At 54.4% G+C, this 56,345-nt stretch carries 59 protein-coding genes and 1 other RNA gene (1 of these 60 running past the window's edge); 29 read left to right on the top strand and 31 right to left on the bottom strand.

Annotated elements, in window-relative coordinates:
* Both CLV80_RS04265 and CLV80_RS04260 read left to right on the top strand, forming a co-directional pair.
* Nucleotides 1–9: the final stretch of an RNA degradosome polyphosphate kinase gene (locus CLV80_RS04265; protein WP_106355178.1), read on the top strand. Its footprint begins 2,160 nt before the window's first position; the window shows 9 of its 2,169 coding nt (coding positions 2,161–2,169); its start codon lies off the left edge, out of view; it ends in the stop codon at nt 7–9.
* A gap of 33 nt (nt 10–42) precedes the next feature.
* A complete protein-coding gene (locus tag CLV80_RS04260) occupies nt 43–1,590 on the top strand; it encodes a Ppx/GppA family phosphatase (protein WP_106355176.1) in 1,548 nt (515 codons plus the stop codon).
* 1 nt (nt 1,591) lies between these two features.
* On the opposite strand, the gene CLV80_RS04255 is transcribed toward CLV80_RS04260, so the two are convergent.
* From CLV80_RS04255 to CLV80_RS04240, 4 genes are read right to left on the bottom strand one after another with little or no spacing between them, the layout of a single operon-like run.
* On the bottom strand, nt 1,592–2,590 hold the full coding sequence (locus CLV80_RS04255) for an endonuclease/exonuclease/phosphatase family protein (protein WP_106355174.1): 999 nt from the start codon (nt 2,588–2,590) through the stop codon (nt 1,592–1,594).
* Entirely contained in the window at nt 2,587–3,267 is a 681-nt protein-coding gene (locus CLV80_RS04250; protein WP_106355172.1) for a molecular chaperone DjiA, read from the bottom strand. The genes CLV80_RS04255 and CLV80_RS04250 overlap by 4 nt, the downstream gene beginning before the upstream one ends.
* An 11-nt stretch (nt 3,268–3,278) precedes the next feature.
* Entirely contained in the window at nt 3,279–3,746 is a 468-nt protein-coding gene (locus CLV80_RS04245; RefSeq protein WP_106355170.1) for a GNAT family N-acetyltransferase, read from the bottom strand.
* The gene (locus tag CLV80_RS04240) at nt 3,743–4,342 is read right to left on the bottom strand and encodes a VOC family protein (RefSeq protein WP_106355168.1); all 600 of its coding nucleotides are present in this window, start codon (nt 4,340–4,342) and stop codon (nt 3,743–3,745) included. Before CLV80_RS04240 ends, CLV80_RS04245 begins: the two co-directional genes overlap by 4 nt.
* Nucleotides 4,343–4,457: 115 nt before the next feature.
* On the opposite strand from CLV80_RS04240, the gene nhaA reads away from it, so the two are divergent.
* On the top strand, nt 4,458–5,630 hold the full coding sequence (gene nhaA / locus CLV80_RS04235; protein ID WP_106355166.1) for a Na+/H+ antiporter NhaA: 1,173 nt from the start codon (nt 4,458–4,460) through the stop codon (nt 5,628–5,630).
* Between the two features lie 31 nt (nt 5,631–5,661).
* Here nhaA and scpA read toward each other — a convergent pair whose 3' ends face one another.
* On the bottom strand, nt 5,662–7,788 hold the full coding sequence (scpA, locus tag CLV80_RS04230; protein ID WP_106355163.1) for a methylmalonyl-CoA mutase: 2,127 nt from the start codon (nt 7,786–7,788) through the stop codon (nt 5,662–5,664).
* Nucleotides 7,789–7,877: 89 nt separating this feature from the next.
* Between scpA and CLV80_RS04225 the strand changes: the two genes are divergently transcribed.
* Nucleotides 7,878–8,348 (top strand): DUF4174 domain-containing protein, encoded by a 471-nt coding sequence (locus CLV80_RS04225; protein WP_106355161.1) that lies wholly within the window; start codon nt 7,878–7,880, stop codon nt 8,346–8,348.
* A gap of 7 nt (nt 8,349–8,355) precedes the next feature.
* On the opposite strand, the gene CLV80_RS04220 is transcribed toward CLV80_RS04225, so the two are convergent.
* The 5 genes from CLV80_RS04220 to CLV80_RS04200 form a co-directional block, all read right to left on the bottom strand.
* A complete protein-coding gene (locus tag CLV80_RS04220) occupies nt 8,356–9,588 on the bottom strand; it encodes a Y-family DNA polymerase (RefSeq protein WP_207766501.1) in 1,233 nt (410 codons plus the stop codon).
* An 80-nt stretch (nt 9,589–9,668) separates the two neighbouring features.
* Entirely contained in the window at nt 9,669–11,666 is a 1,998-nt protein-coding gene (locus CLV80_RS04215) for an acetyl-CoA carboxylase biotin carboxylase subunit (protein ID WP_106355157.1), read from the bottom strand.
* A 93-nt stretch (nt 11,667–11,759) separates the two neighbouring features.
* Nucleotides 11,760–11,966 carry a hypothetical protein gene (locus CLV80_RS04210; protein ID WP_106355155.1) on the bottom strand — a complete coding sequence of 69 codons (207 nt, stop codon included), beginning with the start codon at nt 11,964–11,966 and terminating at the stop codon, nt 11,760–11,762.
* Between the two features lie 342 nt (nt 11,967–12,308).
* Complete coding sequence (locus tag CLV80_RS04205) at nt 12,309–12,671, bottom strand: hypothetical protein (protein ID WP_106355153.1); 363 nt, start codon at nt 12,669–12,671, stop codon at nt 12,309–12,311.
* Between the two features lie 90 nt (nt 12,672–12,761).
* Nucleotides 12,762–14,288: an acyl-CoA carboxylase subunit beta gene (locus tag CLV80_RS04200; RefSeq protein ID WP_106355151.1), complete on the bottom strand. Its 1,527-nt coding sequence runs from the start codon at nt 14,286–14,288 to the stop codon at nt 12,762–12,764.
* Nucleotides 14,289–14,480: 192 nt separating this feature from the next.
* Between CLV80_RS04200 and CLV80_RS04195 the strand changes: the two genes are divergently transcribed.
* The 3 genes from CLV80_RS04195 to CLV80_RS04185 are packed head-to-tail and all read left to right on the top strand — an operon-like array spanning nt 14,481 to nt 17,634.
* A complete protein-coding gene (locus CLV80_RS04195; protein ID WP_106355149.1) occupies nt 14,481–15,692 on the top strand; it encodes a multidrug effflux MFS transporter in 1,212 nt (403 codons plus the stop codon).
* Nucleotides 15,693–15,744: 52 nt separating this feature from the next.
* Nucleotides 15,745–17,145, top strand: coding sequence for a helix-turn-helix domain-containing protein (locus CLV80_RS04190; RefSeq protein ID WP_106355147.1), 1,401 nt, complete (start codon nt 15,745–15,747; stop codon nt 17,143–17,145).
* A 27-nt stretch (nt 17,146–17,172) separates the two neighbouring features.
* Nucleotides 17,173–17,634, top strand: a complete 462-nt coding sequence (locus CLV80_RS04185) for an SRPBCC family protein (RefSeq protein ID WP_106355145.1) — start codon at nt 17,173–17,175, stop codon at nt 17,632–17,634.
* A gap of 8 nt (nt 17,635–17,642) precedes the next feature.
* Here CLV80_RS04185 and CLV80_RS04180 read toward each other — a convergent pair whose 3' ends face one another.
* The 6 genes from CLV80_RS04180 to betI form a co-directional block, all read right to left on the bottom strand.
* Entirely contained in the window at nt 17,643–17,885 is a 243-nt protein-coding gene (locus CLV80_RS04180; protein ID WP_106355143.1) for an HP1242/YdcH family protein, read from the bottom strand.
* A gap of 78 nt (nt 17,886–17,963) precedes the next feature.
* Nucleotides 17,964–18,590 (bottom strand): thermonuclease family protein, encoded by a 627-nt coding sequence (locus tag CLV80_RS04175; RefSeq protein ID WP_311135514.1) that lies wholly within the window; start codon nt 18,588–18,590, stop codon nt 17,964–17,966.
* Nucleotides 18,591–18,666: 76 nt separating this feature from the next.
* A complete protein-coding gene (gene betA / locus CLV80_RS04170) occupies nt 18,667–20,325 on the bottom strand; it encodes a choline dehydrogenase (RefSeq protein ID WP_106355139.1) in 1,659 nt (552 codons plus the stop codon).
* Nucleotides 20,325–21,776: a betaine-aldehyde dehydrogenase gene (betB, locus tag CLV80_RS04165; RefSeq protein ID WP_106355137.1), complete on the bottom strand. Its 1,452-nt coding sequence runs from the start codon at nt 21,774–21,776 to the stop codon at nt 20,325–20,327. The genes betA and betB overlap by 1 nt, the downstream gene beginning before the upstream one ends.
* A 45-nt stretch (nt 21,777–21,821) precedes the next feature.
* Nucleotides 21,822–23,330: a choline-sulfatase gene (gene betC, locus CLV80_RS04160; RefSeq protein ID WP_106355135.1), complete on the bottom strand. Its 1,509-nt coding sequence runs from the start codon at nt 23,328–23,330 to the stop codon at nt 21,822–21,824.
* Nucleotides 23,327–23,908, bottom strand: coding sequence for a choline-binding transcriptional repressor BetI (gene betI / locus CLV80_RS04155; RefSeq protein WP_106355132.1), 582 nt, complete (start codon nt 23,906–23,908; stop codon nt 23,327–23,329). The genes betC and betI overlap by 4 nt, the downstream gene beginning before the upstream one ends.
* 91 nt (nt 23,909–23,999) lie before the next feature.
* On the opposite strand from betI, the gene choX reads away from it, so the two are divergent.
* Genes choX through choV form a run of 3 tightly spaced genes read left to right on the top strand, consistent with a single transcriptional unit; the run spans nt 24,000 to nt 26,833 of the window.
* Entirely contained in the window at nt 24,000–24,923 is a 924-nt protein-coding gene (gene choX / locus CLV80_RS04150; RefSeq protein WP_106355130.1) for a choline ABC transporter substrate-binding protein, read from the top strand.
* Between the two features lie 60 nt (nt 24,924–24,983).
* Nucleotides 24,984–25,817 (top strand): choline ABC transporter permease subunit, encoded by an 834-nt coding sequence (gene choW / locus CLV80_RS04145; protein WP_106355128.1) that lies wholly within the window; start codon nt 24,984–24,986, stop codon nt 25,815–25,817.
* Nucleotides 25,814–26,833: a choline ABC transporter ATP-binding protein gene (choV, locus tag CLV80_RS04140; protein ID WP_106355126.1), complete on the top strand. Its 1,020-nt coding sequence runs from the start codon at nt 25,814–25,816 to the stop codon at nt 26,831–26,833. Before choW ends, choV begins: the two co-directional genes overlap by 4 nt.
* A gap of 15 nt (nt 26,834–26,848) precedes the next feature.
* On the opposite strand, the gene CLV80_RS04135 is transcribed toward choV, so the two are convergent.
* Nucleotides 26,849–27,751: a DMT family transporter gene (locus CLV80_RS04135; protein ID WP_106355124.1), complete on the bottom strand. Its 903-nt coding sequence runs from the start codon at nt 27,749–27,751 to the stop codon at nt 26,849–26,851.
* Between the two features lie 106 nt (nt 27,752–27,857).
* Here CLV80_RS04135 and CLV80_RS04130 point away from each other — a divergent pair, with 106 nt between their 5' ends.
* From CLV80_RS04130 to CLV80_RS04120, 3 genes are all read left to right on the top strand, one after another.
* Nucleotides 27,858–28,673 (top strand): TIGR00282 family metallophosphoesterase, encoded by an 816-nt coding sequence (locus tag CLV80_RS04130; RefSeq protein ID WP_106355122.1) that lies wholly within the window; start codon nt 27,858–27,860, stop codon nt 28,671–28,673.
* A 48-nt stretch (nt 28,674–28,721) separates the two neighbouring features.
* Nucleotides 28,722–30,503, top strand: a complete 1,782-nt coding sequence (locus CLV80_RS04125; protein ID WP_106355120.1) for an SLC13 family permease — start codon at nt 28,722–28,724, stop codon at nt 30,501–30,503.
* A 72-nt stretch (nt 30,504–30,575) separates the two neighbouring features.
* Nucleotides 30,576–31,325: a YebC/PmpR family DNA-binding transcriptional regulator gene (locus CLV80_RS04120; protein WP_106355118.1), complete on the top strand. Its 750-nt coding sequence runs from the start codon at nt 30,576–30,578 to the stop codon at nt 31,323–31,325.
* Between the two features lie 78 nt (nt 31,326–31,403).
* Here CLV80_RS04120 and CLV80_RS04115 read toward each other — a convergent pair whose 3' ends face one another.
* Nucleotides 31,404–31,955, bottom strand: a complete 552-nt coding sequence (locus tag CLV80_RS04115; protein WP_106355116.1) for a 5-formyltetrahydrofolate cyclo-ligase — start codon at nt 31,953–31,955, stop codon at nt 31,404–31,406.
* Nucleotides 31,952–33,325 carry a magnesium transporter gene (mgtE, locus tag CLV80_RS04110; RefSeq protein WP_106355113.1) on the bottom strand — a complete coding sequence of 458 codons (1,374 nt, stop codon included), beginning with the start codon at nt 33,323–33,325 and terminating at the stop codon, nt 31,952–31,954. The genes CLV80_RS04115 and mgtE overlap by 4 nt, the downstream gene beginning before the upstream one ends.
* Before the next feature lie 99 nt (nt 33,326–33,424).
* Here mgtE and guaD point away from each other — a divergent pair, with 99 nt between their 5' ends.
* Nucleotides 33,425–34,717 carry a guanine deaminase gene (guaD, locus tag CLV80_RS04105; RefSeq protein WP_106355111.1) on the top strand — a complete coding sequence of 431 codons (1,293 nt, stop codon included), beginning with the start codon at nt 33,425–33,427 and terminating at the stop codon, nt 34,715–34,717.
* On the opposite strand, the gene CLV80_RS04100 is transcribed toward guaD, so the two are convergent.
* The 3 genes from CLV80_RS04100 to CLV80_RS04090 all read right to left on the bottom strand — a co-directional run bounded on the left by CLV80_RS04100 (nt 34,714) and on the right by CLV80_RS04090 (nt 37,290).
* The gene (locus tag CLV80_RS04100) at nt 34,714–36,048 is read right to left on the bottom strand and encodes an 8-oxoguanine deaminase (RefSeq protein WP_106355108.1); all 1,335 of its coding nucleotides are present in this window, start codon (nt 36,046–36,048) and stop codon (nt 34,714–34,716) included. The genes guaD and CLV80_RS04100 overlap by 4 nt on opposite strands.
* The gene (locus tag CLV80_RS04095) at nt 36,041–36,850 is read right to left on the bottom strand and encodes an inositol monophosphatase family protein (protein ID WP_106355106.1); all 810 of its coding nucleotides are present in this window, start codon (nt 36,848–36,850) and stop codon (nt 36,041–36,043) included. Before CLV80_RS04095 ends, CLV80_RS04100 begins: the two co-directional genes overlap by 8 nt.
* A gap of 68 nt (nt 36,851–36,918) precedes the next feature.
* On the bottom strand, nt 36,919–37,290 hold the full coding sequence (locus CLV80_RS04090; protein ID WP_106355104.1) for a helix-turn-helix domain-containing protein: 372 nt from the start codon (nt 37,288–37,290) through the stop codon (nt 36,919–36,921).
* Between the two features lie 275 nt (nt 37,291–37,565).
* On the opposite strand from CLV80_RS04090, the gene CLV80_RS04085 reads away from it, so the two are divergent.
* On the top strand, nt 37,566–38,525 hold the full coding sequence (locus CLV80_RS04085) for an NADPH:quinone oxidoreductase family protein (RefSeq protein ID WP_106355102.1): 960 nt from the start codon (nt 37,566–37,568) through the stop codon (nt 38,523–38,525).
* Here the strand turns inward: CLV80_RS04085 and CLV80_RS04080 are convergent.
* Nucleotides 38,515–39,387 carry a LysR family transcriptional regulator gene (locus CLV80_RS04080; RefSeq protein WP_106355365.1) on the bottom strand — a complete coding sequence of 291 codons (873 nt, stop codon included), beginning with the start codon at nt 39,385–39,387 and terminating at the stop codon, nt 38,515–38,517. The two genes, CLV80_RS04085 and CLV80_RS04080, sit on opposite strands and share 11 nt — an antisense overlap.
* Before the next feature lie 114 nt (nt 39,388–39,501).
* Between CLV80_RS04080 and CLV80_RS04075 the strand changes: the two genes are divergently transcribed.
* From CLV80_RS04075 to CLV80_RS04060, 4 genes are all read left to right on the top strand, one after another.
* The gene (locus CLV80_RS04075; protein ID WP_106355100.1) at nt 39,502–39,717 is read left to right on the top strand and encodes a DUF1127 domain-containing protein; all 216 of its coding nucleotides are present in this window, start codon (nt 39,502–39,504) and stop codon (nt 39,715–39,717) included.
* A 122-nt stretch (nt 39,718–39,839) separates the two neighbouring features.
* Complete coding sequence (locus CLV80_RS04070) at nt 39,840–40,616, top strand: Bax inhibitor-1/YccA family protein (protein ID WP_106355098.1); 777 nt, start codon at nt 39,840–39,842, stop codon at nt 40,614–40,616.
* Between the two features lie 74 nt (nt 40,617–40,690).
* On the top strand, nt 40,691–41,155 hold the full coding sequence (locus CLV80_RS04065) for a cupin domain-containing protein (protein WP_106355095.1): 465 nt from the start codon (nt 40,691–40,693) through the stop codon (nt 41,153–41,155).
* Nucleotides 41,156–41,324: 169 nt separating this feature from the next.
* Nucleotides 41,325–42,059: a lysozyme inhibitor LprI family protein gene (locus tag CLV80_RS04060; protein ID WP_106355093.1), complete on the top strand. Its 735-nt coding sequence runs from the start codon at nt 41,325–41,327 to the stop codon at nt 42,057–42,059.
* 178 nt (nt 42,060–42,237) lie between these two features.
* Here CLV80_RS04060 and rpmG read toward each other — a convergent pair whose 3' ends face one another.
* Nucleotides 42,238–42,405, bottom strand: coding sequence for a 50S ribosomal protein L33 (gene rpmG / locus CLV80_RS04055; RefSeq protein WP_008233681.1), 168 nt, complete (start codon nt 42,403–42,405; stop codon nt 42,238–42,240).
* Nucleotides 42,406–42,578: 173 nt separating this feature from the next.
* Between rpmG and CLV80_RS04050 the strand changes: the two genes are divergently transcribed.
* Nucleotides 42,579–42,971, top strand: a complete 393-nt coding sequence (locus CLV80_RS04050) for a hypothetical protein (protein ID WP_106355090.1) — start codon at nt 42,579–42,581, stop codon at nt 42,969–42,971.
* 106 nt (nt 42,972–43,077) lie between these two features.
* The gene (locus CLV80_RS04045; protein ID WP_106355087.1) at nt 43,078–44,193 is read left to right on the top strand and encodes a glycine cleavage T C-terminal barrel domain-containing protein; all 1,116 of its coding nucleotides are present in this window, start codon (nt 43,078–43,080) and stop codon (nt 44,191–44,193) included.
* 47 nt (nt 44,194–44,240) lie between these two features.
* Here CLV80_RS04045 and rnpB read toward each other — a convergent pair.
* From rnpB to CLV80_RS04010, 7 genes are all read right to left on the bottom strand, one after another.
* Nucleotides 44,241–44,635: RNase P RNA component class A (gene rnpB / locus CLV80_RS04040), an RNA gene on the bottom strand.
* Between the two features lie 11 nt (nt 44,636–44,646).
* On the bottom strand, nt 44,647–45,366 hold the full coding sequence (locus tag CLV80_RS04035) for an N-acetylmuramoyl-L-alanine amidase (RefSeq protein WP_511261307.1): 720 nt from the start codon (nt 45,364–45,366) through the stop codon (nt 44,647–44,649).
* Nucleotides 45,327–46,055: a hypothetical protein gene (locus tag CLV80_RS04030; RefSeq protein ID WP_106355082.1), complete on the bottom strand. Its 729-nt coding sequence runs from the start codon at nt 46,053–46,055 to the stop codon at nt 45,327–45,329. Before CLV80_RS04030 ends, CLV80_RS04035 begins: the two co-directional genes overlap by 40 nt.
* A 40-nt stretch (nt 46,056–46,095) precedes the next feature.
* The gene (gatA, locus tag CLV80_RS04025; RefSeq protein WP_106355079.1) at nt 46,096–47,577 is read right to left on the bottom strand and encodes an Asp-tRNA(Asn)/Glu-tRNA(Gln) amidotransferase subunit GatA; all 1,482 of its coding nucleotides are present in this window, start codon (nt 47,575–47,577) and stop codon (nt 46,096–46,098) included.
* Complete coding sequence (gene gatC, locus CLV80_RS04020) at nt 47,577–47,864, bottom strand: Asp-tRNA(Asn)/Glu-tRNA(Gln) amidotransferase subunit GatC (protein ID WP_106355076.1); 288 nt, start codon at nt 47,862–47,864, stop codon at nt 47,577–47,579. Before gatC ends, gatA begins: the two co-directional genes overlap by 1 nt.
* Before the next feature lie 39 nt (nt 47,865–47,903).
* A complete protein-coding gene (locus tag CLV80_RS04015) occupies nt 47,904–48,554 on the bottom strand; it encodes a ceramidase domain-containing protein (RefSeq protein WP_106355074.1) in 651 nt (216 codons plus the stop codon).
* Entirely contained in the window at nt 48,551–49,009 is a 459-nt protein-coding gene (locus CLV80_RS04010; protein ID WP_106355072.1) for a nucleoside deaminase, read from the bottom strand. The genes CLV80_RS04015 and CLV80_RS04010 overlap by 4 nt, the downstream gene beginning before the upstream one ends.
* A gap of 66 nt (nt 49,010–49,075) precedes the next feature.
* Between CLV80_RS04010 and CLV80_RS04005 the strand changes: the two genes are divergently transcribed.
* From CLV80_RS04005 to CLV80_RS03970, 8 genes are all read left to right on the top strand, one after another.
* Nucleotides 49,076–49,876, top strand: coding sequence for a pseudouridine synthase (locus CLV80_RS04005; RefSeq protein WP_106355363.1), 801 nt, complete (start codon nt 49,076–49,078; stop codon nt 49,874–49,876).
* A gap of 65 nt (nt 49,877–49,941) precedes the next feature.
* Nucleotides 49,942–50,760: a TerC family protein gene (locus tag CLV80_RS04000; RefSeq protein ID WP_106355069.1), complete on the top strand. Its 819-nt coding sequence runs from the start codon at nt 49,942–49,944 to the stop codon at nt 50,758–50,760.
* A gap of 14 nt (nt 50,761–50,774) precedes the next feature.
* A complete protein-coding gene (locus tag CLV80_RS03995; RefSeq protein WP_106355066.1) occupies nt 50,775–50,978 on the top strand; it encodes a hypothetical protein in 204 nt (67 codons plus the stop codon).
* Nucleotides 50,978–51,874, top strand: a complete 897-nt coding sequence (locus CLV80_RS03990; protein ID WP_106355063.1) for a 5-bromo-4-chloroindolyl phosphate hydrolysis family protein — start codon at nt 50,978–50,980, stop codon at nt 51,872–51,874. Before CLV80_RS03995 ends, CLV80_RS03990 begins: the two co-directional genes overlap by 1 nt.
* On the top strand, nt 51,871–53,061 hold the full coding sequence (locus CLV80_RS03985; protein ID WP_106355061.1) for a toxic anion resistance protein: 1,191 nt from the start codon (nt 51,871–51,873) through the stop codon (nt 53,059–53,061). Before CLV80_RS03990 ends, CLV80_RS03985 begins: the two co-directional genes overlap by 4 nt.
* Nucleotides 53,062–53,067: 6 nt before the next feature.
* Nucleotides 53,068–54,033 carry a DUF2927 domain-containing protein gene (locus CLV80_RS03980; RefSeq protein WP_106355058.1) on the top strand — a complete coding sequence of 322 codons (966 nt, stop codon included), beginning with the start codon at nt 53,068–53,070 and terminating at the stop codon, nt 54,031–54,033.
* 27 nt (nt 54,034–54,060) lie between these two features.
* A complete protein-coding gene (locus tag CLV80_RS03975) occupies nt 54,061–55,173 on the top strand; it encodes an SPFH domain-containing protein (protein ID WP_106355056.1) in 1,113 nt (370 codons plus the stop codon).
* Between the two features lie 67 nt (nt 55,174–55,240).
* Entirely contained in the window at nt 55,241–56,344 is a 1,104-nt protein-coding gene (locus tag CLV80_RS03970) for a TFIIB-type zinc finger domain-containing protein (RefSeq protein WP_106355053.1), read from the top strand.
* Nucleotide 56,345 lies beyond the last annotated feature (1 nt).

The raw sequence follows: 56,345 nt of genomic DNA, 5'->3' as shown, positions 1-56,345 counted from the left end.
GACGATTGACCGATACCTGAAAGGGTAGAATACGGGGATCACATGACGACACAACCAGATCCGGACACCATTGATTGGGGTCCTTTTGGGCGACCACTGTTCGAAGATGCAGCGGCCAAAAACCTTAGTCGTGTTGGCGTCATTGACGTTGGTTCTAACTCGGTCCGTTTGGTCGTGTTTGACGGCGCCGCGCGGTCACCCGCCTATTTCTACAACGAAAAGATCATGTGCGCCTTGGGCGCAGGCCTATCTGAAACTGGCCACTTAAACCCCGAAGGCCGCAAACGCGCGCTTTCAGCGATCCGCCGCTTTGCTGCGCTGGCCGAGGGCATGGGCATCCTGCCCCTGACTGCCGTTGCAACCGCCGCTGTCCGCGAAGCCAGCGACGGCCAAGACTTCCGCGATGAAATTCTAAAAGAAACCGGCGTAAAACTGTGGATCATCGACGGTAAAGAAGAGGCCCGGCTATCCGCACAGGGTGTCTTGCTTGGTTGGCCGGGCAGCTATGGGTTGGTCTGCGACATTGGTGGTTCTTCGATGGAACTGGCCGATCTTGCCGAAGGACGTGTTGGACAACGTGTGACCTCTGCGCTTGGCCCGCTCAAACTGCGTGAAATCAAGGGCGGCAAAAAGGCCGTAAAAGAATACGTACGCGAAACCATAGCCCGTTTACACGACGAGATGGGCAATGAAACAGGGATGCGTCTGTTCCTTGTTGGCGGTTCATGGCGGGCCATCGCGCGTGTCGATATGGAACGCCGGAATTATCCGCTAACCGTTTTGCATGAATACCGCATGTCATCGCGTCAGATCAGTAAGACAGCCGATTATATTAGCAAATCAGACCTGCAAGACTTGCGCAGCCGCTGTAATATTTCAGACAGCCGGATGTCTCTCGTGCCGCTAGCATCGATTGTTTTAAAAGAACTGATGCGCACCTTTAAGCCCAAAGACGTTGCCATTTCATCTTATGGCATCCGCGAAGGTATGCTGTTCGAACAAATGCCGCGTGAACTACGTGACCGCGATCCGTTGGTCGAGGCATGCCGCTTTGCCGAGGCTAAGGACGCACGCATGCCGGGCTTTGGTCGGCTGCTTTATGACTTTGTGAAACCACTATTCCCCCGTGCCAATTGGCAGCGCAAACGCATCATCAAGGCGGCCTGCCTGTTGCACGACGTAAGCTGGCGTGCGCACCCTGATTACCGGGCAGAAGTCACGTTTGACAACGCCACCCGTGCCAACCTTGGCGGACTAAAGCATTATGAGCGTGTGCTGTTGGGCCTCGCGCTTATGAACCGCTACACGAATAAAACCGACAAGACGCGATTTGCGCCACTGTTCGAAATGCTGGAGCCTGCACAAATCAAAGAAGCCGAAGTTCTTGGTAAGGCGCTTCGCCTCGGGGCAATGCTGTGGTTATCCCCGGATGAACCGCCCGGAACGCTCAAGTGGAAAGCAAAGACCAGAGAGCTGACGCTTATCCTTACCGAGCATGCCCGCCCGCTTTACGGAGAAGTCGCCGAAGCACGCTTTGCGGCGCTTGCATCTGCGCTTAATGCCACTGCGACCGTCAAATTCACTAAATAGTCTAGGCAGATAAATCCAAGACCACCGGAAAATGATCAGATGCCAGCAGTAATGCATTCCGCAAAGGTTCGTTTTCATAACAATCGGGGTGATCAAACGGGTGCCAAATCTGCCATTTGGGGTTCTTTGACCGCAGGCTTGGTGAAACCATAATGTAGTCCAACAGCGCCTGAAGATATGGTTCACCCTTACGTTTGAACCGAGATGTGGTGGGCATCGCCCCCAAACGTCGGCTAAGCGCCTGTCGCGCATGCGGATCAAACATCTGCGTTCCGTTACCTTCGCCCAGAACGATTTCTACACCTGATCTGCCGAACAGTTTTTCGTATTCATCGAGACCCGGACCATCGTTAAAATCACCAAGAACGATCAAGTCTTCCCCGGCAGCCAAATGGCTTTCGACCCGCCCACGCAGCCAGACACATTGTGCCAATTGTTTACGGCGGTTCTCGATTGAAATTCGGGTTGCTTCGGCATCGTTGCGGGCCCCGTGCGGCGCCTTAGACTTTGCGTGGACACCAATCAAACGCAATGGCCCCGTTGGGCCAGTCACCGCCAATTCAAGCGGCGGCTTGGACCAACGGATCGGCTCTGGGGCAGCATCAACATCAAGATCCATCGCAAAGGTTTGGTCAAATCTTGGAAATTCATCGTCGCCTTTCGGATCGTGCACCGCAGTAATCACATCAGGGTCGTATAGCATGGCAATTTCTTGCTGGGTTTCGTTCGAATACCCCATAAGGGCCGAGCGCGCCCTTAAACCAAAAGCGCTGGCAAAGTTTTCAAGCGCCGTCACCGTGTTACGATGAGGGCTCATGTCAGGTGCTTCAATAATCATAACCGCGTCAGCATCCAGCGCCGTAAATACATCACCCAAAGCCTGCGTTTGCTGTGCGCGTGTCACATCCCAGCGCGATGACCACCCACCGTCGTTGATCAACTTTCCTGCGTTGTTAAACAGGCTGTTGAACCATTCGATGTTGTAGGTCGCTATTCTCATCTGCGGGCACCTTGGATTTCTTCCCAAGCACGGTTTATCGCAACCATGCGGCGTTCGGCCAGTTTTACGGCCTCTTCTGGGACGCCGCGCGCGATCATTTGATCAGGGTGGGTATCGCGCACTAACTGCCGCCAAGCGCTGCGGACCTCATCCATAGGTGTCTCAGGCAACACACCTAGCACATCGTATGGGTCACGTTCTGCCTCGGTCACGAACTGCGCGCGGATACCGCGAAAACGCCGATCATCGAAACCGAATATTTCTGCGACATTAAATAGGAAATCATCCTCTTTCGGATGATAAACACCGTCAGCCATCGCAATCTGGAACAAGCCTTCCATGAGGTGACACAGTGGCCGGTCATCATCGCCAAACATCGCCTTGATCTGGCGAGCATAGCTTTCATACCCAGCGACGTCCTGCCGCGCGAGGTTGAACACACGCGCTGCGTTCTCCTCTTCCTCTGGGGGAATGACGAATACTTCACGAAAGGCCACGACTTCATCGCGTGTCACAATTCCGTCGGCCTTGGCCATCTTGGCACCCAAGGCAATCACCGCAATCGCAAAGGCCACAGTCCGGTCTGGTGATGTCCGCAGCTTTTCAAAGACCGCAGAGAGCCCCTCGCCTGCTGTAAGTGCGGCAAGCGCTTCGGCAATGCGCGACCAGATCGACATGTGCATTCCTTTCAAAGGTGCTTTTGCATCAATACGAGATCGATCCAACGGCCGAACTTGAACCCCACTTCGGGCAGGGTTGCAACCGTCTGAAACCCAAGCGCGACATGAAATCGCACCGCGCCGGGGTTCTCTGCGCTGCAGCCAGCAAACAGCGTATGCATGCCAGCGTTTTTCGCATCAACGCATATGGCGTCCATCAATTTCCGCCCTGCACCTTGTCCGCGGGCATCAGCATGCAACATGATCGTGTGCTCTGCGGTGTACCGATAGCCCGCACCACCGCGAAACTGGAAGTAGCGCGCAAAGCCAAGAACACGGTCTTCGTCCTCCCAAACAAGACATGCTTGTTTGGTTAGTTTGGCGACCTCATCAACTGATTTTTCATCTGGGTTAAACGTGATGGTCGTATCACGAATGGCAGCATTCCATATCTGTGCGATTGCTGGCGCGTCCCCGGCCAAGGCTGGGCGTATCATCGTAGTTCCTTAACCCCATTCGGTCCCTCAAATCGGGCAACGAACCCCGGCGATCCGACTTCAAACTTAATGCGCGGGTCATCCAGCTGCGCAAGACGGGCGATCTTTGTGGCCTCTGGATGCGAGACTATAAATTCGCGCAATCGCAACCCAGACGGTTTGAGGCTATTGGCAGGATGAACAGTACCCGCACCCCACTTTATCAACGTGGGAAAGCCCCCACCAAACGGCAGGCTACCGTCATCAGGAACGGTAATATCCCAGCGCAAATTGCCACGCTCCAGCTCTCTCTTCGGTCCAGCCGTATCAGTATAGTCGATTAAATTATCGGCGCGACAAATCCAATTGGCCAAACGAGGAGGACCTGTAAAGTCATCCAATCCAAACCAGCTATGCCCGCGCGACGGAATTGCATCGGGATCTTTGGCAATCACTTCGAGGTAGAGACCATCTTCCAGCCCCAGCAGCATGTTATGCGTACCATACTGATCATGCGAACCACCGCGTTCAAGCATAATGCCCAATTGCGATTGCACTAAATCGACACCTTCACCAAGCGTCGCTGCCCCAACGGCCAAATGATCTAACACAAACATCCAAGCGGCCTCCAAAGCATCAGTCAGTTTCTCAAGAAACCCTCATTCGAGCCTTGATGCAAGCATGCAGCACATTAGATAGAAGCTACAAATCACATAACAATAGGATAAGCACATGGGTCTACGCGCCGCGCTCGATCGTTTTTTTCGTCACGACGCTTTTGGGGGATTACTATTAATGGCATCAGCCGTCGTGGCATTGATTGTCGCGAACTCTGGCCTATCCCCATTATATGATCGTTTCTTAGGTGCATATCTTGCCATCACAGTGAACGGCGAAGGCTTAGAGAAGCCTGCCATTTTATGGATCAATGATGGATTGATGGCGATCTTCTTTTTCCTCATTGGGCTTGAACTAAAACGCGAAATTTTAGAAGGAAAGTTAAAGAACCCCCGTGACGTGATTTTACCGGGAATGGCAGCCATAGGTGGGATGGTCGTGCCCGCGCTTGTCTTTGTCGCCTTCAATTGGGGCAATCCGATAACCATCGGCGGTTGGGCTATCCCCGCCGCAACAGATATCGCTTTTGCCCTGGGTATATTGGCCCTTGTTGGCGCACGTGCACCTGCATCTCTCAAGGTGTTTCTATTAACGCTCGCCATCTTGGACGATCTCGGAGCAATCTTGATTATTGCGTTATTCTATACCGCGAACCTTAAAGTCGATTACCTGTTCCTAGCAATCTTACCATTGATCGGTCTGATTGTGTTGAATGTACGCGGCACGCACCGACTGGCACCCGCAATTCTTTTTGGCGCAATCATGTGGTTCTTTGTGTTGAAATCGGGTGTCCATGCAACGCTCGCAGGGGTGATCACGGCATTCCTTATCCCGATCAAAGATCGCTACGGAAAGTCACCGCTACACGCGCTAGAGCATGGATTAACGCCTTACGTTTTGTATCTTATCATACCGATATTCGCATTTGCGAATGCTGGTGTCGTATTAAAGGGGCTTTCCGTAAGCGATCTGTTCGCGCCATTGCCAATCGGTATCGCGTTGGGGCTAATCATAGGCAAGCAGGTGGGTGTTTTTGGCGTAAGCTATGCGATGGTCAAGATGGGCTTAGTTCGCCTGCCTCACGGAGCGAGTTGGGTGCATATCTATGGCGTATCTTGCCTTGCAGGTATTGGTTTCACGATGTCTCTCTTTATTGGGTCCCTTAGCTTTGATAGCCCAGAACTGATGAACCAAGTCCGCCTTGGCGTGCTTTCTGGTTCCCTTGTCTCTGGGCTGCTGGGCTATGGCGTTCTGATGCTCGCCTCAAATCGCAGATTAGCCGCCTAAAGTTTCGGCGGCTATTTCTGTTCGATCCCCCCTAAGAACGTGCATCCCTAATCAAGCTCAAGATATCCTGAGCAGCCTTGGGGATGTTCGTACCGGGGCCGAAGATGGCTTTGACGCCGTTGTCATACAGGAATTGATAGTCCTGCTGCGGGATCACGCCACCGCAGATGACGATGATATCGTCGGCATTTGCATCCTTAAGCGCCTGCACCAACTGTGGTGCCAGCGTCTTGTGACCCGCCGCTTGCGAGCTGATACCGATGACATGCACGTCATTGTCGATCGCGTCTTGTGCGGCTTCGGCTGGCGTTTGGAACAGTGGGCCAACATCGACGTCAAAACCAATATCGGCGAATGCTGTCGCGATGACCTTAGCACCTCGGTCGTGACCATCTTGGCCCATCTTCACCACAAGCATCCGCGGGCGGCGGCCTTCGTCTTCGGCAAAGGCTTCTACACTGCGCTGAATTTCAGCAAAGCCTTCGTCACCCTCGTAAGCGGCCCCATATACACCAGCGAGCGTTTTGACTTCTGCTCGGTGCCGTCCAAATGTCTTCTCCATCGCCATGCTGATTTCTCCGACTGTGGCGCGCGCGCGCGCGGCTTCGACTGCAGCTTCTAGAAGATTTCCGCCTTCGGTCGTACGGCGGGTGAGTTCATTGAGCGCCGCGTCAACAGCGGCCGCATCGCGGGCAGCCTTGGTCGCGGCTATACGTTTGACTTGACCCTCGCGGACCGCGTTATTGTCGATATCAAGGATATCAATCGGGTCTTCTTTGTTCTTGCGGTATTTATTCACCCCAACGATCACTTCTGTGCCGCGATCAATGTCCGCCTGCCGGCGGGCGGCGGTTTCTTCAATACGCAGCTTGGGCATCCCAGAAGCCACCGCCTTGGTCATACCACCCATTTCTTCGACTTCTTCGATCAGCGCCCACGCCTTATCGGCCAGCTGAGCGGTCAGGTTTTCGACGTAGTACGACCCGGCCAGCGGATCGACGACATTGGTGATGCCTGTTTCTTCTTGAAGGATTAGTTGCGTGTTACGAGCAATGCGTGCGCTAAATTCAGTTGGCAGCGCGATAGCCTCGTCCAAGGCGTTTGTGTGCAAAGACTGCGTGCCACCTAATGCGGCCGCCATCGCCTCATACGCTGTGCGGATGACATTGTTGTAAGGGTCTTGTTCCTGCAAAGAAACGCCGCTGGTCTGACAGTGCGTACGCAGCATGGATGACTTTGGGTTCTTTGGTTCGAACTCTTCCATGATCCGCGACCACAGCAATCGGGCGGCGCGTAGCTTCGCGGCTTCCATGAAGAAATTCATGCCAATTGCGAAAAAGAACGACAAACGCCCGGCAAATGCATCGACGTCCATGCCACGTGCGATCGCTGCACGGACGTATTCACGGCCATCTGCCAGCGTGTATGCAAGTTCTTGGACAAGGTTCGCACCTGCCTCTTGCATGTGATAGCCAGAGATCGAAATAGAGTTGAACTTCGGCATCTCATTCGAGGTGTATTCAATAATATCAGCAATGATCCGCATCGACGGTTCTGGTGGATACACATAGGTATTCCGAACCATGAATTCCTTTAGGATATCGTTCTGGATCGTCCCTGACAGCAACGCTTTATCGTGACCCTGCTCTTGGCCAGCGACAATAAAGCTTGCCAAAATCGGGATCACCGCGCCGTTCATTGTCATCGACACGGAAACCTTATCCAACGGAATACCATCGAACAGGATTTTCATATCCTCAACGCTATCAATCGCAACGCCAGCTTTGCCAACATCGCCCTCGACCCGAGGGTGGTCGCTGTCGTAGCCACGGTGTGTTGCTAGGTCAAAAGCAACGGACACACCCTGCTGACCGGCATCCAAGGCCTTGCGGTAAAACGCGTTCGATTCTTCAGCGGTCGAGAAACCTGCATATTGGCGGATCGTCCAAGGACGGCCCGCGTACATCGTGGCCTTCACACCACGCGTAAAGGGCGCAGCACCCGGAATGCCACCCATATGCGGCAGGTCAGCAGCATCTTCGGCGGTGTACAACGGCTTGACCGCGATGCCTTCCAAAGTGTCCCATGTCAGGGCGTCCAAGGGCTTGCCACGTAGTTCTTTTGTGGCGATTTCTTCCCATTTTTTCTTATCCGTCATGCTGGCCTCCTGCTGAGGGTGCGAAATTAATTTCGCTAATCTGCGCTTGGCCCTTAGTATTTGGGTAAGCGGCAGCTATATCTAATGTTATGAAGTTACTAACGCACATCGGTCTAACCGTTTTATTCATCGTTTTCGGCCATACGCTGGCAGCCCAAGAACAAACAGTTCTGGAACGCTGGGAAGCCGACCACACCGAAATTTTCGATGCCCATGATGTGTCGCTAAACGAATTGCACTGGATCGCACGGCCGTTGATTGTCTTTGCGGACAGTCCCAATGACCCACGTTTCCAGCAACAGATGGATCTGCTTGCCGCAGGTCTTGATGACCTAGCAGAGCGTGACGTGATCATCATCACCGACACGGACCCAGCCGCACGTACATCGGTGCGCACAACACTGCGTCCACGTGGGTATTCCATGACCTTGCTTGGTAAAGACGGGCGCGTGGCACTACGCAAACCAACACCATGGAGCGTCCGCGAACTATCGCGTTCCATCGACAAAATGCCTCTGCGCCAGCAAGAAGTCGAAGACCGTCGCTTGCTGGCGCAATAAGTCGCGTTTATTCGAGAAAATCTTCCGCATCGGGAATTCTCCCGAAGGCGATCTTGGCCCCGGTATACGGTACTTTGTAGCGCGGCAATTCCCCAAACCTGATGGTGTCTTGACCGAACCGCTGATTCAATCCATCGATAGCACTGCATAGGTTCTCGCGTCCGGTTTTCGTACCGGCAGTTCTGTCCGAAAACATATCTCCCATTGTGGCTTCTACCGATTGCAGATGCCCCAGCATCACGCTGATAGACTTTAGATGCCGCGCGGAAAACAACGCCCATACCTCGGCCAGTTGGGTTAACAGAACAAACGTGTCCTGTGTTGGGGCGAATGTAACCGTGTAACTGCCCCGACCATATGCAGTACAGTGGATGCTGACATTCAGCATACCAGCCAGATTGCTTTCGCGCCGCAACCGTGCGCCCAGTTTGACCAACAACCGGCGCGCCACAAGAAATGCCCCCGATGGTGTGCAATTTGGTCCCGTCAAACGCTGTCCATGGCCCAGTGAACTGTGTCGTCGTGGAGGCCGCAAAACAGTTTCCCCGTGAAGCTGCCGCAGGAAATATTCTCCCTCGACGCTTCTCCAGATATGGCGTGCTGCCTTGGGCGAAAGATGGTAAAGTGACGGAATGTCGTACACGCCTGCCCGGTTCAATCTCCTTAGCATCCCCCGAGAAATTCCTGACAGATCGTCCAACGCGAGATGCGCGATTTTGTCTGGTAACACCTGAGGTGACAGCCAATTCAAACCATTCGGCTTTTCTAGTTCTGCCGCAATCTTGGCCAGAAGCTTGTTCTGAGCCACCCCAACTGAACAGCCTAACGCCGGACTGACCTGTTCTTTGATCGCCACTTGCAGCGCCTGCCCAAGTGCCAGCGCAATGTCCAAATCTTGCTGACGTCCAAGAAGGCGACACGAAAATTCGTCGACAGAATGGGCTTTGTCGATTGGAATGACCGTATCGACCGCTGCCCTGATCCGATGATGGTAGTCGACAAACACGTCGTGCTTGGCCGGACGAAACACGATCCCGGGACACAGCTTTTGCGCCGCGGCAGTACGCACGCCCATACCTACGCCTTTGCGCTTGGCCTCTATACTGGCTGCGATACAGGCCGCATTCTGCGCCATTGTCGTGACCACACCAACGGGGCGCCCGCGCAGGTCTGGTTCCTCCGCCTGCACAACTGAGGCGAAGTAAGAGTTCATGTCGAAGAATAGCGTGTTGAATTTCACCCGCATCACCGGAATCGCATTGTTCACCCATTAAGAAATGAGAACATATCATGAACACTTGCGCGGTCAACGACATATTATTATTCGAACTCCATGATCACGTCATCCACAGCGAGGCTATCACCGCCGGCTGCGTTGACCTTTTTCACGATACCCTTGCGTTCAGCCCGTAGGATGTTTTCCATCTTCATCGCCTCAACGGTACATAGCGCTTGGCCTTCTTGAACCTCGTCGCCTGCTTGCACATCGACCTTCACGATCAGACCGGGCATCGGGCAAAGTAGGAACTTTGAAGTATCCGGCGGCAGCTTTTCTGGCATCAGTTTGGCGAGTTCCGCCTGACGCGGGCTGCGCACGTGGACCTTAATATCAGCCCCACGGTAGCGCACCCGGAAACCACCCGAAATTTCGCCTACCTTGAGAACTAGCGGCGCACCGTCGACAGTGAGACGCGCAAGCGGATCACCCGGCGTCCAATCGCTTTCGACGCGCAGCGTTGCGCCACCGATTGTGACAGTAGCGCCATCACGGTCGGCGTCTATTTTTACTTCATGTGACGCGCCTTGCAGGCTTACGACCCAATCTTCGCCAACGTGACGTTCATGGTTGCCCATCGTGCCTGAAATGCGTGCGCGTCGGATTTCGCCAACACGGTGCATGGCAGAGGTCGCCGCAGCGATCCGGATGCAAGCATCCTCGTCCAGCGTTACGCCTTCAAACCCTTCGGGGTATTCTTCTTCGATAAAGGCGGTCGTCATGTTGCCGCTGGTGAATTTCGGGTGGTCATAGACCGCAGCCAAGAACGGCAGGTTGTGACCGATGCCTTCGAGTTCAAACCCATCCAGCGCCAAACGCATTTCTTCAATCGCGGTGGCACGATCCGGTGCCCAAGTACACAGTTTAGCGATCATCGGATCGTAATACATGCTGATCTCACCGCCTTCGAACACGCCAGTGTCGTTGCGAACTGCCCGCGTAGGCGTCGCCTCTTCTGTTGGGGGGCGATAGCGGGTCAAACGGCCAATTGATGGTAGGAAGTTACGATATGGGTCTTCGGCGTACAGGCGGCTTTCCATCGCCCAGCCATTAATTTTCAGATCAGACTGCGCGAACGGCAGCTTTTCACCAGCAGCGACGCGGATCATCTGTTCGACCAGATCAACGCCCGTGATCAGTTCGGTGACGGGGTGTTCCACCTGCAAGCGGGTGTTCATTTCTAGGAAATAGAAATTCCGGTCACCATCAACGATGAATTCCACCGTACCCGCGCTCGTGTAGCCAACGGCCTGCGCCAATGCGACAGACTGTTCGCCCATGGCTTTGCGGGTCGCCTCATCAAGGAATGGGCTTGGTGCTTCTTCGATCACCTTCTGGTTCCGGCGCTGGATCGAACACTCGCGTTCGTGCAGGTAAACAGCGTTACCGTGGCTATCCGCCAAGACCTGAATTTCGATATGGCGTGGTTGGGTCACGAATTTTTCGATAAAGATGCGGTCGTCGCCAAAGCTGCTGGCCGCTTCGTTCTTGGAACTTTGGAAACCTTCGCGTGCTTCGTCATCGTTCCAAGCGATACGCATCCCCTTACCACCACCGCCAGCAGAGGCTTTGATCATGACGGGGTAGCCAACTTGGTTGGAAATTTTCACCGCCTCTTCGGCGTCTTCGATCAGGCCCATGTAGCCCGGGACGGTAGAGACATTTGCGTCTTGGGCGAGCTTCTTGGACGTGATCTTATCGCCCATCGCCTCAATCGCGCCCTTAGGTGGCCCGATAAAGGCAACGCCAGCGGCTTCTAACGCCTCAGCGAATTTGGCGTTCTCTGAAAGGAAACCGTAACCGGGGTGTACTGCCTCTGCGCCGGTCTGCTTGATCGCATCCATCACCTTGTCGATGACGATGTAAGACTGGTTCGCTGGGGGTGGGCCAATGTGGACCGCTTCGTCGGCCATTTTCACATGCAGCGCATTCTTGTCAGCATCAGAATAAATCGCGACGGTCTGAATGCCCATTTTGCGTGCTGTCTTGATCACGCGGCAGGCAATCTCGCCTCGGTTAGCGATTAGGATTTTCTTAAACATGTTGGCTCCCCCAAACAAAAAATCGCCGCCGGGGTAATACCCGGGCGGCGATTCATTTGATTTAGACGCGCCGAAATGACGCGCGTATTCGTATTACCTACAACCGTTGATGCCTGCGTCATCGCAAAGCACGCCTGCGGCCGCACCAGCAAGAATGGTACCGGTACGATCTGTGCCCAGCACTTCAGCTGCGACAAGACCTGCGCCTGCGCCTGCGACGCCGCGTTCCACGTCGCCTTCAAGACAGCCAGCAAGGCCGAACATAGCCACTGCGGCAAGGATGATTGATGTCTTTTGCATAGTTTTCTGCCCTTTGAAATTGTGTTTGCAGACCAAGAATTGGCCCTATTCACAGCTAAATCAATAGACACAGTTGCGTGATATTCAATAACAGTCGCTTTTCCGCCGATATTCGGAGCGACATCGGTGTCCGGTCCGCCTAGTGAGGAGGCAGACCGGTGAATTGAGGGGTCGGTGAATGGGTAATCTATGCAAAGCCTGTTGGCAGACCTTTGTTGCGCTAGCTTTAGTCTGTGCGACCGGAACGCATCTGCATACCCACTTATTATGCCCCCCCACAATTGGGCTAATTTTCGCCCACTTGCGACACTGCCCTGCATATGAACACCCGCAGCCACTACGTTATTTTCCGAATATTTCGGGAAAGCTGACCTGCGCGACTTTTACGTCGATCTGCAGCATGGCCTCGTAATCGGCGGGATCAAATGGATCTTCGGCTGGGATCACCTCTCGGCCAAACAGCCAGCTGATGCGTCCAGCATCTAGGTTGCCGCGCACAAATGGTTCTTCACCAAAGTGTTCCCATAGTGCCTGCATAAAACCGGCGTCGGCGCGTTTGTCGGGTGGACGGCGATCAGGGTAACGGACGCGTTCCGTCAATTCTGTCGCACCATCCTTATTGGCACGACGAAGCACGAACTGAAAGTCCGTACCCGGCAAGCGCCCCGGAAAGCCGCGATGTTTATCCATATATGGCAATGCCATGATGTACCCTTTTTCTATTGTGGTCTGCGCGGATCAGATAACCCAAACCCACAGACGGCAACCAGCGCGAAAACGCGCGCGGCACCTTTATCACAACGGAATGTTGTCGTGCTTTTTCCACGGATTTTGCAGCTTCTTGCTGCGCAAGCTTGCAAAGGCCCGGCATACCCGTTTGCGTGTCGAATGCGGCATGATCACTTCGTCGATGAACCCTTTTTCGGCTGCGACAAATGGATTGGCGAAACGATCTTCGTATTCTTTCGTCCGCTCCGCGATTTCCTCGGGGGATTTGCCGCGGTGGATAATCTCGGTGGCGCCCTTGGCGCCCATCACCGCGATCTCAGCAGTCGGCCACGCATAGTTGAAATCACCGCGCAGGTGTTTTGACGCCATCACGTCATATGCGCCGCCGTATGCCTTACGGGTGATAACAGTAACTTTAGGTACGGTGGCCTCACCATATGCAAAGAGTAATTTCGCTCCGTGCTTAATAACGCCACCGTACTCTTGCGATGTACCAGGGAGGAAACCGGGCACGTCAACAAGGGTCAGGATCGGAATTTCAAAAGCATCGCAGAACCGCACAAAACGCGCGGCTTTGCGTGAACTGTCGATATCCAGACAGCCAGCCAGAACCATCGGCTGGTTCGCCACGACACCGACTGTCGATCCTTCAAGGCGAATAAATCCAGTCAGGATATTCTTAGCAAACTCTTCCTGAATTTCATAAAAATCGCCTTCATCCGCGAGCTTATGAATAAGCTCTTTCATGTCATAAGGTGCGTTCGGGTTATCAGGGATCAGCGTATCAAGGCTGTCCTCGATCCGGTTCACGTCATCAAAAAACGGACGAACAGGTGGCTTCTCGCGGTTATTCAGCGGCAAGAAATCAACCAAACGACGCGCCTCGGCCAAGGCCTCGACATCATTATCGAACGCACCGTCTGCGACACTGGATTTTTTGGAATGGGTCGATGCACCCCCCAGCTCTTCGGCGGTCACGACTTCGTTCGTGACAGTTTTCACAACGTCTGGACCAGTCACAAACATATAGCTGCTGTCTTTGACCATAAAGATAAAATCGGTCATCGCCGGGCTATACACGGCCCCGCCCGCGCAAGGCCCCATGATCAGGCTGATCTGTGGAACAACGCCCGATGCCATAATATTGCGCTGGAAAACTTCGGCATAGCCCGCAAGCGACGCAACGCCTTCTTGGATACGCGCCCCGCCCGAGTCGTTGATACCAATCACTGGCGCGCCATTTTGCATCGCCATATCCATGATCTTGCAAATCTTTTGGGCGTGGGTTTCCGACAACGAACCACCAAAGACAGTGAAATCCTGCGAGAACACATAGACCATGCGACCGTTGATTGTGCCCCACCCCGTCACAACGCCGTCACCTGCTGGGCGGTCAGCCTCCATCCCAAAGTCGGTGCAGCGGTGTGCAACAAACATGTCGAATTCTTCGAACGAGCCTTCGTCAAGCAACAGGTCAATCCGCTCGCGCGCGGTCAGCTTGCCTTTGCTGTGCTGTGCAGCGATCCTACGCTCACCACCGCCAAGCCGCGCGATGCCACGCCGGTTTTCGAGCTCTTGCAAAACATCCATCAGATCGCCCCCTTCGTCAATTCAATATCTACCCATAACCGCAAATAGCACCGCCAAGAAGCACGAAGGCGAATATTTGCAAATTATCCAGTTAGCGAATTTTAGTTTTTGCAAATGTGCAAATTTTTGCTATTTGGTCAAAATTTATCAAAACCCTGAATAGACATCCTAGATGCGCGGCCCTACCTCTTGGAAATGAGCAATTTACCTTTCATTCGTTTTTTAGATCGAACCACCCCGCCACATATCGTAACGCTCGTGCTTATTACTGGCATGTCGGCGTTAAGCATGTCGATTTTCCTGCCATCCCTCGCCAAGATGACGGCCTATTTCGACACGGATTACGCGATCATGCAGATCGCCCTTTCCGGCTACCTCGCGGCGACCGCCGTACTGCAAATATTCATCGGACCAATTTCGGACCGATACGGCAGACGCATTATGATTATGGGCGCACTGACAATTTTCGTCATCGCATCTATCGGCGCACTTCTTGCACCCACAGTACAGACCTTTTTGTTTTTCCGCATCTTACAGGCTGCCGTTGCCACGTCACTGGCACTTAGCCGCGCCATCGTACGCGATATCGTTTCCCAAGAAGAAGCGGCATCCATGATGGGTTACGTCACGATGGGTACAGCACTTGTCCCTATGTTCGGCCCGATGGTCGGCGGATTACTGGACGAAGCATTCGACTGGCACGCCATATTCATATTTCTAGCGGTCGCAGGATTTGCCACACTAATACTGGTTTACCTAGACCTCGGTGAAACCGTTGCAAAAGGCGGCGTGAGCTTTCGCGATCAGGTCAAAGCATATCCAGAGCTACTCGGCTCGCCTCGATTTTGGGGCTACGCCCTGTGCAGCGCATTTTCATCTGGCGCTTTCTTTGCACTGCTGGGCGGAGCATCGTTCGTCGGTAGTGAAATCTTTGGGCTTTCCCCAATGTGGAGCGGGATCGCACTTGGCGCACCAGCCATTGGATATGCAGTCGGCAATTACCTGTCGGGGCGATATTCGGTGAAAGTCGGCATCAACAAGATGGCCATTATTGGCACGAGCCTTACCATCTTGGGGCTTGGCGCATCAGCAGCCCTGACGCTCGGCGGCCTTGTCCATCCGCTCAGCTTCTTTGGGTTTTGCGTTTTCCTCGGTCTTGGCAATGGCATCGCCCTTCCGAACGTCATGGCCGGGTCAATCTCGGTCAGACCGCACCTTGCCGGTACGGCCAGCGGGTTAAGCGGCGCGATCATGATCGGAGGCGGCGCAGCGCTGTCGCAATTTGCTGGCGGCATTCTGACGGTCGAAACAGGCACCTTGCCATTGCAACTATTAATGCTGGGAACTGCCGTACTTTCATTGCTGTCGGTATTGTTTGTCGTCTGGCGGGAACGCAAGATCACTTGACCCCACCTTTGCATTAGCTAATTTAAGTTAGCAAACTTGCAAAGGTAGCCAGATGGCCGTTCAAAAACTCTATGCGGGCGCAAAGCTACGCGAACTACGTGGACGGCTATCGCTGACGCAAAAGGACTTCGCAGGCAAGCTTGGCGTATCCCTGCCCTACTTAAACCAGATGGAAAACAATAACCGCCCCGTATCGACGGCGGTGGTACTAGGGTTGGCGCAAGAATTCGGGTTCGACGTGACCGAATTGCAAGCCGGGGACGAGGCACGCCTTGTCGGGGACATGCGCGAAGCGATGGCCGATCCGGTCCTAAGCGGCGCGGCCCCTGCCCTTGCTGACCTGCGACTGGTTGCGGCAAACGCCCCTTCGATTGCACGTGCGTTTCTGGATCTACACGCCGCTTATCGCCAAACTCATGAACGACTGGCCTCCCTAGACGAAGCATTAGGCCGCGAGGATGCCCGCCTACAACCCAGCCCGTGGGAAGAGGTGCGCGATTTCTTTCACTATTGCGACAACTACATCGATGCTGTGGACCGAAGCGCCGAACGATTTGCAAGCCAACGCAAACCAGATGAGACAATCGCGGACGCCGTTATTCGTGCGCTGTCAATCCAGCAAATCAACGTCATTTACGGCGACACCAATACGGTTCGCCACTACGATGCGCCTAGCAAAACGCTAACCATTTCGCGCTATGCCCATCCCGCGACCCAAAGCTTCCAATTGCTGCTACAGCTCGCACTGATCACCCAAGAATCGTTGCTCGACGCAACACTGGACCTTGCCCGTTTTCAATCACCCGAGGCCCGCAGCATCGCGAAGGTCGGACTTGCGAACTACTTTGCGGGGGCCGCACTGATGCCGTACGGCGCATTCCTAGACGCTGCACAAAAAGAGCGACACGATCTAGAAGTGCTTGCGACACGTTTCGGCGCATCCATCGAACAAGTCGCGCACCGTCTTTCGACCATGCAGCGCCCGGGCGCTAAGGGCATCCCTTTCTTCTTCGTACGCGTTGATCAGGCGGGCACGATTACCAAACGCCACTCCGCCACGACGCTACAATTCGCGCGTTATGGTGGGGCCTGCCCGCTATGGAACATGCACCAAGCATTCGAAACACCGGGCCAATTCTTGCGCCAACTTGCAGAAACGCCCGATGGTGCTCGGTATTTCTGCCTTGCCCGAGACGTTAGCAAATCGGGCGGCGCATATAATGTGCCAACACGGCGCTATGCGATTGGATTAGGGTGCGAGGTGCGCCACGCACCCGCTTTGGTCTATGCGGATCACATGGATTTGGGCGCAGCAGACGCCTATGCCCCGATCGGGATTTCGTGCCGAATCTGCGAACGCCGCAATTGTCATCAGCGGTCAGTACCCCCACTTGAACGCCAGTTGCGCGTCGACCCAAATACGCGCGGCGTACTGCCCTATCAAATCGACTGAACGTCACTCTAGGAAAGAAAACACAATATGGAACTGACAGGCACACGTGTCATCGCTGCAGACATTGATACGGTCTGGGCGCATCTGAACAATGCTGAAACCTTGCAAGCCTGCATTCCGGGCTGTCAGGAACTGACGGGATCAGCCGAAGACGGATTCGCCGCAGTGGTCAAACAAAAGGTCGGCCCGGTATCCGCGACCTTCAAGGGTGAGGTAACGCTTGAAAACGTTAACGCTCCGAACAGCTATACTATCGTTGGTGAAGGCAAAGGCGGTGTTGCGGGATTTGCCAAGGGACGCGCAGATGTCACGCTAGAAACCGTCGATGAAGGGACAGAGCTAAGCTACGTGGTCGATGCAAAAGTGGGTGGCAAACTGGCGCAATTGGGCAGCCGCGTGATTGGCGGATTTGCCAAAAAGATGGCAGATCAGTTCTTTGAAAAATTTCAAGAAACCGTCGAAGGCAGAGACAGCGATGCCTCTGCCTAAGATGTGAATTAGGCCGCGTTTGCTAGCAAATTCGCGATTTGGTCTTTCAGGGCCAACCGTTCTTTGCGCATCTGCGCCATGTTCAGATCGTCTGTCGGTTCTACGTCGGTTTCGGCGCGATGTACCGCACGGTTGAGCGCGTGGTATTCATCATACAGCTTCGCGAAATGCGCATCAGATGCTTTTAGCTGCTGCATCGCTTCAACTTGATTTGGGAATTCCTCTAGCAGTTCATGAGGTGTGTGAGACATGGTTCTATCCTTCTGATGTCCAATTGAGGTCATCATAAAACGGCCCGTATGATCTCACATTGATCCGGATCAACAAATTCAACGACGTGCGGGGCGCCATCCTGCTGCTTCAGCCTCGGTTACGGTACAAAACCAGCGCTCGCCGGTTGAGGCGTTTATCCCGGTGCGATCATAGTTTTGATTTCCCGGAACATGATAGATTTTGCCGCTGTCCGATATATTACCCTTGATCACGCAATCGGTCGTCGGAGCATTGCGTTCTGCGACCTGTTCCGACCGATACTCGGCAGGTGCCTGCACCTGAAAACCCCAAAGCCCCCGGCCCATAATTGCCGCGGCCTTTTCATCGAGATCATAATCGCCTGAATATTGCCGATAGGCCCAAGCATATCCAGCATTCACAATCGCTGCGCCCATGTCCGCACCATCGACAGTGCAACGTGCAACGATGCGCCCATATCGATCAGTATCAACCTTAGTGCATCGCGCCTCGCGGCCTTCGTATTGCACCAAGACTGCATTGCGCGCCCAAGCACCGCAATCCCATTCGTCACCATTCGCCGAACACGGCTGCCCCATCTCAGGCGCATCAATGCCATGCAAACGCACCCGAACACCGCCAACGTCCAACGTATCCGCGTCGATCACGTGGATAACACCGTTGGGCGCAGCCAATGCAGGCGACGCAATCAGTGTAAAAATCAAAAAAGACCAAAACCGGAACATGCCGGTTAACTAGTTGTTAACACCGCCCCCGTTCAAGGGGCGATGTTAATAAAGGTTAACGCTGTGATGTTTCCCAGTTTGGGTTGATCCAAGGCTCATCGTTCACAGCTGGCAACGGGTTACGCTGCAGAATGTGATCAGACACTTTTTCTCCGACCATGATCGACGGCGCGTTCAGGTTCCCGTTGGTAATACGCGGGAAGATAGAGCTATCAGCAAGCCGCAGACCTTCAACCCCGATCACGCGAGCCTCTGGATCAACAACAGCCATTGGGTCATCAACCGCGCCCATCTTGCAGGTGCCACACGGGTGATAAGCACTTTCGGCATGTTCGCGGATAAAGTTATCCAACTCTTCGTCAGACTGCGCGGCTTCACCCGGTTGGATCTCATGACCACGATATTCGTCAAACGCCGCTTGCCCAAAGATTTCGCGGGTCAGGCGGATACATTTGCGGAAATCTTCCCAATCGGAAGGGTCGGACATATAGTTGAACTCAATCTTCGGATTGTCGTTCGGATCACTCGAGCGCAACGTAACCTGCCCACGCGATTTCGATCGCATCGGGCCGACGTGTGCTTGGAATCCATGCCCTTCCGGTGCGACCTTGCCATCGTAACTGACCGCAATCGGCAAGAAATGGAATTGGATATCAGGGTAGTCAACACCCTTGTCAGAGCGAATAAATCCCGCACTTTCGAACTGGTTCGAAGACCCCAGACCGGTTTTCCAAAGCAACCATTCCAGCCCGATCTTGGCCTTGCCGCGCAGGTTCCAATAGGAAAACAGCGTGACAGGTTTGGTCGCTGCTTGTTGAATGTAAAGTTCCAAGTGGTCTTGCAGGTTTTGCCCGACGCCGGGACGGTCTGCGACGACTTCGATACCATGTTCAGCCAGATGATCCGCTGGACCGATACCAGACAACATCAGCAATTTGGGCGAGTTCAACGAAGACGCCGCGACGATGACTTCGACGTTGGCTTTGATCACTTCGACCTTATTGCCACGGCTGACTTCGACGCCAACAGCCTTGCCATTTTCGATCACGATACGACGCGCAAAGGCACGGGTGATGTTGCAGTTGGCGCGTTTCAACGCAGGCCGTAGATATGCATTCGCAGCCGACCACCGGTACCCTTTGTAAATCGTCGCATCAAAGGGGCCAAAGCCCTCTTGCTGCTGACCGTTGTAGTCACCTGTGACAGGGTAACCCGCCTCTTCACCCGCTTTTACAAACGCGCGGGTCAGGGGGTTTTTACGCGGTCCACGTGTGACATGAAGCGGGCCATCGTTGCCGCGCCATGCAGGATCACCGCCGTGACCACCATCGTGCCAGTGCTCCATCCGTTTAAAATAGGGCAACACATCGGCGTAGGACCAACCCTGCGCACCGCTTTCGGCCCAATGATCAAAATCACGTGCGTGACCGCGCACATAGATCATCCCATTGATCGAAGAGGATCCCCCGATGACTTTGCCACGCGGTGTGACCAACGACCGACCACCCAGATGCGGCTCGGGCTCTGTTTTCAGGCCCCAATCATACATCTTCATGTTCATCGGATATGACAGCGCTGCTGGCATCTGAATGAACGGACCACGGTCTGAACCACCGTGTTCGATGATAAGCACCTGCTTACCTGCCTCAGCCAGACGATACGCCATGGCACAACCGGCCGAACCGGCCCCAACAATTACATAATCTGCTTGCATCAGAACGGTGCCTCGACTTCGCCCATCGCCACGTACACGCCTTTGATCTGGCTATAATGTTCGATCGCGGCTTTGGAGTTTTCACGCCCGACACCTGACATTTTCGACCCACCAAATGGAGCCTCAACCGGTGCAAGGTTATAGGTGTTGATGTAGCATGTGCCTGCCTCAAAACCGGCGGCCATACGATGCGCACGGGTTAGATCGGCGGTGAACACACCAGCGGCCAGACCAAATTCGGTCGCATTGGCGCGCTCTAGAACTTCTTCTTCGGTGTCGAAATCAAGCACGGACATCACCGGCCCAAAGATTTCATCGCGAGCGATGGTCATGCCGTCAGTGACGTCTGCAAATACCGTGGCTTCTAGGTAGAAACCTTCGCCATCCACACGTTTGCCACCTGTCACAAGCGTCGCACCTTCCTCATTGCCTTTGGCAATGAAGCCTTCAACGATATCGCGCTGACGTTCCGACACCATCGGGCCAAAGTTCACATCGGGGTCTTGCGGATCACCCATTTTGATACCCGCAAGCCGTTCGGTCATACGTTTCAAAAACGCATCCTTGATGCCCTTTTGCACGAACACACGTGTACCGTTCGAACAGACCTGACCTGTGGAATAGAAGTTACCAAGGATTGCGCCAGAAACGGCATTTTCCAGATCGGCATCGTCAAAGATAACCAATGGCGATTTACCACCCAATTCCATGGTTACATGGCGCATACCTTCGGCAGCAGCGGCATAGACCTTGCGGCCTGTTGGCACTGAACCAGTCAGAGATACTTTATCAACGCGCGGGTCACTGATCAGCGATGCGCCGACTGCACCGTAGCCTTGGATCACGTTATAAACGCCAGCGGGGGCGCCTGCCTCGACCAAAATTTCCGCGACTTTCAGCGCGCAAAGCGGTGTCATTTCAGACGGCTTGAACACCATCGCGTTGCCACAAGCCAATGCAGGTGCGGCTTTCCAACATGCGATCTGCGTGGGGTAGTTCCATGCGCCGATCCCGACACAAACGCCCAACGGCTCGCGGCGGGTATAGACGAAATCTTCGCCTAATTGGATGTGTTCGCCCGTGATGCTAGCGGCCAACCCGCCGAAATATTCCAACGCTTCGGCACCGGATGTCGCATCTGCAACGGATGTTTCCTGATACGGTTTACCCGTGTCATAGGTTTCCAGCACTGAAAGTTCATGGTTGCGTTCGCGCATGATGTCAGCAGCTTTGCGCAACACACGACCACGGTCGGTCGCGGTCCAGCTGGCCCATTCCTTTTGCGCGCGTTTGGCTGACGCCAATGCTTGTTCAACAATCGCCGGGGTCGCGGCATGTAGGGTCGCGATAGATTTGCCCGTCGCGGGGTAAATCACATCGATCACCTCGCCTGCGGTATCTTCGACATATTGGCCATCGATAAAGTGGCTAGCGGTAGGTTGTGTGGTCATGGCAGGTGCCTCCGGCGGGAGTATTTGAAACAAGATGAGGGGGGGTTATTCGCCACGTGGAAAACGTTGGCCTTCCTCAAGAACATTTAGGTCCATGTGATTGCGCATGTAGCGTTCAGACGCTTTTTGCAGCGGCTGGTAATCCCATGGGTAGTAATTACCATTGCGCAGGGCCTCATAGACGACCCAGCGGCAGGCTTGTGAGTGGCGCACATCGGCGTCGAATTTGGCAAGGTCCCATCGGGCCTCAGATTTTGCGCGAAGCTGTGCGACTGTGCCTTGGTGTTCGGCGACTTCGGCAAGGTTGGTAAGTTCATGCGGGTCGGCGTCCATGTCGAACAACTGATCCGCATCTAGTGCGCAGCGGTTATATTTCCATTTGCCATAGCGCAGGGACACAAGCGGCGCGTAGCTACCTTCTGCGGCGTACTCCATTGCCACGGGTGTATCGCGTTCACCGCCCTGCCCCAGATGCACAAGGCTTTCGCCGCTGGTCCATGGCATGACTTCGGACATATCCACGCCCGCGATATCACAAAGCGTTGGTGTTACGTCGATGCTGCTCACTGGTGTTTCGATCAGGCCCGGCTTCATCTCTGGGCTTGCGATCATCAGCGGCACGCGCGCCGATCCATCAATGAACGACATCTTGAACCACATACCGCGTTCGCCCAGCATATCGCCATGGTCGGACACGAACATGATCGTAGCCTCTTGCCGCGAATCCTTTAGCGTTTGCAGGATTTCACCAATCTTATCGTCGAGATAGCTGATGTTCGCGAAATACGCCTGGCGTGCCCGACGGACATGTTCGGGTGTGATGTCGAAATTCTTGGCATCCATCGCATCATACAGGCGCTTCGAATGCGGATCGAGATCGTCGTAAGCGATTTCACCGACTGTCGGATCAAGATGTTCGCAATCGTTGTACAGGTCCCAGTATTTCTTGCGGGTCACATAGGGATCATGTGGATGCGTAAAGCTGACGGTCAGGCACCAAGGGCGCGCGTCATGCCCACGCGACAGATCATAGATTTTACGGGTCGCGTGATATGCGACCTCGTCATCATACTCCATCTGATTGGAAATTTCCGCGACACCTGCCCCGGTGACCGACCCCATGTTGTGATACCACCAGTCAATCCGTTCGCCGGGTTTACGGTAATCAGGGGTCCAGCCAAAATCAGCTGGGTAGATGTCGGTGGTAAGCCGCTCTTCGAACCCGTGCATTTGGTCTGGTCCGACAAAATGCATCTTGCCCGATAGGCAGGTTTGGTATCCCGCCCGGCGTAAGTGGTGTGCATAGGTCGGGATACTAGAAGCAAATTCCGCAGCGTTGTCATAGACCCCGTTTCGGCTGGGCAGTTGGCCAGACATAAACGCAGCACGCGCAGGCGCACACAACGGTGACGCCGTATAGCTGTTTTTAAAACGGGTCGAACGCGCGGCCAATGCTTTGAGGTTTGGCGCATGTAGCCAATCAGCAGGGCCATCAGCGAACAGCGTGCCGTTCAACTGGTCGACCATGATGATCAAGATATTTGGTTGGCTCATGCGTGTTCCTTTAATTCGGCCTGCAGCAGGGCAAGCACATGTTCTGTAGCGTCCATCCCCATCTCGCTGCTTTGGTCAAGACCCCGACGTAGGTAGAGGCCATCAATCAGCCCAGCGATTCGCTCGGCCGCGGCATCTGCGCGATCACCGATCAGCGGGCGCAGGTCATAAACAAGGTTACTATGTAGGCGGCGTTGATAAATTGTCAGCAAACGTTGGGCTTCAGCGCTGGACTGCGCCAAAACGTAAAAATTCAGCCACGCGGCAATGACTTCGCGACGGAAATTCGAATTCGTGAAGCCTGCGCGAATAATCGCCTGTAATCGCGATACATTATCGTCTGCCATGGCTAATGCGCCGCGCACTTCGGCACCATAAACTGTCAGCGTATGTCGCATCGCAGCCAAGAAAATTTGGTCTTTGCCACCAAAATAGTGATGCGCCAAGGCAGATGACATGCCGGCACGCTTAGCAATACGGCTAACCGTTATGTCCAGCGTCCCTGCGGCACCGATTTCGTCAATCGTCGCTTTCACTAGCGCTGCGCGACGGATAGGTTCCATCCCAAGCTTTGGCATCTAATTCTCACTGTGAGGTTGCCAAAGCAGACTAGATTGTTCTTTATTGACTCGTCAATCAAGAAAAAGATCCAAAACTGGGAGCTATGAAATGAAACTCAAATCAACTTTGTCCGTACTGGCGATCTGCGCTGCGGCACCTGCACTGGCAGACTGCGACACAGTGCGCTTTTCCGACGTAGGTTGGACAGACATCACTGCGACAACTGCGGCGACGTCTATTGTGCTTGAGGCACTGGGCTATGAGACAACAACGGACATCCTGTCTGTACCTGTCACTTACGCATCAATGGCCGAAGGCGACATCGATGTGTTCTTGGGCAACTGGATGCCGACAATGGAAGGCGACATCGCGACATACCGCGAAGCTGGTACAGTCGACACCGTCCGCACAAACCTTGAAGGCGCGAAATACACGCTGGCGACAAACGCTGCTGGTGCTGCTGCAGGAATCACTGACTTCGCATCTATCGCCCAAGCCAAAGACGCGCTGGACGGCAACATCTACGGCATCGAAGCAGGTAACGACGGCAACCGCCTGATCATGGACATGATCGACGCTGATGCATTCGGCCTAGACGGTTTCGAAGTTGTCGAAAGCTCTGAGCAAGGCATGCTGGCACAGGTTGAGCGCGCAAACGACCGTGACGAGCCTGTTGTATTCTTGGGCTGGGAACCACACCCAATGAATGCCAACTACGAAATGACTTACCTGCCCGGTGGCGATGACTACTTTGGCCCGGACCTTGGTGGTGCGATCGTTGCGACCAACACACGTGCTGGCTATGTCGCTGAATGTACGAACACTGGTAAGCTGCTGGAGAACCTCGTTTTCACACTCGCTATGGAAAACGAAATCATGGGTGCGATCCTGAACGACAACGTTGATCCAGAAGACGCAGCCAAAGCATGGCTGGCTGGCAACGCCGATACATGGACACCATGGTTGGACGGCGTAACAACCAAAGACGGTGGCGACGCGGTTGCTGCTGTGACAGCTGCACTGGCTGAATAAAAAACAGATTGGGGGGCCGCATGACGCGGTCCCCTTTTCATTACGACTAAAGGGACGATGATGGACTGGCTAACAGAACATAAAATACCAGTCGGAGACTGGGCCGAGACCGCCGTGGATTGGCTCAAGACCTATGGGCGCGCATTTTTTGACACGCTAAGCGACGGGCTAGATTGGATGATCGACGGGATCGTCTGGTGCCTGCAAACGCCGCCGATGTTCTTAATCATTGCCCTGTTCATTGCCCTGACTTGGGTTTTGCAGCGCTCTTGGAAAGTATGCGTGCTGGTGCTGCTGTGCCTACTTTTCGTTGTGAACCAAGGATACTGGGAAGAAACGACTGACAGCCTTGCGCTGGTACTATCGTCGTGTGTGGTTTGCATGGGGCTCGGCGTGCCGCTAGGTATCTTCTTTGCGCACCGCCCAAAGCTGTACCAAACATTTAGCCCGATTTTGGACTTGATGCAGACGCTACCTGCCTTCGTCTACTTGATCCCAGCAATCGTGTTTTTCGGGCTTGGTATGGTGCCGGGACTATTCGCGACTGTGATCTTCGTGCTGCCCGCACCAATTCGGCTTACATATCTGGGCGTCTCCAATACCCCTACCCCGCTGCTAGAGGCCGCTGAATCTTTCGGTGCAACAGCCTCGCAGCGCCTATGGAAAGTCGAACTGCCCTATGCATTCCCGCAAATAATGGCCGGTCTGAACCAAGTCATCATGCTGTCACTGTCGATGGTCGTGATCTCGGCTTATGTCGGCGCGAATGGGTTGGGTAAGCCTGTCGTGCAGGCCTTGGGGCGTAACGACCCCGGCCTAGGATTTGAATCTGGATTTGTCATCGTGGCCGTTGCAATCATGCTGGACCGGATGCTGCGGGTGAACACAAAATGAGTGCTGTAGAATTTGATAACGTCTCGATCGTATTCGGGAACAAACCGCTGTCAGCCCTACCATTGATGGACGAAGGTCAGGAACGCGAAGACATTCGCGCAGCCACCGACCAAATCCTTGGCGTGCATAACTGTTCGCTGAACGTTGAAGAAGGTGAGATCCTTGTACTGATGGGCCTGTCCGGGTCTGGCAAATCGACATTGCTACGGTCGGTCAACGGGCTGAACCCCGTCGTGCGCGGCGATGTTCGGATCAAGACGTCGCAAGGCATTACATCCGTCACAAACGCCGACAAAAAGACGCTACGCGAATTGCGACTGCACGACGTTGCGATGGTGTTTCAACAGTTTGGCCTGCTGCCGTGGCGCACCGTGCGCGACAATGTTGGGCTCGGACTTGAACTGGCTGGAATGGATAAGGCTGCCCGCAACAAGCGGGTGATCGAAGAATTGTCATTGGTTGGGCTTACTGATCGTGCGGATGCGCTGGTGGGTGAACTATCCGGCGGTATGCAGCAACGTGTTGGGCTTGCCCGTGCATTCGCGACCGATGCCCCAATCCTACTGATGGACGAACCCTTCTCGGCGCTTGATCCGCTGATCCGCACGAAGTTGCAGGACGAATTGCTGGACCTGCAAAAGAAACGCAACCGTACCATCATCTTTGTGAGCCACGATTTGGACGAGGCGTTCAAAATCGGCAACCGCATCGCAATTATGGAAGGCGGCCGGATCGTGCAGTGTGGTACGCCGCGTGACATCTTTACGAACCCGGTGAACGACTATGTTGCCGAGTTCGTCGCGCATATGAACCCGCTTGGTGTTCTTACCGCGCGTGATGTGATGACGGATGGCACCTGTGACGGGCCGGAGATCGACGTTGAAACGCCAGTGAATGACATCATCTCACAGATCGAAACAGAAGCACTGCAAGTCACCCAAAACGGTGCGCCAGTGGGTCAGATCACCCAAAGTTCGCTTCTTGCGCGGCTCGCGCCGACAACGCCAACAGAATAAAACAACCTGCGCCGGTTACACCTTTGTGGCTGTGACCGGCGGGGTAATCTGACGACGCGCGACGGCTTCGCGCCAAGTGATAAAGCTGACCGACGCCATAATCACAGCGCCACCAAAAATCACCCAGCCGTCAACGCCTTCGCCAAACACCACAGCTCCCAACAGCACAGCCCATACCAACTGTAAGAACGTGACCGGTTGGGTGACAGTCAGTGGTGCCGCGGCAAAAGCCAGCGTCATCGCGTAGTGGCCAGCGGTCGCGAAGCATGCGACCAAGAACAGCCAACCCAATTGCGGCAGTGTCGGCGTCACCCAGACCGCGATCGCGGCTGGAGCAAGGCCGATAGTCACGGTGATGGACAACATGCCAACGATCACAGGGGCAGAGACTTCACCAGACAACTGCTTTGCGATCAGATATCCGATGGCGAAACAAACTGCGGTTCCCAGCATCGCGATATGGCCCGGCTCAATTGCTTTGACACCCGGTCGCAGGATTATGAGCGCGCCGATCAGCGCGACAACCACAGCGGCCAACCGGCGCGGTGGTAAACGTTCTCCCAAAAACAGCGCCGCCCCGATCGAGACATAGACTGGCGAAAGATAATTCATCGCGGTCACCTCGGCGATGGGAATGCGCGCCATAGCAAAGAACCACAGGATCACGGCAATGGTGTGAACGACCCCGCGAAAGGCAAATAGCTTAATCTGACGCTTCGTCAGATGGGCGTCCAAAATCGGCTTTATCATCGGGATCAGGAAAACCACCCCGAGCAAATAGCGTAGGAATGCCGCCTGCGCTGCGGGCACCCCGTTACCGACATGTTTTACGACCGCGGTAACGCCAACGAACATCAACCCTGTGACGATCATCCAGCCGACCCCGGCGATGGGCCGTGATTGTTTTTGCTTATCCATGGGCAAGTCGTGTCACCCCGATCCAAAATTGGCAAGCAGGGGGCGCGATGATTTTTAGCTAAAAATCATCTGGTAGAAGCCGCGCAGGCAGCATAACACAGTGTCCATGAAAATACTGTTTCTTGGCGATGTTATGGGCCGCGCCGGCCGCACTGCAATTAGCACACATCTTCCGCGACTGCGCGAAGAATGGAAGCTCGATTTTGTTGTCGTGAATGGTGAAAACGCAACGGCTGGCATGGGCCTGTCCGGCGATCATGCGAAGATCCTGCTTGATGCGGGTGCTGATGTTCTGACGCTGGGCGATCATGCGTTTGATCAAAAGGACATGCTGTCCTTTATCGCAAACGAGCCACGCATCATCCGCCCTTTGAACTTTTCCAAATCCGCACCCGGTGTTGGCGCCCGGATTTTCAACGCCCCCGGCGGGCGCAAAGTGCTTGTTGCGCAGGCGCTCGGTCAGGTGTTTATGAAACGCCCGTTTGACGATCCGTTCTCGGCGCTTGATGGGTTGCTGAAACAATACCCAATGGGTGGCCAAATTCAGGCGAGCCTTGTCGATATTCACTGTGAAGCCACATCGGAAAAGATGGCGACAGGCCATTTCTGCGATGGCCGCGCTAGCATTGTTGTGGGCACACATACGCACGTCCCAACGGGTGACGCGATGATTTTGCCCGGCGGAACCGCCTATATGACCGACGCTGGCATGTGCGGAGATTACAATTCGGTCATCGGCATGGATAAGGCTGAACCGATGCGCCGCTTTATCACTGGTATGCCAAAGGCACGCTTTACCCCTGCCAACGAAGAAGCCACCCTATCTGGCCTTTATGTCGAAACTGATGATCGGACAGGCAAAGCCACCCGCGTTGAAATGGTCCGCCAAGGTGGGCGGCTAGCACAGGCGGGCCCTGCGTAAATGCGCAAACGCTTGCCCTTCATCATTCTCTCCGCAAGACTGTAAATCATGGAAACTGTATTTCATCTTTCGCAGGCGCAGTCCGCCTTTCTAACCATGGCCGTCGTGGCGGGCATGTTTATCATGTTTTTACGCGAAGCCTTTCCGACAGAAGTTGTCGCAATGATTGGCGTGTCCATCCTACTCGTGTCGGGGGTCTTGCCTTACGACGACGCAGTCGCCGTACTTGCCAACCCTGCCCCGTGGACGATTGCAGCGATGTTCATCATCGTTGGCGCGCTGGTACGGACAGGTGCCCTGAATGCGATGACGCAGGCCGTCGAACGACAGGCCAAGATCAGCCCGGCACGGGCAATTGGCGGCAGTTTGGTTTTCGTGGCCGTCGCGAGTGCGATCATGAATAACACACCACTTGTCGTGGTTATGATCCCCGTGTTCGTACAGCTTGCGCGGACTTTGGGAACGTCGGCCTCTAAACTACTGATCCCGCTTAGCTATGCGGCGATTGTTGGTGGCACGATGACGTTGCTTGGCACGTCGACCAACCTGTTGGTTGACGGTGTTGCGCGCTCATCTGGGATGGAGCCCTTTGGTATCATCGAGATCTTACCAATCGGCGTAATTGTGGTCGCTTGGACGTTTGCCTATCTCTACTTCGCTGGTCCGCGTCTGCTGCCAGACCGGACAAGCATGGCCACTATGCTGTCTGATCGTTCCAAAATGCGGTTCTTTTCAGAGGCAATCATTCCGCCAGACAGCAACCTTATCGGTCGCGAAGTCACAGGCGTACAGCTGTTCAAACGTGACGGTGTACGGCTGATCGACGTGGTGCGAGGCGATGTATCGCTGCGGCGCGAGCTAAAGGATGTCACATTGCAAGTGGGTGACCGGGTTGTGCTGCGTACCGCCATGGCTGAGCTCCTTTCGCTACAAGCGACCAAAGACTTGCGCCGTGTTGACCAGCTGTCAGCGGTTGAGACCACCACGGTCGAGGTTCTGATTACGCCAAACTGTAAGATGGTCGGCCGCCGCCTTGGTGCGCTGCGCCTTCGTCGTCGTTACGCTGTCTACACGCTTGCGGTTCATCGTCGTGATACGAACCTTGGCCAGCAGATGGACGACATGATCGTACGTGTTGGCGACACCCTATTGCTTGAAGGTGCGCCCGAAGACATTCAGCGTCTTGCTGAAGACATGAACCTTGGTGATGTGTCGAAACCTTCGCAGCGCGCCTATCGCCGGGCCCATGCACCAATTGCTATCGGTGTACTGCTGCTTGTTGTGATCCTTGCTGCCGTTGGAGTCGCGCCGATTCTGCTGCTTGCTATTCTTGGTGTAACCGCCGTCTTAGGCACTGGTTGCATTGATGCAGACGAGGCGTTTGCCTCCGTCGACGGCCGCCTTCTTGCGTTAATCTTTGCAATGCTTGGCGTCGGGTCTGCGCTACAGTCATCAGGCGCAGTTGCGATGATCGCGGATACCTTATCGCCTGTGATGATGGTCTTGCCACCGTTCTTTGTTGTATTGGCGGTATTCGCCATGTCGTCGACCTTAACTGAACTTGTGTCGAACAATGCTGTCGCTGTCGTCATGACCCCAATCGCTATTGGTCTGGCAAGCGCACTTGGGGTTGATGCACGGCCTTTGGTCGTCGCTGTTATGATCGCGGCGAGCGCGAGTTTCGCGACACCAATTGGATATCAGACCAACACGCTGGTTTACGGTCCGGGCGGTTATAAGTTCGCGGATTTCTTGAAATTCGGCATTCCGCTGAACCTGTCGCTTGCGCCAATTGTTTCCTTCGCGATCCCCTATTTCTGGCCCTTGTAAGCAAGGGTTGCGGGGGCACCGATGGATGCCGTATAGAGACGCAAATTTACATCTATAAAGACGAGGTTTCCGATGGCTGGCCACTCAAAATGGGCGAATATTCAGCACCGCAAGGGGCGTCAGGATAAGCTGCGTTCCAAGCTGTTTTCCAAGCTGGCCAAAGAAATCACTGTGGCCGCCAAAATGGGCGACCCGGACCCCGACAAAAACCCACGTCTGCGGATGGCTGTCAAAGAAGCCAAATCTAGCTCTGTGCCAAAGGACGTGATCGACCGCGCGATTAAGAAATCGCAAGGCGGCGACGCTGAGAACTATGATGAAATCCGTTATGAAGGCTACGGCCCAGGCGGCGTTGCTGTGATCGTTGAAACGATGACGGATAACCGCAACCGGACTGCATCAACGGTACGTTCAACATTCTCAAAGAATGGCGGCAACCTTGGCGAAACCGGTTCAGTTGGCTTCATGTTCGATCGCATGGGCGAAGTCGTCTATCCGGCGTCTGTCGGCGATGCTGACACAGTGATGATGGCCGCGATCGAGGCTGGTGCAGACGACGTGCAAAGCGACGAAGAAAACCACGTTATCTATTGCGCCGACACTGACCTAAACGACGTGTCGACCGCGTTAGAGGCTGAACTTGGCGAATCCGAATCCACTAAACTGATTTGGAAGCCTAACATGACCACAGAGGTCGATGCCGAAGGTCTGACCAAACTGATGAAGCTGCTGGACACGCTTGAAGAAGACGATGACGTGCAGCGCGTTACGGCGAACTTTGAAGCCTCTGACGAGGTTATGGCTGCGTTCGCAGAAGAGTAACTTCTGCCGAAAACGCCTGTCGACTACGCCCCGTTGGGTACGCAATTTCCACATTGGATTTGACGTGCGCGGCGGGGTTTATTTTTTGGTGGGTGTCATAACACCTTGCTCTGTTACGATCAGATCAAGCGGTTGATCTGTCTGCTCGAGCGGTAACGCACTGTCTTCTTGTGCCGCATAGGTAAATCCAATCGCCATTGTTGGCTGAACCTCGCGTAGCGCCTCTAGCGTGCGATCATAGAATCCGCCGCCATACCCCAACCTGCCCCCTTGTCGGTCGAATGCGAGCAAAGGCACGATAACGATCTCAGGTATCATCCATTCGCCCGTCTCGGGGATCAACGCACCAAATGCGCCAGCCATCATTGCGCAGTCTGGTTCCCACAGTCGAAATTTCAACGGATGTGCCTCTGCGATAATCACCGGCATACCGACGAGACCATGGGCTGCCGCCTCGGCCAAGGCAGGCAACGGGTTTATCTCTGTGCGGATCGGGCTGTAGCCTGCAATCGGCACACCACGATAACCGGCCAGTACTTCGCTTAAGTACCCAGACGCAGCCACAGCGCCATCATGTGCCTCCTTACGGCGCACAAAGGCCGCTTTGCGGGCAGCCGATTTGTCGATCATAGCAACCACATGGCAGCAAGCCCGAGGAAGGCAAAGAATCCAACAACATCCGTAACCGTTGTCACGAATGCGCCGGAGGCAAGTGCCGGATCAATACCAAAGCGTTCGAGCATGACTGGGATAACTGCACCGGCCAACCCTGCGATAACCATATTGATCACCATTGCCACGCCGATCACAGCGCCAAGCATCGGGGAACCGAACCATAAGATGCCAACAACCCCCATCACCACCGCAAAGATGAGCCCGTTAATCAGACCAACCAGCACTTCGCGCCGGATGACCCGCCAGACGTTTGCAGCAGTCAAATCTCGGGTTGCGATGGCGCGCACGGCAACTGTCAAAGACTGCGTCCCCGCATTCCCACCCATTGACGCGACTATCGGCATCAACACTGCCAGCGCAACAAGCCCAGCAATCGTTTCTTCGAACAATGAAATCACAAGTGACGCAAAGATCGCGGTCAGAAGGTTCACGGCAAGCCATGGAAATCGCTGTTTTGTCGTTTCAACCACACGGTCAGACAGCGACCCTTCACCAACACCAGCAAGGCGCAGAATATCTTCCTCGGCTTCTTCCTCAAGGAACGCCATCGCGTCATCAATCGTAATCACGCCGACGATCCGATCATCGTCATCAACCACCGGGGCAGTGATCATGTGATAGTGATTGATCGCTTGCGCGACCTCTTCAACGTCTTGGGTGACGTGGAATGTGCGAAACGTATCTTCGGTCAGGGTGGCAAGTGGCGTGTCGCGTGGATGGCTAAGGATACGTCCAAGGGTGACGTACCCTGTCGCCTTAAGCCGTGGATCGACCAAAACCACGTGATAAAACTGCTCAGGCAGCACCACGTCAGAACGCAAATAGTCAATCGCATCACCCACAGTCCAATGTTCTGGTGCGCGCACCAGTTCTGACTGCATGTGGCGACCGGCCGATTCTTCTGGATACGACAGCGCCTGTTCAACAACGACCCGGTCACCCGCGTCCAACGCGCCAAGAACGGCTTCTTGCTGGTCATCGTCCAGATATTCGACCAGATCGACGACATCGTCGCTTTCCAATTCACGAACAGCCTCGGCCAGGTCGGCAGGCGCAAGTTGTTCGATAATCTCTTCGCGCAGGTTTTCGTCCAGTTCAGACAGGGTATCCCCGTCCATACCGCCCTTCCAAACGGCAATCAGGTCACGGCGGTCGCGGCCGTTAATTTGCTCGATGAGGTGGGCAATATCAGCGGGGTGTAAAGGGTCCAGCAGTGCGTCAATCGCGTCCGAATCTTCGGCCTGTACGGCATCCAACACATCCGAGACAAGACGATCGGTGATACCAAATGCTTCGTCTTCGTTGATTTCTAGTTGCTCTGCCATGACCTGCCCTCGCTACCTCCTGCAACATAGCCAATCACGACCTGCTGGCAACGCCATTCAGCGATTTACCCCACCGTAGCCGCCCCATATGATCAGGCTATGACAAAGCAACTTCTTCTTGGCCAAACGCTTGGCTTTTCGGGCAATCCTTTGATTGGGGATTGGAATGACGCCGTACAGTTCGATAGCGCAGGTGCTGTGCTGATCGAGGGCAAACAAATAAGCGCAGTTGGTTCGGCCGCCGCCCTGCGCGCGGCCCATCTGGACGCAAAAGTTACCGATTACGGCGATGCGCTGATCAGCGCGGGCTTTGTCGATGCCCATATGCATTACCCGCAAACCGGCATCATCGCGAGCTGGGGCAAACAGCTGATCGACTGGCTGAATACCTATACCTTCCCCGAAGAAGCCCGATTCAGCGACCCCAAGTATGCAACCGAAGTCGCGGAACGTACGCTCGACCTTGCGCTTGACCACGGCACCACCACGCTCACCAGTTTTTGTACGATCCATCCTGCAAGTGTCGATGCGTTTTTTGGCGCTGCCGCTGATCGCGATATGGCCGTGATTGCGGGTAAAACCTGCATGGACCGCAATGCGCCTGACAAGCTGCAAGACACCGCGCAATCGGCCTATGATGACAGTAAGGCGTTGCTTGAAAAGTGGCATGGCAAAGGGCGTGCCAGCTATGCGATTACGCCACGGTTTTCACCGACATCGACGCCAGAACAATTGGCCGCGCTTGGAGCGCTCTGGTCCGAACACCCCGACTGCCTGATGCAGACACACCTGAGTGAACAACTCCCCGAGATTGCTTGGGTGCGTGACCTGTTCCCAGATTCCCGTGACTATCTGGATACTTACGAGGCATTCGGGCTGTTAGGTGCTAAGGGCCTGTATGGCCATGCCATCCACCTTGAACAGCGCGAGATTGACCGACTGAACGAAGTCGGTGCCGCAGTCGTGCACTGCCCGACGTCCAATACGTTCATCGGATCAGGACTATTTGATCTGATGGGGTTGGCAAAGACTGGGCTGTCCATCGGGCTTGCCACTGACACAGGCGGTGGATCGTCGTTTTCGATGCTGCGCACCATGGCTGCAGCTTATGAGATCGGCCAGTTGCGCGGCACGGCATTGCACCCTGCCCAACTGATGTGGCTCGCAACAGAAGGGTCGGCAAAGTCACTGCACATGTCCGGGCAAATTGGTCATCTGGGCGCGGGTGCGATGGCGGACATTACTGTGCTTGACCTTGGTTCAACGCCCGCGATTTCGCAGCGTTCAGGCCGAGCGGCCGACATTTGGGACGCGCTATTCCCAACGATCATGATGGGCGATGACCGCGCGATCAAAGACGTGTGGATCGCAGGTCAAAAGCGACGGGCCTAATTCGCCAGTCGCTGCGCCAAGTCGTTCTGTCTGCGAATGGTCGCGCCCAGATCAATCGTTACCAATTGCCCATCCGCAACAACCTGATGGCCCTCAACAAACAAGTCGCGTACTTTCTGAGGTCCCGCCAGCACAACTGCCGCAGGATCCCATGACCCTGCGTTTTCAACGGTCTGCGCATCCCACAGGGCAATATCCGCGCGTTTGCCAACTGCGATCTGACCGCAGTCATCGCGCCCTAAAACCTGCGCGCCACCACGTGTCGCGATTTCTAGCGCTTCGCGGGCTGACATAGCATCCGCCCCATTTTTGACTCGCTGCAAAAGCATCGTTTGACGTGCTTCGCCCATCAAGTTGCCGATGTCATTGCTTGCCGATCCATCTACACCCAATCCAACGTTTACGCCTGCATCTCGCATCTCGCGTATAGGCGCGATGCCGGAACCAAGCCGACAGTTGGAACAGGGGCAATGCGCAACACCTGTCTGCGACTGTGCGAACAGATCAATTTCTTGACCGTCCAGTTTCACGCAATGCGCGTGCCAGACATCATCACCCGTCCAACCCAAATCTTCGGCGTATTGACCGGGCCGACAGCCGAATTTTTCAATAGAATAGGCAATATCTTCGTCGTTCTCAGCCAGATGGGTATGCATCATCACGCCCTTATCGCGGGCAAGAATAGCAGCATCGCGCATCAGATCACGCGATACGGAAAACGGACTGCAAGGGGCCACGCCAACCCGCACCATCGCGCCCGGGTTTGGATCGTGGAATGCATCAATAACGCGGACGCTGTCTTCTAGGATTGCCCGCTCGTTTTCGACAAGAGCATCAGGCGGCAAGCCACCGTCGCTTTCGCCAATGCTCATCGCACCGCGCGTGGCATGAAAACGCAAGCCAACCTCTTGGGCGGCGGCGATTGTATCATCCAACCGCGATCCGTTTGGATAAAGGTACAAATGGTCCGACGTCAGCGTACAGCCCGATAGCGCCAATTCAGCCAACCCGACTTGGGCAGAGATGAACATTTCTTCCGGGCCAAAGCGGGCCCAGATGGGATAGAGGCGTTGTAGCCAGCCAAACAGCAACGCGTCTTGCGCACCCGGCACAGCGCGGGTCAGTGTTTGATACAAGTGGTGGTGCGTATTCACGAGGCCCGGCGTCACAATACGACCATTTGCATGAACCGTGGCACCCTGCGTCTCAAGCCCCTGCCCGACTGCCGCGATGACGCCATCGCGGATCAGAATATCCGCACCTTTCAATTCACGGCGTGCGTCGTCCATCGTCAGAACGATATCAGCATTTTTGATGAGCGTCTCAGCCATTCAGGCTCTCTTGCAGGATCGCCATAGCCTCGGCGTGGATATCTGGGTTCGCTGCTGCCAGCGCACGACCACCATGGTGTGCAGGTCCGCCATCCCAATCAGTCACAATACCACCAGCCGCTTGGATCACTGAAATTGGGGCCTGAATATCATATGCATTCAACCCTGCCTCGATCACAAGGTCGACCTGTCCTGCTGCCAACAACGCGTAGGCATAGCAGTCCATACCGTACCGGGTCAATTTCGCCTGCCCGGCGACAGCGTAAAACGCGCGTCCTTCATCGGCGGTACCCACCTCTGGGAAGGTCGTCAGCACCGTCGCATCAGACAATTTGCTTTGCGCGATACATTCTAGAGTATGAGTTCCGCGCGGCCCTGTGACTTCGGCAATACCAAAGCCACCAATGAACCGTTCACCAATGTAGGGTTGGTCAATTATGCCAAACAATGGACCCGTTTCATCTGCCACAGAAATCAGCACCCCCCAAGTCGGCGTGCCACTTATATAGCCACGTGTGCCGTCGATCGGGTCAAGCACCCATGTCAATCCAGACGTGCCCGGGGTTTCACCGTATTCTTCACCCAAGATACCATCTTGGGGTCGTTCACGGGCGATAATCTCACGCATTGCTTGTTCAGCCGCGCGGTCTGCAACAGTGACAGGATCAAAGACCTGACCACCCTTGTCGTCTGCAACCAATGCAGGAGTTCTAAAATGCAGCAGGGTCTCGGGCCGCGCTGCATCTGCAAGTAAATTTGCCACGCGGATCAACTCCGCCTGAAGGGTCGTGTCCAATGGCATGAGGCTGTTCCCAACTGCGCTACGTTACCATATGCGGTAACGTGCGGCAGTCGTGATGGTCAAGCCGCTTAAGCAGCTTCGCTTAGAACGCGCGCCAAATCAAAGAGGCGGCGACGCTGGTTTTCTGGGATAGCGTAGTAAGACCGTAGAAGTTCGAGCGCTTCTTTATCTGTCAGAATATCTCCCGGCATGTTGCCGTTTGCGCCATCTGCCTGCACCTGTTCGTCCAGACCTTCAAAGAAGAAAGATACAGGGACGTCCAGTACCTTTGCGATATCCCAAAGACGGGACGCGCTGACGCGGTTCATACCGGTTTCATATTTCTGAATTTGCTGGAACTTAATTCCAACATTTTCGGCCAACTGCTGTTGCGTCGTGCCGTTCATCCAACGGCGATGACGAATACGCTTCCCCACGTGTACATCGACTGGGTGTTTCATTGATCGTTTCCTTAGTTCAAAATAATTGCGGCATTTTGTGTTCCGCGTCCCGATAGGCACCGCACACTTTGCCTGAGTGAGCCACATCCGGTACCGTGCTAACGGAATGCACGCCCAGAAAAGAACACGCAACGGTTGCAACCCATTACCTTACCTTAAGGACAGGTTCTGGCGTGCTTGTTCTCGATCAAACGGTAAAAAAACGAGCAAATTGTAAAGATGTCAAAGTTTTCGCATAAGAATTCACAAAGTTTTCCAAAGTGATTCGGGGTTTCATGCGCGCTTTTCAGGTAACTTCACATACTCAACCGCCAGCAATTGCTGACGCGAAAGAGCCAGTTCCACAAGAAGGAGAGGTACTCTTGAGTATCGCAGCCTGTGGGTTGAATTTTGCTGATCTTCTTATGGCCAAGGGCACTTATCAGGACACACCCAACCCGCCATTCACCCTTGGTATGGAAGTATGCGGCACAGTTATAGCCCAAGGGCAAGGCGTTAGCAGCCCCACTATCGGAACGCGAGTAGCGGTATTTGGCGGCCAAGGCGGGCTATCCGAACGTGGTGTATTTCCCGCAGATCTGTGCACGCCAGTACCAGATGATATGCCTGCGGAGGCCGCAGCGGGTTTTATGGTTGCCTACGGCACATCCCACCTAGCACTAGCGAGACGCGCAAAACTGCAGGCCGGTGAAACTCTGCTCGTGCTTGGTGCGGCTGGTGGGGTTGGGCTCACCGCGGTTGAGGTCGGTAAAGCAATGGGTGCACGCGTCATTGCCGTTGCCCGCGGGCAGAAAAAGCTCAAAGCGGCGCAAGAGGCTGGTGCAGATCATTTAATCGATTGCGACGCCGATGATGTCAAAGAAGCCGTCAAAGCACTTGGCGGTGCTGACGTCGTTTACGACCCCGTAGGGGGTGACCTGTTCAAGGCAGCACTTGGCGCATGCAACCGCGAAGCACGTATTATCGTGATCGGCTTCGCAAGCGGAGATGTCCCCCCGATTCCCGCCAATATTCTTCTTGTAAAGAACATCAGCGTGATCGGTTTCTATTGGGGCGGGTATCTAAAGTTCAACCCAAGCGCGCTTACTGATAGCCTTACTGAATTGATGACATGGTATACCGAAGGTAGGCTCCGGCCGCACATCAGCCATGTCTTGCCGTTAGACCAAGCAGCAGAGGCGTTGGACCTGCTGCGCACCCGTAAATCAATTGGTAAGGTCGTCGTTACGCCATGACAGGTGCCTTTAGCGTGTAAAAACCATCACGCACAAATTTAGCCAGATCGTGGATGACAGGCCCCTGATCAAGGTTGGCCTGATAAAGATTCACATTCATGTCGCGTAAGCTCGGTAAATGCCCGCCGTGTTCGATTCGCTCTAGATGGCGGGGTTCTGTGCCTTCAAGCATGGTATGCACAGCCAGATCGGCGCTCACAGTCGCCTCTATTGTACGACTAAAATTGCTTTCCACAGCCATTTCCCACGGGATACCCACCTCATCAAGGCGGCGCTGTACAAACTGGCGGAAGATACAGCTTTCCTCATAAGCTAAACGCAAAGGTCGCTTTTTCCACGCCTGCCCCTTTGGCGCCCCCACCCAGATCAGCGGAATCTTGGTGAGCGTCTCACCACCTTCTCCTACCGAATCCTCAGTAGTTAGAATGACGTCGATCGCACCGCGCCTAAAATCCTCGACCAAGCCGCGTGTGAACGATGATACTAAATTCACGCGAACACGCGGATATGCCGCCGCGAACCGCTGCAATACGACAGGTATAACCGGATAAACGATGTCATGCGGCACCCCAAGCGTGACTTCGCCTTCGTATTCAGTCGCCGTGAGCTTGCCATATACTTCGTCGTTCAGTTCAAGCATCCGGCGCGCGTAGCTTAGTAACAATTCCCCCTGAGGTGTCAGGCCAATGCTACGTGCCGACCGGTCAAGCAACCCGACACCTAGTGATTCTTCTAGGCGTTTCAATTGCATAGAGACCGCCGATTGCGTCAAGTTTAACAATCCTGCAGCCCGCGTCACACCACCAGTGTCCGCTACAGCAACAAATGAGCGTAAGGCCGTTGTGTCTAGATTTCGCGTCATATCAATATTCCTGATGATTAATAACTCAAACATTCATTTTCATTATGCACGCCAGTGAACTATCCATCAAGCATCGAAATGAAACTCACTCCAATCATCACGAAAGGACATACTATGACCGCTTCTATTCAAAGCAGCATTCAATGCATCCCATCGCGACGTGTCCGCCTTACCACGCGTTTACTGGGATATCTGCAAATAGCGCGCCAGCGCCGTCAGCTCGGCAAGCTCGATGACCATATATTATGTGATATTGGTGTCAGCAGGCACGAAGCAATGACCGAAGCAAACAAAGCCCCGTGGAACGTTCCCGGCCATTGGACGCAATAAATACACAATCGTACGAAATCAGCGTTGTTAACGCCCTAGGACCTTGAAAAAATAGCCATAGCTGCCAATATCGTGAGCAAGGGTTCTAACGATCGGAACCACGACATTAATTGGAGGTCACAATGGCACAATACGATTGGGCAGACACAGGCGCCGGCGCACGCACAAGTGCGATCGACGAGGGCCTGCGCGCTCACATGAACAAAGTTTACGCGACCATGTCGATTGGCATGGTTATTACGGCTGCGGCAGCATGGGCTATCGCAGGTCTGGCAACAACGACGGATCCATCAGCAGCCGTGTCTATGATGCGTAACGGCACAATGCTAACGGACCTTGGCGCACTGATTTACGGATCACCACTGCGTTACGTCATCATGTTCGCACCGCTGGCGTTCGTCTTTGGCCTTAGCGCGATGATCAACCGTATGTCCGCTGCAACAGCGCAGCTTGTGTTCTATGCTTTCGCTGCTGTGATGGGCCTCTCGCTTAGTTCAATTTTCCTTGTCTACACAGGCGCATCAATCGTTCAGATCTTCTTGATCACAGCGATTGCTTTCGCAAGCCTTTCACTGTGGGGTTACACCACGAAGAAAGACCTGTCTGGCTGGGGCACATTCTTGATGATGGGTGTAGTAGGCTTGGTTGTTGCGATGATCGTCAACATCTTCCTGCAGTCACCTGCAATCATGTTCGCGATCTCTGGCATCGGCGTTCTGATCTTTGCTGGCTTAACAGCGTATGACACACAAAAGATCAAAACTGACTACATTGCTCATGCCGCACATGGCGACAGCGAATGGTTGGCGAAATCTGCAATCATGGGTGCGCTGAACCTGTACCTTGATTTCATCAACATGTTCATCTTCTTGCTGCAGCTGTTCGGCAATCGCGAGTAAGCAAGATAGCATAGCAAACACAAAAGGCCGGCGGAAACGCTGGCCTTTTTTCGTTTATTCGCAAAGGTGTTACGATGCCCATCATTCGCGCCAAAGATGCTCAGCTAGATGAACCCGAAAAGACACACGCGGTCTTGGGCATCTATAGTGCCAGACTATTTAGCGACAGCGGTGGCTTAACGCAGCTTGGGGCATTCACAGAAACCCTGCCGCCCCGTTCAAAGTCATCACTGCGTCACTGGCATGCAACCGAAGACGAGATGATCTATATGCTAACAGGTACAGTCATCGTGCACGAAGGCCCCACCAGCAGCCCCCTACACCCCGGCGACAGCGTCACATTCAAAGCAGGTGTACCCGTCGGTCACTATCTAGAGAACATCAGTAACACAGACGCAACCTACTTGGCGATAGGGACACGCGCAGACAATGACATAATCACCTATCCCGACCACGACTGTGTGCTTCATTTCGATAGGACGACCGGGAAACGGCGCTATGTGACGCTGGATGGAGAGCCCACGGTGTCGCCCTACTAACAGCCGACTTCGTGTTTCAGATCCGATTCTAGCCCGGATTCGCCTGTGGCACAGTAGCTCCCATTCTCTAAGATAAGCCTGAAAAACTGCTGACCTTATGAGGTAAACCAAGAATACTGTGACTGAATAAAAGCAGATACAAAGTCTGCGCAATATAGGATTTGAACAGATGAAAGAAATATCGCTTTTCACCGTGATGTTTTTGATGGCTGGAACAATGGTTTCGGCAGGTTACACGAACTATGAAGATGGTAGCCTGCCTAATACGATCGCTCCACAATACCGCATCTGCTACGATGGCGTTTGTGACGAGACGCAGCTTTCTTTTCAATGCTCTAATATTAATGAGACACAGCAAGGGTTCGCAAATGGCTGGGCAACCTACTACACGTCGCCTCAATCAGGCACCGAGAGTTTTCGCGTAACTTGGCAGGGCCGCGTAATCGACGAAGACAAACACAGTAGATTATCCATTGAAGAAATCGTCCAGCTGACTGAGCCTACTTCCGAACGCAGTTCTGCCGCGCTGACAAGCTGCTTAGCCGTTACCGATAAAGCCATAAACTGCCTTGGTGCTGTTGGTGAAACTGAAGTCAAGGAGAATGCCTGCATTAAAGGCCAGGACCCAACAGACTGCTGGGCCGTTGAGGCCGCGGCATGGGACGCGCAATTGGCGTTAGAAATGGCCCTTGCGACAGAGTCCGTTGCAATAGATCAAGATTTTGCCAACGATCTGCAAGCGTCTCAAGATAATTGGCTCAACACGCGCAGCAGCGACTGCAAGGTATACTGGCCGCTATTGTTCACCCCCGATGGCGGTGCCACTTTTTGTCGTGCCGAATATACTGCAAAACGGATAGACTTTTTGCGCGATGTCGTTAGCGGTTTCGAATTCCAAGGATAACAACTGAGATAAAGTTCACTATCGTCACCGCACGGCTGGCAGGATTATGACAGCAATCGTTCGCGCAAACCCAGAGAGTTGACACTTCTGCACGCTTCGCGGGGACAAACATCAAGTCTTTAAAACAAAAAAAGCCACGCTATTGCGTGGCCTTTATTCGAACCAAAGGGACAATCAATTACTTGATCTTGCCTTCTTTGTATTCGACGTGCTTACGCACAACGGGGTCGTACTTTTTGATGACCATTTTTTCGGTCATTGTACGTGCGTTCTTTTTCGTGACGTAGAAGTGCCCGGTCCCCGCAGTGGAGTTCAGGCGGATCTTGATGGTGGTAGGCTTCGCCATGTCTCATCTCTCCTGGTTGCGGGCCGTCATCGGCGCTACGCATAAATATCATTGAGGCTGCCTTTTACGCCAGCCGCGCCCCGAGTCAACCGCAAAGACGCGCATTATATTGCTTCCCAAGTCAAATGATGCAGAATCATTTGGCATTCTGACCAACAGGGAAGCCAGATAGCATGCGAAAGCAATATCATTTGCGCACAATCGGATCAGATACGCACATCTGGGACGTACACAAACTGGTAGACGCGTCGGCCGATCTGCCGGTTCACGACATTCCAATAACCGATATTTCCGAAATTGATGAAAACTGGTGGTATCAAGAACCCGGTTCGGTGCCGACGCCGGTATCAATCGCACGACATATAAGGCTGGTTCAGCAGGCGGACCTGACCTATCCAATCATTCTATGCGCCAAGGGTCGGCTCATGGACGGCATGCACCGTGTCGTCAAAGCACTAAGCGAAAACCACAAAACCATTCGAGCCGTCCAGTTTCAAGTAACCCCACCCTACGACTTTCGTAATGTCTTGCTCGGTGATCTGCCCTATCCTGACGAACAGCCCTAAGCCAAGCTGAACCAGACAAGCCCCTACCAGTCACGCATGATATTTTTATTGCAGCATCTGATATTAAATGAAATTGGCAGTTAAACATCAGAGTAAAGGTCAGGTTATGGCATTTTCGATTGGCATCGGCCCCAACATCCGCAAGTCAGCCTATTTCGACGCAACAGTACGCGACGGCGTAAAAAGCTTTTCCGTCTACAATCACATGTATATTCCTGCCCATTTCGGCGACCCCGAAGCCGAATATGATCGCCTTATCTCTGGCGTGGCGATGTGGGACGTCGCAGCGCAGCGTCAGGTACAGCTGTCTGGCCCAGACGCAGGCAAGCTGGCACAATATCTAACACCGCGTAACCTGTCGGGCACCAAAATCGGTCAGGGCCGCTATGTCCCGCTGTGCGACCATCAGGGGTGGGTTATTAACGATCCGGTGCTTTTGAAGCTGTCGCAAGACCGGTACTGGCTTTCGGTTGCTGATAGCGACATCCACCTTTGGGCCGCTGCACTCGCTGCGGAAAAAGGCTGGAATGTCGAGGTATCAGAACCAGACGTATCGCCGCTTGCGATCCAAGGACCAAAGGCCGCGGATGTCGTCGCGTCGCTATTTGGCGAACAAATCCGTGATTATCGTTACTTTGGTTTCGAAGAAACATCACTGGACGGTATACCGCTGGTTTTGGCACGTTCAGGATGGTCCAAACAAGGCGGCTATGAATTATATCTCATGGATCGTAGCCGCGGCACCGAACTGTGGGACAAAGTCAAAGCAGCCGGCGCACCGTATGACATCGGTCCCGGTGCGCCCAACGACGTAGAGCGATTGGAAAGCGGGTTAATCTCATACGGTGCCGATATGCGCTGGCAAAACTACCGCGCCACACCATTTGAAATGGGTTTTGGCGGGTTGATTGATTTGACTTCGGATATCGAATTCGTCGGCAAAGCTGCACTTACGGCGCTAGCCCAGCAACCCAACCTGCGTCAACGCATTGGGCTTGTGATCGAAGGGAACCCTGCGCTACCGGGGCACCCCGTTAATTTAACCTGCAACGGCAAAAATGTGGGTTTTGTCAGTGAGCTAGCGTTTTCGAAACGGCTTGGCAAAACAATTGCCGTCGGCATGATCGCATCCAACCTTGCTGATACAGCGGATACGCTAGCGGTACACATCGGTGCAAAATCATATCCGGCTGATCGCCACATGATTCCGTTTATCAAATAAGGCTTTACGTTGACCGGAATGTGGGTGTCCAATGTAGATCAGATGATTTGCGCGGACGGCCTATAAGCCGGATCTTGTCCTTTGGGTTACCCCAAATGGATGACCATTCATCTACACCGCCTGTTACCAGACGGTCTCTAGCTGCCAACCCGGACTACTCGGGCTCAAGCATCCCTGCCTTACGGCGCGTAGTCCCTATTTGGCATTGCTCCCGGTGGGGCTTGCCGTGCCGCTTACGTTGCCGCTCGCGCGGTGGGCTCTTACCCCACCGTTTCACCTTAACCTTGGCTTTGACGAATGCGCACCATAGATGCGACCAAGGCAGTCTGTTCTCTGTGGCGCTTTCCCTAGGGTTACCCCCGCCGGGCGTTACCCGGCACCGTGCTTTTTGGAGTCCGGACTTTCCTCGGACGTTACCGCCCGCGGCCATCCAGCCATCCGCGCATAACGCAGTTAGGTGCTCGCGGCGTTCACGTCAACGGGGAAACGGCGCGCGAGATCGGTGATCATGCCAGCATCAGTTTCATCAAGTGGGCCCGTAGCCCAAGGACGGAATCGCATCCGAAACACCGATAGCAGCAAATCAGCATCATCCGTGGCCGTATATCCAAAGGATCGCATGCGCGGTGCAAAGAACTCAGGGTTCTCTGACGCAACCTCTTCGGGCCAAACTGCGAACCCCATCCGCGCAAGCCGACGCCAGTCGAATCGCGCGCCCGGATCAATCTTGCGCCCCGGCGCCATGTCCGAATGCCCGATGACACGTTCTGGGCGGATGCCCCAGCGTGCATTGATGCCTTTCAGCAGATCGGCCAGCGCATCCATTTGCGGGGCTGCAAAGGGGCTAAAACCATCATTGGCAATCTCTATCCCGATAGAGTGACTATTCACGTCTGTGACCGCCCCCCAGCGCCCTGCCCCGGCATGCCACGCGCGCAGCGCCTCTGGCACAAGCGACATCACTTCGCCGCTTTCTGCAATCAGGTAATGCGCGGACACTTCGTTGGCAGGATTACACAACGTATCGCGTGCAGCAGCTGCCGATTGCATCGCAGTATAATGCAGCACAACCATATCAGGCTGTGTAACACCACGCCGAGGCCCACAGTTGGGCGAATTATATGTGGTCAGTTTCAGTTGCCGAATGCCATCTTGAACGGTGCAGGGTCCCATCCACAGGCGAATCCGTCACCATCGGGATCAATCCCGCGACGATCTCGTTCTGGCCCGCCCCGCGAAAGAAAGTCGCGCTGCGCATCGTCTGGCGTTGCATAGGTTGCACAATTTCGTTGATAGCGCCCCTGTGTGGACAACAGCGAACGGCTATACCATTCCTGCCCTTTCACGTTTGGCGCATTCACCGCGTATTCAACGATGTTTGGTCCAGTATTGGACGGGCGATCTGGCACTGCTGTTGGCGCGACCTGTTCGCGTGCGGCTGCTTGTGCAGCACGCCGCGCAGCATCGCTTTCGATTGTTTCGCGACCAGACACCGCATCAAAGTTCTGCTCATCAGAGATACTGATGTTGTTTGCCTCAACAGCGGCTGGCTTTAGCGCCGACAGCGGTTCACGGTCAGTCTGGCTCGGTTGCGCCTGTCCAATACCCGCATTGGCAAGCTCAGAAGAAGCAATCGCTTGGGTGCCGGGCAGAGGTGCAGGGTCGTTACGTACAACCGAATTCACCTTTGCGGGTGGAATAATTGACGTCTGCGACGACGTTAACGCCGCCTCGCGACGCGCGCGCTCCAGTTCGTAGTTAGAGTAATCATCAAAACCAACGCCACGCGCACGTTGCGCATCTGTTGTCGCGCAAGCGCCCAACGCCAGAATGCTTAGCGCAATACCATAGCTAAATTTCATCGATGATCACCTGCTACTCAACATCTTCTTTTGAAGATAATTACCACCACTTGGTCGGTTTGGCTACAAAACCCGCTGTTTGCTCTAGGCTATAGGCCACATTCAGCAGATCGGCCTCTTCCCACGGACGCCCAATCAACTGCAAACCAAGCGGCAAGCCACTGGCATCAGTGCCTGTTGGCACAGCAATGCCGGGTAGACCAGCAAGGTTCACAGTGACGGTAAACACGTCGTTCAGATACATCTGAATCGGATCAGCATCCGTCATTTCACCCAAACCAAACGCAGCCGAAGGCGTCGTTGGCGTCAGAATCGCATCGACACCGTCAGCAAACACATTGTCAAAGTCGCGCTTGATCAACGCACGCACGCGGCGGGCGCGGTTATAATATGCATCATAGAAACCAGCGGACAACACATATGTACCGACCATCACACGGCGCTGTACTTCGTGACCAAAGCCTTCGGCGCGGGTCTTTTCGTACATTTCAGTGATGCCATCGCCTGCGTCTAGTTTCGCGCGGTGACCAAAACGAACGCCGTCATAGCGGGCAAGGTTTGACGATGCCTCTGCTGGGGCGATCACATAGTATGCTGGCAAAGCGTATTTCGTGTGCGGCAGGCTGATATCTTTGATCACAGCGCCCGCGTCTTTAAGCATGGCAGTGCCGTCTTCCCAAAGCTTCGCGATCTCTGCGGGCATACCATCCATACGGTATTCTTTGGGAATACCAATGACTTTGCCTTTGATGTCGCCAGTCAAGGCAGCCTCAAAATCGGGCACAGCCAAATCGGCGCTCGTGCTGTCTTTTGGGTCGTGACCACACATGGCTTGCAGCATGATAGCCGCATCGCGCACGTCTTTGGTCATTGGGCCAGCCTGATCAAGCGACGACGCAAAGGCGACAACGCCCCAACGTGACACGCGGCCATAAGTTGGCTTCAAACCAGTAATACCAGTGAAGGCGGCAGGCTGACGGATTGAACCGCCGGTGTCTGTACCCGTGGCCGCAAGGCAAAGGTCAGCAGCAACCGCGCTAGCCGAACCACCGGATGATCCACCGGGTGTCAGGTTGCGGTCGTCCACCTTCCATGGGTTTACGGCGTCGCCATAGACAGACGTCTCGTTTGACGAACCCATCGCGAACTCATCCATGTTCAGCTTGCCCAGCATCACTGCGCCGGCATCAAACAACTGTGTTGTGACGGTCGATTCGTATTCAGGTTTGAACCCTTCAAGGATGCGTGACGCAGCTTGCGAAGGCACACCTTTGGTACAAAATAGATCCTTGATACCCAGCGGGATACCACACATTGCTGGCGCATCGCCTGCTTTGATACGCGCATCAGCTGCAGCGGCCTGTTCGGTCGCAATTTCTGGCGTCTTGTGCACAAATGCGTTCAGGGCACCCGCATCTTCGATCGCCGTCAGACAAGTGGCCGTGATCTCAGCGCTGGATGTGTCACCCTTGCGCATTGCGTCACGGGCCTGCGCAATGGTCAGTTTTGTTAGATCAGTCATTATTCAACCACCTTCGGCACGGCAAAGAACCCTTCGCGGGCATCAGGAGCGTTCTTTAGAACTGCTTCTTGTTGATCGCCATCAGTAACAACATCTTCACGGCGCTTTAGGCGCTGCGGAGTGACAGATGTCATCGGCTCTACGCCTTCGACATCGACTTCATTCAGTTGCTCGATAAAGCCAAGGATCGCGCTGAATTCAGCGGCCAAAGCAGGCAGGGCATCGTCTTCCACCTTAATGCGGGCGAGTTTCGCCACGCGGCGGGCGGTTTCTGTGTCAATCGACATGGAACGCGTCTCCGGTAAATCTTTCACCCGCGTTTACCGCTACAAACTGCGGGTCGCAAGCATATGGCGGCTGTAAACGTGAATCATCCACGTCAACATTGCGGCATTCAGGCAATGCCACATAAAATGGGTCCCAATTGGGAAAGCGGCGCATAAGAATTCATCAAGCGAACGCAACGCGATAGACAAACAAAGCAATGCGCAGCCAATTGCAAACCCTTTGGCGGTATCCGGCAAACGCTTTCGCAGTGCGAAGGCATAAGCAAATAACAAAATCGGAACCGTCCAATAGAAATTGGAGATCCTGACAAATGGGATCGCATTCAGAACCGGAACGGTGATCGCGGCATACGGTACAAACAGTGCTGTCGCGAACATTGCGATGCGCGGCTCAAATCCCAAGACATCGCGATGCACCGCAAACAGGTATACCAAGATAAACACGCCAATCGGCGCGACGTCCGCAAGCGCCGCCCAAGCCGTGGCATGGGTATGAAACAGATAACTCCCAATCCCGATCAATGCCAAAATCACGCAAAGCGCGCGCGCCAATGGCTGGTCTTTCGTTCGCCGCCACATCATTGCGGCGCCAATAACAAAGGCGAGGTTCGTAAGCGCGTTTATCGGCTCGGACCAATAGGCCGCATCGGTGCGTTCACAATACCCATCGATTTGCGCAAGCCAATTCACTTAACGGGTACGCGTCGTGCCGCGAAAAAATCCATCAAGAGATCCTCCGATTCCCGTGCTGCGATTCTGTCATAGACCTCTGGCTTGTGATGGCACTGCGGGTGCGAGAATACGCGCGGCCCCTGCCCGACACCGCCAGACTTAGGATCAGCAGCACCGTAATACAGTCGCGCGATCCGCGCGTTACTGATTGCTGCAGCACACATCGGACACGGCTCTAAGGTTACATAGAGGTCAAACCCCGTCAGTCGCTCTTGGCCTAAGGCAGCGCAAGCCGCCCGGATCGCAAGCATCTCGGCATGGGCCGTTGGATCATTCAATTCGCGTGTGCGGTTGCCTGCTTGTGCAATCACACCATCTGGACCCACGATAACAGCACCCACGGGCACCTCACCACGCTCAGCGGCAGATCGTGCCTCGGCAAGGGCAATCTTCATGTAGCTACGAAAATTCATGTGAATGTGATGCCCCGACCAAGCACCCACTGGCAAGGGGCGATCAAAGCAGCTATGGGCATAGATATGACTAATGACACACCTTCGGGCGATCGCATCGCCAAAGTCCTTTCCCGCGCTGGCATTGCAAGCCGCCGCGAGGCCGAGCGTATGATTGCCGACGGCCGCGTGACCGTGAACGGCAAGATAATCGACAGCCCTGCGTTGAACGTAACCGCAAGTGACAAGATCACGGCTGATGGCAAATTGGTGGGCGAACCAGAACCGCCACGCATTTGGCTGTACCACAAGCCTACCGGCCTTGTGACGACGGAACGCGACGAACGCGACCGCCCGACTGTTTTTGGTGCCCTGCCCGAAGATATGCCCCGGGTAATGTCGATTGGCCGCCTTGATTTGAATTCCGAAGGCCTGATGCTGCTGACCAACGACGGCGGCGTCAAACGCAAGCTGGAACTGCCGTCAACCGGATGGTTGCGCCGTTACCGCGTACGGATCAAAGGCAGCGCAAGCGAAGCGAAGCTAGATCAACTGCGCGCCGGCATTGAGGTTGATGGTGTTAAGTACCAACCGATGATCGTTACCTTTGACCGCCAACAAGGCGCGAACGCATGGCTGACTGTATCCATCCGCGAAGGCAAAAACCGCGAGATTCGCCGCACGATGGAAGCAATCGGCGTGACCGTGAACCGGCTGATCCGCGTCAGCTATGGTCCGTTTCAACTGGGCGAGCTGAAGGCGGGCGAAGTCGAAGAAGTAAAACAGCGCGTGGTCCGCGATCAGCTGGGGCTGTCAAACAAACCAACACCAACGCGCGTTCGAAAACCGGTAAACCGGCCTAGCGCGGGGAAAAAACGGCGCAGTTGAACCCTTGTTCTGTTACTTTGCGTTGTGCATGGTAAAAGTAACAAAACTTTCTGGGGGAATTCGCTTTGGCCGACCTGCTGACGCTCGAAAACGCAACTAATTTGCTCATGCTTTGCTTTTTGCAGGCTGTTCTGGGCTTTGATAACCTTCTTTATATCTCAATCGAGAGCCAACGCGCCCCGGTAGCGCAGCAAAAATCGGTACGCACTTGGGGTATCATGATTGCTGTCGCGCTGCGCGTGGTGCTGCTGTTCACGATGATCAAGCTGATTGATGCATTGTCCGAACCCTTCTTTATCATGGACTGGGCTGGTGTGCTTGAAGGCGGCGTTAACTTTGCGACCATCGTGTTTGTCATTGGTGGTATCTTCATCATGTACACAGCGGTGAAAGAAATCGCGCACATGCTGTCGATGGATAACCTAGGCCATGACGTTCATGGAAAATCAGGAAAATCAGCTGCTCAGGTTGTCATATTGATCGTCATCATGAACCTGATCTTCTCGTTTGACTCGGTGCTTTCGGCGCTGGCGATTACGGATGTGTTCCCAATTCTTGCTTTCGCGATCATTCTTTCTGGCCTTGCGATGTTGCTGCTGGCTGATGGCGTGACGCGTTTCTTGGAAAAGAACCGTATGTACGAGGTGCTTGGCCTGTTTATCTTGCTGATCGTTGGAGTCGTTCTTTTGGGCGAAGCTGGCCCAGCCGCAGCCCACGCCGTTCACGACGACACGTTGAACATCAAGGTCTTTGGCAAGGATATCATCCCAATGTCTAAGTCTACATTCTACTTCTCTGTCGTCGTGCTAGTTGCTGTCGAAATCATCCAGTCGGGCTACAGCCGCAAACTCAGTGCACAGCGCCACGCTGAGCAGAAACACTAAGCCGGAGCAATGCAATGGCCCGCTTGTTCCTTGCTATCGCCCTTCTCGCAATCCTCGCGATTGCTGGATTGGCGCTGCTAGGAACAGTGCAGGCGGTGGCCCTATGGGCCCAAGGAAAGGAAGAAGACCAGATGCCGCAAACATTCAAGCGGATCAGTTATATTGTTCTCGTCATTCTCATGTTTGGTATCACTTCTGGCATGTTAGGGGCCTCTTGATGGCAAAGCGATTTGGCGGAAAATATAGCCCTGACGGCACGAATAATGCCCCGCGCGAGGCCGTTCTTGATATCAGAGGGGCCCGCGCGGCTAGGTCCCCTGCCCGGATATTATATGTTCCGGCAGTTATGCTGGTTCTAACTTCAATCAACGACGGTCCGGCGACATTAGTAGCCGCGCTCGTCGGTGGCGGCATTCTGACCCTTGCGGCTTGGCTGCTCCAAGAGGGGCTCGTCGCTGAGGCTGCATATAACGCCCGCAAGGTCGCCCGCCGCCCTGCATTGCCACGCAAGATGATGGCATCACTGCTGACCGGGATCGGGGTCGCAATTGCCGCTTATACAGGCGACACCGGAGTTATCGGTTCGGTTTTATACGGTGCTGCGGCACTTGGCCTGCATGTTGCGGCCTTTGGGATTGATCCGCTCGCGGACAAACGAATGGAAGGCATCGACGATTTCCAACAAGATCGCGTTGCCCGCGTCGTGGACAAGGCCGAAGCACACCTAGAAGCCATGCGCGGCCAGATCGACATTTTGAACGACCGTAAGCTCACAATGCGCGTCGCGACATTCCAAACTGTCGCCCGCAAAATGATCCGCACTGTAGAAGAAGACCCACGCGATCTAACCGGCGCACGCAAGTTCCTTGGCGTTTATTTGCAAGGGGCCCGCGACGCGACAACCAAATTTGTCGACCTGTACCAGCGCAAAAAAGACGAAAGCGCCCGTTCAAACTATGAGGCGCTGTTGGATGATCTGGAACAAAACTTTGCCGCGCGCACGGACAAGATGATGCTGGATGACCGTAGCGACATGGATATTGAAATTAACGTATTGCGTGACCGCCTCCAACGCGAAGGCGTCAGCTTGAAACCGAAAGGAAATGACGAATGACCGAGATTACCCGCCAAAAGGCCGAAGCGGCACTCGAAGAAGTGGCGAAAGTGACAGCCGTCGTTCTGCCTGAACCAAAAGGCGAACTGGTGACGCTTGAACAAGCCGACGCACCAACCAGCGCTGAAATTACCAAACGCATCGCGGAAATTGATGTGACTGACACCAATTCTATCGTGTCGTTTGGTTCTTCGGCACAGGCTGAACTGCAAGTCATCAGCCAAGAAATGCTAGCCGGTGTACGTAACAAAGATGTCGGCCCTGCTGGTGACAGCCTGCGCAACATCGTGACAACGATCCGCGGCTTCTCGATCTCTGAACTGGACGTGCGTCGCAAGCGTAGCTGGTGGGAAAAACTATTGGGCCGCGCGGCGCCAATGGCGAAATTCGTTGCCCGTTTCGAAGATGTCCAAGGTCAGATCGACCACATCACTGATGATCTGCTTGGCCACGAACATATCCTGCTAAAAGACATCGAAAGCCTCGATGTGCTTTATGACAAAACGCTGCAATTCTATGACGAATTGGCGCTGTATATCGCTGCTGGTGAGGCCAAGATCGCTGATCTAGACGCCACAACCATCCCAGCGAAAGAAGCTGAAGTGCAGGCAGCCCCAGAAGATCAGGCCGTGATGAAAGCGCAAGAACTGCGCGACATCCGTTCTGCACGTGACGATCTGGAACGCCGTGTGCACGATCTGAAACTGACACGTCAGGTGACGATGCAGTCCTTGCCATCTATCCGCTTGGTTCAGGAAAATGACAAATCGCTGGTCACCAAGATCAATTCGACCCTCGTGAACACTGTACCGCTTTGGGAAACACAGCTGGCACAAGCCGTCACGATCCAGCGTTCATCCGAGGCCGCAGAAGCCGTGCGCGATGCAAACGATCTGACCAACGAACTGTTGACCGCCAACGCTAAGAACCTGCGCCAGGCCAACCGCACCATCCGCGAAGAAATGGAACGCGGTGTGTTCGACATTGACGCCGTCAAAGAGGCCAACGCCAACCTGATCGCGACAATCAACGAAAGCTTAGAGATCGCAGACGAAGGCAAACGCAAGCGTGCGGAAGCCGAAGTTGAGATGCAGAAGATGGAAACTGAGCTGAAAGACACGCTCGCCGCAGCCAAAGCAAAGGCAACTGGCACTGGCGACGTGGTTGGCACCTCGGTCAATAGCTAAGAAAACATGGGGTTTGGGGGCAAATTGCAGTGTTTCGGCTTGCTCGTCACTTTGGCGGGCACGGCCGGATGCACGGCATTTGCCCCACCCCCACCTGAAATTCCCGAACAACCGGCACCCGAAGTAGTGACACCTGTTGCGCCGCCAAAGGTTGTCGAACCAAGCGAAGCCAGCAAGCAATTGACAACCTACTATAAGCGCCTGCAAAATGATCTTCTGACGCAGGGCCTATTGCGCGGTGATGGGGGCGGCCCCGACACCCAATTCACGGATACACAGCTGGCCCGCGATTTCGTACGTATCGCCCTGTTCAACGAATACCGTGACGACAGCGATTTTCGGAACGCCCACAGCACAGTTTCTAAGTTGCGGCGTTGGGATCAACCCATTCGGATGTCGGTCGAATTCGGCAGCACGGTGCCCTACGCCCAGCGTGATCAAGATAAGGCAAGCGTTCAGACATATGCTGCGCGACTATCGCGGCTGACTGGGGTGCCGATAACCTTTGATAATACCAACCCCAATTACCATGTCCTATTTCTGGGCGAGGACGACCGCCGCGCTTTCGAACCGAAACTACGCGAGCTGATCCCTACGATCTCGGATGCGACGGTGCGGGCGTTTGTTAATCTGCCTCGAGATCAGCTTTGTGTTGTCATCGGGACCTTTGTGCCCGGTCACTCTAGCTATACCAAAGCAATCGCCGTGATCCGCGCCGAACACCCGAACCTCATGCGTAGCGCCTGCATCCACGAAGAATTGGCACAAGGTATGGGTCTTGCCAACGATAGCCCCGGCGCGCGCCCCTCGATCTTTAACGATGACGAAGAATTTGCGCTGCTGACAACGCATGACGAATTGCTTCTGCAAATGCTATATGATCCACGTCTAGAAACAGGCATGGACCCCGCAACTGCTGCCCCCATCGCACGGCTCATCGCACGTGACCTGATGGCACAAGGGGCAAGCTGAACTGTTATAACTACGGAGGCCACGTAAATGGGCATTTTCGATTTTCTTACCGGCGAATTCATCGACGTTATTCACTGGACCGACAACACCCGCGACACGATGGTCTGGCGGTTTGAACGTGAAGACCACGAGATCAAATACGGCGCCAAACTGACGGTTCGCGAAGGTCAGGCGGCAGTATTCGTGCACGAAGGCCAAATGGCAGACGTATTCACGCCGGGGCTTTATATGCTTGAAACCAACAACATGCCCATCATGACCACCCTGCAACATTGGGATCATGGGTTTGATAGCCCATTCAAGTCAGAAATCTACTACGTCAACACTACTCGTTTTTCTGACCTGAAATGGGGTACCAAAAACCCAATCATGTTGCGTGATCCAGAGTTCGGGCCAACACGCCTGCGTGCTTATGGCACCTATACGGTTAAGGTCAGTGATCCGGCTGTGTTCTTGCGTGAAATCGTCGGTACCGATGGCGAATTCACAATGGATGAAATCAGTTATCAAATCCGCAACATCATCGTTCAGGAATTCAGCCGCGTGATCGCATCATCCGGCATTCCCGTTCTGGACATGGCCGCCAACACTGCTGATCTGGGCAAGCTGATTGCATCCGCGATCGACGGCACCATGAAACAATACGGTCTGTCTATCCCAGAACTTTATATCGAAAACATCAGCCTTCCCCCTGCGGTCGAGGCCGCATTGGATAAACGCACGTCCATGGGGCTAGCTGGTGATCTGGGCAAATTCACACAGTATTCCGCAGCCGAGGCAATGACGGCTGCCGCAAACAACCCGGCTGGCGGCGGTATGGCTGCAGGTTTGGGTGCTGGAATGGGTATGGCTATGGCTGGTCAAATGGCCCAACAAGGGCCTTGGGGTGCAGCGCCTGCACCGGCAGCGGCTACACCTCCGCCACCACCACCTGTTGAACACGTATGGCACATTGCGAACGCTGGCGAAGTGACGGGACCGTTTTCAAAGGCCGCCATGGGGCGCATGGTGACTGAAGGCACGCTTTCTCGCGACAGCATGGTCTGGACGCAAGGGCAAGATGGCTGGCTACAGGCTGGTGAAGTCATTGAACTTGCGCAGCTATTCACGATCATGCCACCACCGCCACCGGGCGCTTAACCTTTAGTGTGGCACGTTTCAGCGTGCCGCATCCTTTCCCTTTTTGCGTTTGACACAAAGTGCACACATGACCGCTGAACTCGTCTCCGAAGTCGAACACCGATTTCCGTGTAATACCTGCGGGTCCGACCTGCGCTTTGATCCCGGCGAACACCAACTGGTCTGCGACCACTGCGGAAATGTTGAGCCAATCGAAGGCTCGCGCCATGTTGCTGGCGGCATCAAGGAACTCGACTTTCGGGCGGGCCTTGATCATCGGCTGTCGAACGAGGAAATCGAAGAAGTCCGCGTGACCACCTGCCCCAACTGTGGGGCGCAGACAGAATTCGACGCTGATGTGCACGCTGCAGAATGCCCGTTTTGTGCGACACCAGTTGTCACCGATACGGGCACTCATCGACATATCAAGCCCCGTGGCTTGCTACCATTCGATCTGGACGAAGGGTCCGCGCGCGGGGCGCTGACGAATTGGCTGGGCAGCCTTTGGTTCGCACCAAACGGCCTTATGGAATATGCCCGCAAGGGCCGCAAAATGAACGGCATTTACGTTCCCTACTGGACATTCGATGCCGACACCAAAAGCAGCTATCGCGGTCAGCGCGGCACGCATTACTATGAAACAAAAACCGTGATGCGGGACGGCAAGCGTACCCAAGTACGCGTGCGCAAGACCCGTTGGCGGCCTGCTTCTGGGCGCGTTGCACGTTTCTTTGATGATGTGCTGGTGCTTGCCTCAAAGTCGCTGCCAAAGAGATACACTGATGGGCTAGAACCTTGGGACCTGTCGGCACTGGAACCTTACAAACCTGAATATCTGGCCGGGTTCCGCGCCGAAGGATATCAGGTCGAACTCGACGAAGGGTTTCAAGAAGCCCGCGTCTATATGGACCGTATGATCCGGCGCGACGTGAAATACGACATCGGCGGTGACGAACAACGGATCAGCTCTGTCGATACCAATGTCAGCGACGTGACCTTTAAGCATATCCTGCTGCCTGTTTGGTTGGCTGCGTATAAATACCGGGGCAAAACCTATCGGTTTGTCGTGAACGGTCGGACTGGCCGCGTTCAGGGCGAGAGGCCTTATTCCGCTTGGAAGATCGCATTTGCAGTTTTGATCGGTCTGATCCTTGCGCTTATCGCTGGATTTGTTATCGCTAACAGCCAGTAAG

Origin of the sequence: Yoonia maritima (assembly GCF_003003285.1) — a bacterium.
Classification (GTDB): Bacteria; Pseudomonadota; Alphaproteobacteria; order Rhodobacterales; family Rhodobacteraceae; genus Yoonia; species Yoonia maritima.
Note: the sequence above shows the minus strand (reverse complement) of the source record. Positions and strands in the feature narration are given on the sequence as shown.

Excerpts from the sequence above, each read along its gene's own strand:
- CLV80_RS04260 (WP_106355176.1), top strand. The coding sequence starts at position 43 with ATGACGACACAACCAGATCCGGACACCATTGATTGGGGTCCTTTTGGG.
- CLV80_RS04255 (WP_106355174.1), bottom strand. The coding sequence starts at position 2,590 with ATGAGAATAGCGACCTACAACATCGAATGGTTCAACAGCCTGTTTAAC.
- CLV80_RS04250 (WP_106355172.1), bottom strand. The coding sequence starts at position 3,267 with ATGTCGATCTGGTCGCGCATTGCCGAAGCGCTTGCCGCACTTACAGCA.
- CLV80_RS04245 (WP_106355170.1), bottom strand. The coding sequence starts at position 3,746 with ATGATACGCCCAGCCTTGGCCGGGGACGCGCCAGCAATCGCACAGATA.
- CLV80_RS04240 (WP_106355168.1), bottom strand. The coding sequence starts at position 4,342 with ATGTTTGTGTTAGATCATTTGGCCGTTGGGGCAGCGACGCTTGGTGAA.
- nhaA (WP_106355166.1), top strand. The coding sequence starts at position 4,458 with ATGGGTCTACGCGCCGCGCTCGATCGTTTTTTTCGTCACGACGCTTTT.
- scpA (WP_106355163.1), bottom strand. The coding sequence starts at position 7,788 with ATGACGGATAAGAAAAAATGGGAAGAAATCGCCACAAAAGAACTACGT.
- CLV80_RS04225 (WP_106355161.1), top strand. The coding sequence starts at position 7,878 with ATGAAGTTACTAACGCACATCGGTCTAACCGTTTTATTCATCGTTTTC.
- CLV80_RS04215 (WP_106355157.1), bottom strand. The coding sequence starts at position 11,666 with ATGTTTAAGAAAATCCTAATCGCTAACCGAGGCGAGATTGCCTGCCGC.
- CLV80_RS04210 (WP_106355155.1), bottom strand. The coding sequence starts at position 11,966 with ATGCAAAAGACATCAATCATCCTTGCCGCAGTGGCTATGTTCGGCCTT.
- CLV80_RS04205 (WP_106355153.1), bottom strand. The coding sequence starts at position 12,671 with ATGGCATTGCCATATATGGATAAACATCGCGGCTTTCCGGGGCGCTTG.
- CLV80_RS04195 (WP_106355149.1), top strand. The coding sequence starts at position 14,481 with ATGAGCAATTTACCTTTCATTCGTTTTTTAGATCGAACCACCCCGCCA.
- CLV80_RS04190 (WP_106355147.1), top strand. The coding sequence starts at position 15,745 with ATGGCCGTTCAAAAACTCTATGCGGGCGCAAAGCTACGCGAACTACGT.
- CLV80_RS04185 (WP_106355145.1), top strand. The coding sequence starts at position 17,173 with ATGGAACTGACAGGCACACGTGTCATCGCTGCAGACATTGATACGGTC.
- CLV80_RS04180 (WP_106355143.1), bottom strand. The coding sequence starts at position 17,885 with ATGTCTCACACACCTCATGAACTGCTAGAGGAATTCCCAAATCAAGTT.
- betA (WP_106355139.1), bottom strand. The coding sequence starts at position 20,325 with ATGCAAGCAGATTATGTAATTGTTGGGGCCGGTTCGGCCGGTTGTGCC.
- betB (WP_106355137.1), bottom strand. The coding sequence starts at position 21,776 with ATGACCACACAACCTACCGCTAGCCACTTTATCGATGGCCAATATGTC.
- betC (WP_106355135.1), bottom strand. The coding sequence starts at position 23,330 with ATGAGCCAACCAAATATCTTGATCATCATGGTCGACCAGTTGAACGGC.
- betI (WP_106355132.1), bottom strand. The coding sequence starts at position 23,908 with ATGCCAAAGCTTGGGATGGAACCTATCCGTCGCGCAGCGCTAGTGAAA.
- choX (WP_106355130.1), top strand. The coding sequence starts at position 24,000 with ATGAAACTCAAATCAACTTTGTCCGTACTGGCGATCTGCGCTGCGGCA.
- choW (WP_106355128.1), top strand. The coding sequence starts at position 24,984 with ATGGACTGGCTAACAGAACATAAAATACCAGTCGGAGACTGGGCCGAG.
- choV (WP_106355126.1), top strand. The coding sequence starts at position 25,814 with ATGAGTGCTGTAGAATTTGATAACGTCTCGATCGTATTCGGGAACAAA.
- CLV80_RS04135 (WP_106355124.1), bottom strand. The coding sequence starts at position 27,751 with ATGGATAAGCAAAAACAATCACGGCCCATCGCCGGGGTCGGCTGGATG.
- CLV80_RS04130 (WP_106355122.1), top strand. The coding sequence starts at position 27,858 with ATGAAAATACTGTTTCTTGGCGATGTTATGGGCCGCGCCGGCCGCACT.
- CLV80_RS04125 (WP_106355120.1), top strand. The coding sequence starts at position 28,722 with ATGGAAACTGTATTTCATCTTTCGCAGGCGCAGTCCGCCTTTCTAACC.
- CLV80_RS04120 (WP_106355118.1), top strand. The coding sequence starts at position 30,576 with ATGGCTGGCCACTCAAAATGGGCGAATATTCAGCACCGCAAGGGGCGT.
- CLV80_RS04115 (WP_106355116.1), bottom strand. The coding sequence starts at position 31,955 with ATGATCGACAAATCGGCTGCCCGCAAAGCGGCCTTTGTGCGCCGTAAG.
- mgtE (WP_106355113.1), bottom strand. The coding sequence starts at position 33,325 with ATGGCAGAGCAACTAGAAATCAACGAAGACGAAGCATTTGGTATCACC.
- guaD (WP_106355111.1), top strand. The coding sequence starts at position 33,425 with ATGACAAAGCAACTTCTTCTTGGCCAAACGCTTGGCTTTTCGGGCAAT.
- CLV80_RS04100 (WP_106355108.1), bottom strand. The coding sequence starts at position 36,048 with ATGGCTGAGACGCTCATCAAAAATGCTGATATCGTTCTGACGATGGAC.
- CLV80_RS04095 (WP_106355106.1), bottom strand. The coding sequence starts at position 36,850 with ATGCCATTGGACACGACCCTTCAGGCGGAGTTGATCCGCGTGGCAAAT.
- CLV80_RS04090 (WP_106355104.1), bottom strand. The coding sequence starts at position 37,290 with ATGAAACACCCAGTCGATGTACACGTGGGGAAGCGTATTCGTCATCGC.
- CLV80_RS04085 (WP_106355102.1), top strand. The coding sequence starts at position 37,566 with ATGCGCGCTTTTCAGGTAACTTCACATACTCAACCGCCAGCAATTGCT.
- CLV80_RS04080 (WP_106355365.1), bottom strand. The coding sequence starts at position 39,387 with ATGACGCGAAATCTAGACACAACGGCCTTACGCTCATTTGTTGCTGTA.
- CLV80_RS04075 (WP_106355100.1), top strand. The coding sequence starts at position 39,502 with ATGACCGCTTCTATTCAAAGCAGCATTCAATGCATCCCATCGCGACGT.
- CLV80_RS04070 (WP_106355098.1), top strand. The coding sequence starts at position 39,840 with ATGGCACAATACGATTGGGCAGACACAGGCGCCGGCGCACGCACAAGT.
- CLV80_RS04065 (WP_106355095.1), top strand. The coding sequence starts at position 40,691 with ATGCCCATCATTCGCGCCAAAGATGCTCAGCTAGATGAACCCGAAAAG.
- CLV80_RS04060 (WP_106355093.1), top strand. The coding sequence starts at position 41,325 with ATGAAAGAAATATCGCTTTTCACCGTGATGTTTTTGATGGCTGGAACA.
- rpmG (WP_008233681.1), bottom strand. The coding sequence starts at position 42,405 with ATGGCGAAGCCTACCACCATCAAGATCCGCCTGAACTCCACTGCGGGG.
- CLV80_RS04050 (WP_106355090.1), top strand. The coding sequence starts at position 42,579 with ATGCGAAAGCAATATCATTTGCGCACAATCGGATCAGATACGCACATC.
- CLV80_RS04045 (WP_106355087.1), top strand. The coding sequence starts at position 43,078 with ATGGCATTTTCGATTGGCATCGGCCCCAACATCCGCAAGTCAGCCTAT.
- CLV80_RS04035 (WP_511261307.1), bottom strand. The coding sequence starts at position 45,366 with ATGGGACCCTGCACCGTTCAAGATGGCATTCGGCAACTGAAACTGACC.
- CLV80_RS04030 (WP_106355082.1), bottom strand. The coding sequence starts at position 46,055 with ATGAAATTTAGCTATGGTATTGCGCTAAGCATTCTGGCGTTGGGCGCT.
- gatA (WP_106355079.1), bottom strand. The coding sequence starts at position 47,577 with ATGACTGATCTAACAAAACTGACCATTGCGCAGGCCCGTGACGCAATG.
- gatC (WP_106355076.1), bottom strand. The coding sequence starts at position 47,864 with ATGTCGATTGACACAGAAACCGCCCGCCGCGTGGCGAAACTCGCCCGC.
- CLV80_RS04010 (WP_106355072.1), bottom strand. The coding sequence starts at position 49,009 with ATGAATTTTCGTAGCTACATGAAGATTGCCCTTGCCGAGGCACGATCT.
- CLV80_RS04005 (WP_106355363.1), top strand. The coding sequence starts at position 49,076 with ATGACTAATGACACACCTTCGGGCGATCGCATCGCCAAAGTCCTTTCC.
- CLV80_RS03995 (WP_106355066.1), top strand. The coding sequence starts at position 50,775 with ATGGCCCGCTTGTTCCTTGCTATCGCCCTTCTCGCAATCCTCGCGATT.
- CLV80_RS03990 (WP_106355063.1), top strand. The coding sequence starts at position 50,978 with ATGGCAAAGCGATTTGGCGGAAAATATAGCCCTGACGGCACGAATAAT.
- CLV80_RS03985 (WP_106355061.1), top strand. The coding sequence starts at position 51,871 with ATGACCGAGATTACCCGCCAAAAGGCCGAAGCGGCACTCGAAGAAGTG.
- CLV80_RS03980 (WP_106355058.1), top strand. The coding sequence starts at position 53,068 with ATGGGGTTTGGGGGCAAATTGCAGTGTTTCGGCTTGCTCGTCACTTTG.
- CLV80_RS03975 (WP_106355056.1), top strand. The coding sequence starts at position 54,061 with ATGGGCATTTTCGATTTTCTTACCGGCGAATTCATCGACGTTATTCAC.
- CLV80_RS03970 (WP_106355053.1), top strand. The coding sequence starts at position 55,241 with ATGACCGCTGAACTCGTCTCCGAAGTCGAACACCGATTTCCGTGTAAT.